This window comes from Rubritalea marina DSM 17716, from assembly GCF_000378105.1.
GTDB classification, from domain to species: Bacteria; Verrucomicrobiota; Verrucomicrobiia; order Verrucomicrobiales; family Akkermansiaceae; genus Rubritalea; species Rubritalea marina.
This window is the reverse complement of sequence record NZ_KB899261.1, coordinates 1-57,671: the sequence shown is the minus strand read 5'-3', so window position 1 is coordinate 57,671 and position 57,671 is coordinate 1. Positions and strand designations below refer to the sequence as shown.

Genomic DNA, 57,671 nt, shown 5'->3' with positions numbered 1-57,671 from the left:
GGACTTGGCTAGATACTACGCCAGTGCTGATATTTTGTTGTTCCCTTCAGAAACTGAGACATTTGGCAATGTGCTCCTCGAAGGAATGGCTAGTGGCTTGGTGACGGTGAGTTATGACTACGCAGCTTCTGCGAATTTTGTGGATGATGGCACGAATGGATTGAAGTCTCCTTTGGGTGATGAGGAAAAGTTTCAACAGAAGGCACTAGAAGCGCTTGATCGTGTGAATGATGAAGCAATGCGTGAGGCTGCGGAGCAATGTGTGCGTCAGCAAAGTTGGGACAAGGTGATCAATTCATTTGAAGATCACTTCACGAGTATCGTGCAGGCCCGACCAGTGACGCAGCGTCGTTTGACCCGCCGTAAAAAGTTGAAAGTACGTAGCTTGATTCTATCAGATATACATTTGGGTACGGCGGATAGTAAGGCACGTGAAGTGGTGGAGGTGATGAAGCACATCGACTGTGAGTATCTGTATCTGAATGGTGACATCATCGACGGTTGGGCGCTGAAGCGTGGCTCGAAGTGGAAGAAGTCTCACACGAAGGTGATGCGTGTGTTCTTAAAGAAGATGGAGTCCGAGGATACGAAAGTGATCTACTTGCGTGGGAATCACGACGACTTTTTGGACCGTATTTTACCCTTCACCATTGGTGGCTTAGACATCATCAAAGAGCACATCCACGTGTCAGCGACTGGGAAGAAGTATCTGGTGGTTCATGGGGACGGATTTGATAGTGTGTCTACCCAATTCAAGTGGATTGCGGGTGTAGGAGCTGTGTGTTACGACGCCTTGCTTCGACTGAATCGCGTGTACAATTGGTTCCGCAAAGTACGCGGTAAGGAGTACTTTTCACTGAGTAAGTTCATGAAGTCCAAAGTGAAGTCTGCGGTTAGCTTTGTGGATAATTACGAAGAGCAGCTTCAGTCATTGGCACGAGTGAAAAAGTGCGACGGCATCATCTGCGGGCACATCCACACCCCTGCGAATAAGACCATCGGTGGTGTGCATTACTTGAATAGTGGTGATTGGGTGGAGACCATGAGTTGTATCGTTGAGTATGAGGATGGTGAGTTTGAAGTGCTTTACTATGAAGACATACTCAAGCGTATGGAGGGCGGCGCGCCCGATGAGTCTGAACCGTCAGGGGAGCAACAAGACACTACTGAGCTTGATGACAATGGTTGCGCAGTAGCTTGAGATCATCTTTGTGCTTGTTGACTAAGAATCTGATAGGATTCGACTTGGCAGCGGAGGTGATTCATGGGAAAGAAGTGCATGTCTCGCTTTCAAGATAAAGTAGTAGTAGTGACTGGTGCTGGTCGTGGTATCGGTTTTGAAATTGCACGCAGGTTCGCTGCCGAGGGTGCTAAGGTGGCTGTGATCAGCCGTAGCGCAGGTAGCTGTGAAGGTGCTGCGGAGAAGATTAATGGAGAATTTCCTGAGTCAGCTAAAGCCTATGCGCTCGATGTGGCTGACTTTGATTCTGTGCAAGAGACAGGCAAGCAGATCCTCGCTGACTTTGGTCAGGTGAATGTGTTGGTGAACAATGCGGGTGTGACTCGCGATGGTTTGCTCATGCGCATGAAGGATAGCGACTGGGATACCGTGCTCGATACCAACCTTAAAGGTGCATTCAACACGGTGAAGGCATTTCAGCGCAGCATGATGAAGGCGGCAGATCCACGCATCATTAACCTCGCCTCAGTCATCGGCCTCATGGGGAATGCTGGGCAAGCCAACTACGCGGCGTCCAAGGCTGGCTTGATTGGCTTCACCAAGTCACTCGCCAAAGAACTCGCTGGCCGCAAGGTTTGCTGCAACGCGATTGCTCCAGGCTTCATCACCACTGACATGACTGCCGAGCTCGATGAAAAAACGCGTGAGAGCATCCTTGCAAACATTCCACTGAAGGAATTTGGTGCCACTGATGACATTGCCAATCTCGCGCTCTTCCTCGCCAGCAAGGACGCGAGCTACATCACTGGTCAGGTGATTGCCTGCGACGGTGGCATGACCATGTAGTCAGTCGTATTGCACGAAGGAATCAATTCACAAGAAGCCGAGGACTCAGCGATGAGCCTCGGCTTTTTATTTTTCTTCGGAGGCTGAGAGTGATGCTAGGGTTGTTCGATAAAAAAAGAAGCCACCGGCGCGATCGCCTGTGGCTTCTGAAAAATGCTTTGAATCTGGAGATGCTGGATTAGGCTTGTGGTGCCTTATCGAGGTCGAAGGCTGCGTGCACCACGCGAGCGGCTTCTTCGATTTGTTCTTCGTCGATGGTGACGGCAATCTTGATTTCGGAAGTGGTGATGATTCCGATGTTGATGCCTGCTTCACCGAGTGCTTCGAACATCTTAGCTGCGACGCCTGAGTGCGAGCGCATGCCAATACCCACGCAGGATAGCTTGGCGATGCCTGCTTCGGTTTCGAAACCAGCTTTGTCACCAAGCTTGGCGATGACTGGCTTGAGAGCGGCTTGAGCTTTCCCTAGGTCGTTGCTGTGCATGGTGACCGAGTGGCGAGCGAGGCCATCGTGTGCGATGTTGGAGATGATCATGTCGATGTTGATCTCAGCTTCAGCAAGGCAGGAGAGGATGGAGGCGGACATGCCTGGTTCGTCAGGGATGCCGGTGATGGTGAGGCGTGCTTGGGAGCGTTCTATTGATACTCCACGGATAACTACGGATTCCATGTTGTCGTGTTCTTCGGTTACTATTGTTCCTGGATTGTCGTTCAATGATGAGCGGACCTCAAAGATCACGCCATATTTTTTTGCAAATTCTACTGAGCGGGACTGCATCACCTTGGTGCCGGACGAGGCCATTTCGAGCATTTCGTCGTAGGAAACTTCTGGCATCTTCCTAGCGTCTTTAACCACGCGTGGGTCACAGGTGTAGACGCCGTCGACGTCGGTGAGGATCTGGCAGGTGTCCGCTTTGAGAGCTGCAGCTACTGCGATGGCGGAGAGGTCAGAACCACCGCGACCCAGCGTATGAATCATCCCGTCTTCGCGGACTCCTTGGAAGCCGGCACAGATGACCACATTGCCTTCATCGAGGTATTTGTGCATGAGGTCTGGGTTGATCTGATCGATTTTACCACGTGTGTGTGAGCCAGTAGTCACGATGCCGGCCTGGCGGCCAGTCACGGATACGGCGTCGACATCAAGCTCGTGGAGCGCCATGCTGACGAGGGCGATGGATTGTTGTTCACCAGTGGCGAGCAGCACATCGAGTTCGCGCTCGGATGGATCGTTGTTGAGTTCCTCCGCCATGGCGATCAGCTTGTTGGTTACCCCGCTCATTGCGGACACGACTGCGACTACCTGGTGACCTGCATCACGGAGCTTCTTAATGCGACTAGCCACATTGCGAATGCGATCGAGTGAGCCAACTGAAGTGCCGCCGTATTTTTGAACGATGAGAGCCATGGTAATGAAAATGGATTGATTGGAAATCGTGCGGGCTTGCCGCCGCCTACTTATCTTTGAATAAGGACATTGCTCAGTAGTGCAGAGCTGAGCTTCTGTCTAGTCTAGAAATACGCTGCCGGTAAAATTGATGCCGGCGAGATTTCCTTGAGCTCTGCTGTGGTTCTTCGCTTGGGAGGAGGTGTGTGTCACGTGCGGGGGAGCCATGTCTCTAGCACTTGCAATTTTGTTATTCTATGTCAGCGTCATGCCTACTTATCCACTCTAGGCTGGTCGAATGGCTTTGGATGTGATGAGAAAGACTTTCAACAACTCTAAAGAATCAATGGCAGGTAAATTATTTGGTACGGACGGAATTCGAGGAAAAGCAAACCAATGGCCGATTACGCCAGAAGTGGGGATGCGAATTGGCCGTGCCATTGCTCGAGTGCTCAATGCGCAGTGTCCGGGCAAGCACAAGGTGGTGATTGGTAAAGACACGCGTCTATCCGGATACATGCTAGAAAATGCGATCACTGCAGGATTGGTGTCTGAAGGTGCGCGTGTGTTGCTTACTGGTCCCTTGCCGACTCCGGCGATTGCCTACATCACGAAGTCGATGGCATGTGACGCGGGGGTGATGCTGACGGCGTCACACAATCCCTACATGGATAATGGGATTAAGATTTTCGGGCCAGATGGCTACAAGCTAAATGACGCTCTGGAAGCGGAAGTGGAAGCGATCATTCTGGAGGAAAACCTCGCTGAACCACAGGGTCAATTGGGGAAAGCCTTTCGGATCGACGACGCGACTGGTCGATACATTGAATTTGCCAAAGCGGCGATCCACGCACGATCCCTCAAGGGCTTGAAGGTGGTGGTCGATTGTGCCAATGGCGCGGGCTACTATGTGGGGCCGCTCATTCTTCAGGAGCTAGGAGCTGAGGTGATCAAGATGGCGACTAAGCCTGATGGTGTGAACATCAATGAAGGCGTGGGGGCATTGTATCCTGAGAAGGCGGGAGCCTTGGTGCTAGAGCACGGTGCGGATGTTGGGATCTGCTTGGATGGTGATGCCGATCGCGTGATCTTTATCGATGAGAAGGGGGATGTGCTTTCTGGTGATAAGGTGCTCTTTATGTGTGCCAAGGCCTTGAAGCAACGTGGGCAGCTCGCCAACGACACCTTGGTGGCTACGGTGATGAGTAACTTGGGGCTTAAGACTGCGCTGGCTGCTGAAGGGATTGAACTGGCGGCAACGGGCGTGGGAGACCGCTTGGTCATTGAGTGCATGCGCGAGCATGGCCACAGCCTGGGTGGTGAAAATTCTGGCCACATTATCTTTGCCGATAGCGCGACTACTGGTGACGGCTTGATGAGCGGGCTTAAGGTGCTGGAGATCATGTTGGACTCAGGGATGACCCTTTCCGAGCTTGCTCAGGGGATGGAAGAATTCCCGCAAGAATTGCATGCTATTGAGGTGGCGAGTAAGCCTGCCATCGACTCGGTGCCGGGGTTAGTGGCAGTGATTGATGAGATCGAGTCGACACTCGGCGATAGCGGCCGTGTTCTCGTGCGATACTCTGGCACTGAAAATAAAATCCGCGTGCTTGTGGAAGCGCAATGTGCAGATGCTGCGCGTGATTCAGCCGAGAGCATCTGTTCGGTGGTGCGCAATACCATAGGAGCATAGGCTAGTATGGCGTTGAGCTGGCACGTCGATACGCCATCGACGCTTGCTTTTCTCTTGTCATTGTAGGCGCCACAGCTTTTCCTGTGGCATGCAACACGGGCAAGCATTCGGTGGTAACAACATTTCTAGTAATTCATGATTCTTTTAGCTCCAGAAATCCAAGGGAATTGGTGGCCATTAGCTGACGGTCACGTGCCTAGTGATGCCTTTGTAGCTGGTTCCACGCTGGAGGATCTGCAGCGTGGTCTAGCGCCTGAGGGCGCGAGCCAATATGCCAATGCATGGATTCATGCTGATGACTGGGCATTGTGCGGTGAGCAAGGCAAGAATGCTCTTCTAGAGGACCATGAGGGCAGGGCGCTGGGCTTTATTGGTGATGGCAGCGGCGCGCGCGTGATGGTGTCACCGCGGTCCTTTCTGTTGCTCTATCCTTGGCAGCTCATTCAGGTCAACGAGCAGATCGTGGGTGCGTTGTCTGAGAATGAACAGATCGGGGAGGTGAGTCCCGCTGCGCACATCGAGGGGGTGATTCACGTTGGCAAGGGAACACGCATTCTACCAGGAGTCTTCATCGAGGGGAATGTGATCATTGGAGAAAACTGTAAAATCGGGCCGAATGCCTACATTCGCGGCAACACCTCGATTGGTGATGGCTGCCACATCGGCCAAGCGGTTGAAATCAAAAACTCTGTGATTGCTCACGGCAGTTCAGTCGGTCATCTCAGTTATGTGGGAGACAGTGTGATTGGGCGAAAGGTAAATTTTGGTGCGGCTACTGTGACATCGAACCTCCGGCACGATGGAAAGAACCATCGCACGCAGGTGGGGGGGGACTTGGTGGATACTGGGCGACGCAAGTTTGGCACGATCGTAGGTGATGGGGTGCACACTGGCATTCACACCGCAATCTATCCGGGCCGCAAGTTGGGCCCGAATGCGACCACTCGACCGAATGATTCCGTGGACTGCGACATCAAATAATCAACAAATCAGAGGCATGACGCTTCATCACTTTTTCAATAAACAACCAATCTTTATCAATAAATTATGTGTGGAATTGTAGCATATTCAGGCGTCCGCGCCGCATCACCGATCCTTTTGCAAGGCCTCCGCAAGCTTGAATACCGGGGGTATGACTCAGCAGGTATCGCGATTCACGATGGGGCAAAGATCCAAATCTTCAAACAAGAGGGTAAAGTTTCCAATCTGGTGGACACCCTGGGAGATTACAAAACAGATCCCACGCACCTGAATGCTCACGCTGGGATTGCGCACACGCGTTGGGCTACACATGGCCCGCCGACCACAAAGAATGCGCACCCACACCCAGCCGGTGAGGGCGGGCGCATCGCGTTGGTACACAATGGCATCATTGAAAACTACCGAGGCCTGAAGGCGCGTCTTGAAGCAGATGGACGTGTATTCCTATCCGATACGGATAGTGAGGTGTTGGCGCAATTGGTCGATTCCTACTACGACGGGAACCTCTTTGAAGCGCTTTCTTCAGCATTGAAAGAAGTGGAAGGTACCTTCGGGGTGGCTTGTATGTGTGAGGACGAGCCAGGCAAATTGCTTGTTGCTCGTCGTGGTTCACCGATCGTCATTGGCCTAGGTGATGGTGAAACGATCGTGGCATCTGATGCCTCAGCAATCATCAAGCATACCAGACAAGCAATCTACTTGGACGACAACGACGTCGCTGTGATCGAGGGTGATCAAGTGGATATCCGCACGCTGGACGCAGTGCCAGTGCAGCGCGATCTTGCTTCCATTGATTGGTCTGCTGACGCCGCAGAGAAGGGTGGTTTTGAGCACTACATGCTCAAAGAAATTTATGAGCAACCAGAGGCGATTCGCAATGCGATTCGCGGTCGCGTGAACCTCGACCGAGGGACAGCAGTTCTCTCTGGGCTAGGGCTCTCGCCGCGTGAGTTGGTGCAATTCCAGCGTCTTTTGATCGTGGGCTGCGGCACCTCACTCAATGCTGGTCTCGTGGGCGAGTATGCTGTGGAGGATTTCGCGGCGATGCTGGGTGAGGTCGAGCAAGCTGCTGAGTTCCGTTACCGCAACCCGATCGTAGGGAGCAAGGATCTCGTGGTGGCGATCAGCCAGTCAGGTGAGACGGCTGACACTCTGGCAGCGGTGCGTGAAGCCATCGATAAGGGATCCATGGTGGCAGGTCTGGTGAATGTGGTGGGTTCTACCATCGCTCGTGAAGCTGGGCGTGGGATTTACCTGCATGCTGGTCCAGAAATCAGTGTGGCTTCGACTAAGGCGTTTACCTGCCAGGTGTCGGTGCTATTGCTTGTGGCGCTGAAGTTAGCGCGTGGTCGCCGCATGTCGCGTGAAGAAGGCTTACGAATTTCTCAGGAAGTACTGCGTGTGCCTGAGCTTGTGCAGCAGGTGATCGATACCAATGATGCCATTGCTAAAGTGGCTGAGGCATTCACTGATTACGAGCACATGTTCTATATCGGTCGCGGCTACATGTTCCCAGTGGCACTCGAGGGTGCATTGAAGATTAAAGAAATTTCATACATCCACGCAGAGGCATACAATGCAGCGGAACTGAAGCATGGTCCGATCGCATTATTGGATGAAAATATGCCAGTGGTGGCACTCATGAATAAGGGCCCAGGTCAGGAAAAGACAGTGGGTAACGTGGAGGAATGCCGTGCGCGTAAGGCGCCAGTGCTAGGTGTGATCACTGAAGGGGATGAGGAGGCAAGGGCTGCTTGTGACTTTACCATCGAGATTCCTGCATGCCCACATTACACAGCGACGATTGTTGCGACGGTGGCACTGCAGCTATTCTCATACCACGTGGCTCGCCTTCGTGGCTGCTCGATCGACCAACCAAGAAACCTTGCGAAGAGCGTGACGGTGGAGTAGTCGCAGCGCTGTACCAGTTGAACACAGCCAAGCTCATCAGCATGAGCTTGGCTTTTTTTGTGTTGCTAGAGGTCGATGACAAAGCCGCCGCGGCTGGTGACGGCCTGGGCAATATCGATGTGGACCCAACGCAGGGCGTAGCGTGGTCCCCAGGAATCACTGACAGCAATTTCATTGGTGGCTTCGTTGTAGCCGATAATGAGGCAGATGTGGTGATTGCTGTCGTTTGTTTGGAGGCGATCAACGATTTGCTCTGCTTCAGCGCTGATGGTTTGTGACCAGACGGCGTAGTCCTCGATTTCTTCGCGCTCGCTGGTGCGTTTGTTTGCAAGGTCATTGTATTCCTTGAGGCTTCGCATCTGCCAGAGGATTGGCACCCCTTTATCGATGAATTGTTTGACCTTGCGCATTTTGAGGTCTTTTTCGAGGCTCAGGTCTTTGATCCGGCGCGCCTTGCTACGGATGATGCGTTTGGCGCTATCCGCTAAGAGCATGGTGTTGGTGCCGCCCTCGGGGTCGGTGGCGACCGTGGCGAGAAGGTACATGTCGGCAGGCACGAGCATGTAGCGCATGGCGCGCTCAAAGGTCGCTGGCGCGCAGTAACCCTTGGGTCCTTGATCTACCATTGGGATGTTCTTAATGACGGTGTCCCCATTGTCGCTGCGCTCTACGTTGTCAGCCACAATACTGCGGAGCTCTGCGTCTTTGACGAAGGCCACCTTGCCTTGGTTGTCGGCAACGCTGGTGGGGACGATGAGCAGGCTGGTGTATTCCGATTTCTTTTCGGAGAGAATGAAGGCATGGCTGCCGAAGTTCCAGCGAAGCACCCGACGTTTGTCTTCTTTTTCACCAAAGTATTGTTTCTTAGGAGTTCCGATTGCCTCGGTCAAGGCATCGGTGATGACTTGGGCATCCAGTTGGATCGCTTTTTCTAATGACTTAGGGACTTCCTTGTTTGGGTGGATTTTTTTGAAGTGGTCTTCACCCATTCCGAGTCGGCTGCCGTAGTCGCCTTTATTGGCGAATACGAGTGAGAGGTGCGTGGGGTTTTCCTTTGAGTTGCCATAGAGCACGGCTGAGTAGGGGTGGGCGCCAAGGAAGGTGTAAGTCTTTGGGGGGTAGTAGCGGTAGCTGCTGGATTGTTCGGAGCTAGATTCTAGTGGCCAACTGACCCGGCTTGCCACGGTGCCTGCATCTTGCTTCCAGAGCGGCTGCATGGATTTAAAAAGTTGGTGGCCAATGGCATCATTGATGGCTTGAAGTTGCTCTTCTGATCCCTCCTCACTGGAACTCAAGGATTGTTGAGCACGTTCGATGGATTCATCCGTGAGTGCTGAGGACTTTGTGGTGAACGTTTTACCTTTTTGGGTTTCGAAGGTGATTTTTCCATCTTCGAGTGCGAGTACGATGACCTTGAGTGACTTTCCTGAAGAGCGTTGTGTGATTTCTACCCATTCGCTTGCAGCAAGTGGTAGGGTCATGGCGGTGAGAAGGCTGAGTGCGGCTTTGAAGTTCATAAAGGTGACGAATGGGTGGGGTCATTCCATGTGGAGGAAGAACTGAGTAATAGGTTAGAAAGAAAATGTTTCCTGACCAGTTTGTTCTATGAAAAAAGGCAGCACTCTGTGTAGAGGCTGCCTTTCTGATGAATTGAGGATCTAGTGTTGGACTAGCTGAGTGTCTCGAATTTGGTGTCGACGTATTCGATGACCAGGTTTTCGAGTGCTTCATTACCGAGGCGTTCTGCCACTTCTACCGAGAACCCGCGAGCGATGAGCTGGCGTGCTTGGCGTGGGCGGATACCGCGGGCTTGGAGGTAGAAGATCTCTTCGTCGCTAATCGCTGCGGCTGTGGAACCATGTGAGCACTTCACCTGATCCGCATTGATCTGGAGGCCCGGCATGGAGTTCGCCTCTGTGGTGTCGTCCATGAGGAGGTTGCGACAGGTTTGGTAGGCGTCGGTGTAATGCGCGCCATCAGCTACCGCGATGAGTCCTGAGAATACTGTCTTGGCTTTGCCGAAGAGGGTGTTCTTGTAGAGTAGATCACTGTTGGTGTGAGGTGCTTCGTGGTCCTGGAAGGTGCGTTGGTCGTAGCGTTGTTCACCAGCAGGAATATTGATCGAGAGCATGTCTGAATTTGCGCCCGAGCCGCTCAGTTTGGAGAGTGACTCGTTGCGTGCCCAGGCTGCCCCTACGTTGAGGGTGAATGCCTTGGCGTTGGCGTCGCGCTCAGACGTGGTGTGGTTGATCTGGATGATCTTGGATGCAAGGTTGAGGTCTTGGATTGCGGAGTAGCTGAGCTGTGAGCCAGTGCCGGCGTGGAGCTCATTCATTGCGATCACGAGACCTGCTTCCTCACCTGAGCTCTTGAAGTAATCGATCACGCTGACCTTGGCGTTGTCTTCGGTGACCACGAGTGTGTGTGGGAAGCTCGCAGTTTGGTCGCCTGAGACGATGTGGTAGACTTCGATAGGAAGCTCCACTTCGATGTTCTTTGGCACGTACACGAAGAGTCCATTGCTGAGGTGTGCGGTGTGAAGTGCAGCGAACTTGGCTGAACCCAACTTGGTGGAGCCTTGCTGGAAATGCTTTTGCACCAGCTCAGGGTGCTGTTGGAGGGCATCGGCTAGTGGCAAACAAATGACGCCATTTGGGAGATCTGCTTCGGCGTGGACGAGGTCGTCGTTGGCGAAGATGAATTGTGCGCTGGTGTTGTCGAGGCCTGAGATTTGGATGTCAATGTCGTTGCTGTCAGCAAAGGCAGCTGGAGCGTAGCCATCGAAGTCAAGTTGCTTGAGATCCCCAAAGCGCCATGTCTCGTCGCGACGGGACGGGGTTGGTGTGTCTAGGAATGTTTGCCAAGCGGCGGATTGAACATCTGCGAACCACTGTGGGGCGCCCGCTAGTGTGGCTGGTTGTTCAGCGGAGATGCTCGGGATTTCAGTAATTGTCATTACACTAATTGGTGATTTGAGATTTGTGATTTGAAATAGTTTGTGGGCCTTGCCCAATCATTTGATTTTGGATTTCAGCAATTGGTAATTACCAATTTCCAATCTCAAATGTGGGAGCACTAGCCGACACTTCCTTCCATTTCGAGGTCGATGAGGCGCTTGAGCTCGACTGAGTATTCCATTGGGAATTCGCGGACGAGGTCGTTGACGAAGCCATTCACGGCGAGCGACATGGCGGCACCTTCGGAAATCCCGCGCTGCTGCATGTAGAAGAGCATTTCTTCAGACACTTGTGAGACCGATGCCTCGTGCTGGGTCACGTGCTGGTTGCCGCGCACGGTGATTGCAGGGTAGGTGTCGGTGCGTGAGTTGCTGTTGATGAGAAGCGCATCACACTCGGTGTTGTTCTTACAGCCTTTGAGGTGCTTGGGGATGTGTACTTGACCGCGGTAGGTTGAGACGCCTTCGCCGACGGAGATCGACTTGGAAACCACGTTGGATGTGGTGTTGTCTGCTGCGTGGATCATTTTGGCGCCGGTGTCTTGGTGCTGGCCGTTGTTGGCGAGTGCGATTGAGATCACTTCGCCGCGAGCGCCTTCACCCTTCATGACCACACCAGGGTACTTCATGGTGAGGCGGGAACCGATGTTGCAGTCGATCCAGCGGATCTCAGCATCTTCGTGTGCCATGCCGCGCTTGGTCACGAGGTTGAAGACGTTTGATGACCAGTTCTGGACGGTCACGTATTGGATCTTCGCGCCTTTGAGAGCAACGAGCTCGACCACTGCGGAGTGCAGGGTGGAAGTCTCGAACTGAGGAGCAGTACAACCTTCCATGTACATCACTTCAGAGCCTTCGTCGGCAATGATGAGGGTACGCTCGAACTGACCGAAGTTTTCGGAGTTGATGCGGAAGTATGCCTGGAGGGGTTGCTTCAGTTTCAATCCTTTTGGAATGTAGATGAAGGAACCACCAGAGAATACTGCTGAGTTGAGTGCGGAGAACTTGTTGTCTCCAGTCGGGATGACTTTACCGAAGTACGGGCGGAAGATTTCTTCGTGCTCGCGGAGACCTTCAGTGGAGTTCACAAAGATCACACCTTGCTTCTCGAGGTCTTCCTTCACATTTGAGTAGGCTGCTTCGGAATCGAACTGAGCTTCCACACCTGCGAGGAAGGCGCGCTCTTGTTCCGGGATGCCGAGACGTTCGAAAGTTTCTTTGATGTCGTCTGGTACGTCGTCCCAGCTACGCTTCGGGCGTTCACCGTCTGAGAGGTAGTAACGGATGGCATCGAAGTCGATGTTGTTGAGGTCTTCAGTCGCCCAGTTGGTTGGCATTGCCTTGGATTCAAAAACATCCAGTGCCTTGAGGCGGAATTCTAGGATCCAGTCTTTCTCCTTTTTGACATTAGAGATGTACTTGATAGTGTCTTCGTTTAGACCGTACCCAGCATCGAACTTGTGGTTTTCAGGAAAGCGGAAGTCTCCCTTGGCGCGATCGATGGCGATCGCATCTTGGGTTTCCTGATCAATGACATTTGTGTCGTCGCTCATGGTATCTGTTGATTTGAGATTTGCCAGTTACGCGGTAACTGGTGTGAGGTGGTCGTAACCTTTTTCTTCGAGCTCAAGCGCGAGCTCAGGACCACCGGATTTGATGATTTGGCCGTCTGCGAGAACGTGCACGACGTCTGGCTTGATGTAGTTGAGGAGGCGTTGGTAGTGCGTGATGACGAGGAATCCGCGGTTTTCGTTGCGCAGCATGTTGACTCCTTCGGAAACGACCTTGAGGGCGTCGATGTCGAGGCCGGAGTCGGTTTCATCGAGGATGCAGTACTTAGGGTCGAGCATCATCATCTGGAGGATCTCGTTGCGCTTTTTCTCACCACCGGAGAAGCCTTCGTTCACCGCACGTGCCGTGAACTTGCGGTCCATGCTGAGTGCGTCCATTTTTTCGTAGAGGTCTTTGTAGTAGGCGACTGCGTCGATTTCTTCACCATCTGGAAGGCGCTCGGAGAGGGCGGCACGGATGAAGTTTGCGTTAGAAACACCTGGGATTTCCATTGGGTACTGGAATGCGAGGAAGATGCCGTTGCGGGAACGCTCGTCGATGTCCATTTCAAGAACGTCTTGGCCGTCCATGATGATGGATCCGCTGGTTACTTCGTAGTCTTCGTGGCCTGCAATAATCTTAGAGAGAGTGGATTTACCGGCTCCATTCGGTCCCATGACGGCGTGTACTTCGCCAGTGGGGATTTCAAGGTTGAGGCCCTTGAGGATTTCGGTGTCGCCAATTTTTGCGTGCAAGTCTTTGATGATGATAGACATGGATTTGGTGTCGTTAGTTTGTTCGTTGTGTGTTGGATGGTGTAGCAGCTGGGCTGCCAAAATTGCTATGTTAGTTCTGGGGAAGGGAACCTTTGAGGTTGATCTCGAGATTGCTGATGTGGGTGCCTGGGGGGAGATCGAGTAGATCACAGAGGGACACGCCTTCCTTTAAATTGATGTCATGGATTTTCCCGGTGGCCTCGTCTTGGAAGTGACCGTGTTCGACGAGGTTGGGGCAGTAGCGTGATGGGCCACGTTCGAAGTTGACCTGCTTGACGGCCTTGTGGTCCACCAGGGTCTCAAGACAATTGTAGACCGTCGCGAGCGAGATACTGGGAGCGCTGTTTTTGATCCGATCATAGACCTCCGTTGCGGTAGGGTGGTCGCGTTGTTCCATGAGGACACGGTAGACCTCTTTGCGCTGCTTGGTCATGCGCAAGCCTGGTATGTTTGGGAATGGTGCTGGATCACTCATCGCTGCGGCACAATTTATCCAGCTTTGTTCGCCATTCAAGCCTTATTTAGAATAATTCTAAGTCTAAATAAGGATTGTTGTAATTGTTTGATGTTGAATGTGTTCTGAAATTCATGTTATACTGATAGTATGAATTGTACTTTTGAGCGCGTATTTTTCGATCGAGTACTATTGGGGGAGCAGGAGATTCGGGAGCGTGTCGATTTGTTGGCAAAGGAGCTGGCAACTTACACGGACGATGACGGTTTTGTCTTAGTAGTTATATTGAAAGGGGCTCTCATGTTTGCGGCTGATCTTAGCCGTAGAATCCCCTCACAATGCAGTATCGATTTTTTGACCGTATCTAGTTATTACGGTGGTACCCAGAGCACAGGGAATGTGCACATAGTGGATGGTCATTCGGCCGAAGTGTATGGGAAGAAGGTGTTGGTGGTCGATGATATATTCGACACAGGTCTAACACTGCAGACAGTGGTTAAGTTTCTTGAACAAAAAGGCGCCCAAGAGGTGCGAACTTGTGTTTTGTTGAAGAAAAAGAAAGTGCGCGGTGTGCCTTTTGAGGTGGACTACCACGCCTTTGAAATTGAGGATGAATTCGTAGTCGGGTACGGACTCGACTACCAAGGTGAGTACCGGAAACTTCCTTATGTTGGGGTGATGAAGACTTGATGGAAGGTGGTGGCGCGCTTAATCGTGTGGCTTGTGAGCCTCAAAGGTGGTGTTGCGCTTGCGGGTTTGAGTTTTAGCAGCCTTTTCAGCGGTAGCTTGTAGGTGTTCTTGCATGCGGAAGCGTTCTTTTTTGTTTTCCACACGCTGCGAATCCCCATCGGTAAGGATGCGGTGGGCTTGTTGGTTGTCGAGGAAGGCTGCATCGAGGATCTCGGTGAGTGCCGCTTTGATCTTCTTATCAACAATTGGCACCATGAGCTCGATGCGTTTTTCAAGATTGCGTGTCATCCAGTCAGCAGATGAAATGAAGGTGAGTTTTTTGCCACCGGCATAGAATTGGAAAATGCGTGCGTGTTCGAGATAGTAATCGATGACTGAAATGACTTCGATGTTCTTGGCTTCATTGCGCTTACCCGGCTTGAGGCAACAAATCCCGCGGATGTTGAGGCGGATTTTCACACCTTGTTTGGAGGCATTGTAGAGTGCGTTGATGATGTCTTTATCTTGCAGTGAATTGACCTTGGCGGTGATGCTTGCTTTTTCGCCTGCTTTAGCGCGTGCAGCTTCGCTATTGATCAGTTGCAGGATGCGTTTCTTCATGTGAGTAGGGGCTGGGAGGATTCGCTTGGTTTGCAGTAGCTTGGAGCGTCCCGTGATTGCATTGAAGATGAGTGAGGCGTCTGTACCGAAGTCCTCGCGGGCGGTGAGGATCGAAGCATCGGTGTAGAGCTTGGCGGTGGATTCATTGTAGTTGCCAGTACCGAAGTGGCAGTAGCGTTTGATAGAATTATTTTCCTTGCGGATGACGAGGGTGATTTTGGCGTGGGTTTTGAGGCCTTTCACTCCGTAGACAATTTGCACCCCGGCACGCTGAAGTTCTTCGGCGCGCAGCAGGTTGCGAGCTTCATCGAAGCGGGCTTTGAGTTCGACTAAGACGGTGACTTGCTTACCATTGTGTGCGGCACGGATCAGCGCATCAATGATGCGTGAGTTTTTGGCGGTACGGTAGAGGACTTGCTTGATGGAGAGCACTTGGTCGTCACTGGCAGCTTCCTCGAGTAAGCGTACCACGGGGTCGAAGCTATGGTATGGATGGTAGAGGAAGATGTCCTTCTTGGAAATCTCGTCAAAGATCGAATTGGCGTAATCGATACTTGGTGGTGACTGTGGTTCCCATTGTACCGATTTGAGGGTGTCGTGTCCTGGGATGAAGGCGAATTGCATGAAGTCGCTCAAGGCCAGTGGGCCGTGGATGCGGTAGATTTGTTCTGGTGCGGCTAGGGTGACTTGTTTGATCACTTTTTCGATGACACGTGAGCAACCGCTCTGGACTTCGAGACGAACAGTGTTGGAGGTTTTTCGCGCGGAAAGTACTTCTTCCATCTCGCCAGCAAGGTCAATGGCGTCTTCTTCCTGCACGGCAATGTCTCCATTGCGTGTGATGCGAAAGACTCCATGAGAATGCAGGGACTCGGATGGGAAGAGCTCGGAGATGAAGTGGCAGATCAAATCCTCTACTGGGATCGCGTAGCGGGCACTTCCTTTATCGATGTGGATGAAACGCTCGATAATTTCGGTAATTGGGACGAAGACGACACGCTTGGATTTTGCTTTATTTTTTATGCTGAGTTCGCAGGCAACAATCAGAGTCATTGCGGGAAGGATCGGGGCAGGGAAGGCGTCATCATCCTTGGAGGTGTCCTCGTAGGCAATCGGGGAGAGGAGTGGCAGGACTTCTTCAATGAAGCGTTCCTTGAGGTTGTCTACGAGACTTGGGTCGACTGCATTGACCGAGCTGATGTGGATCTCTTGCTCATGAAGTGCGGGAAGCAAGGTGTCTGTGTAGAGGGTGTATTGGTCAGTGATGTGTTGGCTGATGCGCTTGCGAATGGCATTGAGTTGCTGCAGCGGGGTCATCCCAGCAATGTCTTTAGTACGTGAGCCTGCAGATTTTAAGAGGGTGAGGCCACCGACTCGTACCTGGAAGAATTCATCGAGGTTTGACGCTGAAATGGCGAGGAATTTGACCCGTTCGAGTAGAGGTTTCTCCGGGCGCTGCGCTTCGCTTAAGACGCGTTGGTTAAACTCAATCCAAGATAGTTCGCGGTTGATGTATGATGAGGATGGCATGGTCTGAATTAGCTAATGGTGTCTTCTACGAGATTGATCTGGAGGCCGAAGATGTTTTCAAAGAGATCGCCTTTGGCGCGCATGGCCATGCGTTCTGCGTGGGCATTTGCAGTGTTTTTGAGGTGCACGTGAATTCGGCGTCGGCTGTTGCGAATAACGATGTCACGGGCATTTGCTGAGTGACTGGCGGCTAGGGCGTCAGCCATGCGGATGAGGGCGGCGAGTTTGGAGATTCGCATCTTATCGGGCATGGAGAGGTCCTTGTATTGTGAGTGGCTCGACTTTGGTACCGAGCCATGGTGGTAGCGCACGATTAAGGCCACCGTCTCGACATCGATCTTTGGAAGACCAAAGATTTCACTATTTTGCACAATGTATTGTGAATGTTTGTGGTGTGAACTGGTGCTGATGAAGAGTCCGGTCTCGTGGAGGATGGCAGCGATGCGTAGGAGGAGCCCATCGTGCGGTTCGAGCTTGTGCAAGCTTTGGAGTTGATCGAAGAGCTGGACGGCGATGTTCGCGACCTGTTTGGCGTGGGCCATGTGGACCTGGAATTTTTGCGCAACCTTTTCAGCGGAGCGAATCACTTCGGCGGTGAAGTCACCGGAGAGTGCGGGGCTGAGGTTTAAGTCCTGAAGGAGCCCTTGTTCATAGTCGCTTTCTGGGATGCGGATACGCTGTGGTTGGAAGGCTTGTGCAATGGCGACATTGATTTCGATAGCAGTCGCCATGACGCTGGCTGTTTGGTAGTCGACTTGGTAGGAAGAGACGATTTCATCATCATCCATACTAGCGAGTGTTTCGCTAATTTCCTCGAGTGCTTCGAGATTGCAGAACTTGGTTTTTTGGTGGCGGATGTAGGAACGCAGTAATTGCACTTCGTAACCGATGAGTACGATGTATTCGATGTTGTCCTCGGCGAAGGTGTCGGTCATCGAGCTCAGTGAGTTCTGGATGAATGAGCGGATTTTGCTGCGACTATTGGCTGAGTCGGAGTCGCGGTTGATGTTGGCGTGGGTCCGGTGCGTGCCGAGGCGAAAGCTTTGATACTTGGTGATATGGCCATTCTGAAGAAGGATGGTACGGGTGTTTCCTGGGCCGACGTGGAGCACGAGGGTGTTGCGTTTGCGCATGCTTGGGATGTCGGCGAGGCGGCGCTGCGTCTTGAGGTAGATCAAGCGTGTCATCTCTGCGTCATCGAGGATCTCGACCTCGGCACCGACGCTGATGTGGAGTCGGTTGAGGAAGATGTCTACATTCGCTGCTTCAGATAGAATATTAGTGGCTACTACTCGAACGGTGAACGCCTGGTTGAGGTGGTCGTATTCCTCGAGTGCTTTGCGGTAGCCGTCGAGGATGGCCACACTACGTTCAATCGTGGAGCGGCTGAGTTTTTTCTGGCTAAACACATCGTGCGCGATGGGTGCTGATTGCTCTAGGAAGTCCACCTGTTCGAAGCTACCATCCTCCTGTGGTATCAGAATCAATAGAGAGATGCTGCTAGCACCAATGTGAATGGTGGCTTGAAGGTCGGACTGTGATGGGTTCGAGAGCGAATGAGAACTCATAAAATTACGTTAGACTGGCTGTGGAGGCTTTGAATAGGACAATCTTGTGTCACTGGTGTTACGATAGGCAGTATGGACTGCATCTCAACGCACAGCAAGTAGCGTGCCTGTCACTTTTCTTCGCAGTGAAAGCTAACAGGTGAAGCTGGGGTGTGTTTCTGCTAGTGTCATAGCATAGAATGGTTTGTTAGGGTGTTGAGGGGTGAGATATGGCTCTTCCTCGGTATGGGGAATGATGTAAGCGAGGTGCAAAAAAGAAAATTTTTGAGACAATCTAAAGTGTCTGCAATATTTCACAAAATAAGTTTTGTCAAAGTGGCTAGGAAGTGTGAGTTTTAGCGAGCTTCTAACTAAAATAACTGACATTATGGGAATACTAGCAAACAACATGGTTGATACCATCGGCGACACTCCACTGATCAAGCTTAACAAAATCACAGAAGGGCTCGATGCAGAGATCTATGTGAAGGGTGAGTTTTTCAATCCACTCTTCAGCGTGAAGGATCGTATCGGTCGCTCCATGATTGAGGCTGCTGAGAAAGATGGTTCACTCAAGCCGGGTGGCACGATCATCGAACCAACATCAGGCAACACCGGGATTGCGCTGGCATTTGTTTCACGAGCAAAGGGATACCGTTGCGTGCTCACCATGCCAGAATCGATGTCTGTTGAGCGTCGCGTTCTATTGCGCATGCTCGGTGCTGAGATCGTACTAACCCCAGCGGCTAAGGGCATGGGTGGCGCGATTGCTAAGGCAAAGCAACTCCTCGCTGAAGACCCGAGTGCTTTTGGCCCATCACAGTTCGACAACCCAGCGAACCCACAAGCTCACCGCGAGACGACTGCAGAAGAGATTTGGACAGCGCTCGACGGCGACGTTGATTACCTTGTGGCTGGTGTGGGTACCGGCGGCACCATCACAGGTGTTTCTGAGGTGATTAAGAGCCGTAAAGAGGACTTCACCACCATCGCGGTTGAGCCAGAAAACTCACCAGTGATTGGCGGCGGTTCTCCGGGGCCTCACAAGATTCAGGGCATCGGTGCAGGCTTCATCCCAGGCAACCTCAACACTGAGATTGTGGATGGTACGGTGACTGTTACGAATGAAGATGCATTTGAAACTGCACAAAAGTTAGCTCAGCTTGAAGGTCTTCCTGCAGGGATTTCAACTGGTGCGAATGTGTGGGCTGCGCTGCAAGTAGCAGCACGTCCTGAAGCGAAGGGTAAAAAGATTGTAACGATCGGCTGTTCCAGCACTGAGCGTTACCTTTCCACACCACTCGCTGAGAAGATTCGTGAGGAAGTGTCCAACCTTCCTGTCTCAGAAGTGGAGTAATTCTTAAGGGAATAAAACTTTTCACATTTACTAACAAAGCCTATGGTCTGCGGCCGTAGGCTTTTTCTTTATCAATCAGCTCATTTGAAGTACCATGAAAGACATGAATTCCTTGATATCTCAACTCCAGAATGGTGATGAGCTTAGTCGCCAGCAGGTGAATGTGGCCGCAGAGTTTCTGCTCGATGCTAGCGGCTCGGTGGAGGTGAAGAAAGCCTTGCTTGTAGCACTGTCATCTAAGGGGGAAACACCCAGTGAGATCACTTACTTTGTGGAAGCATTTTTGAATCATGCGAAGGACCCTGAGACTGACGGTATTGAATTTGAGGGCCCAACGATTGATGTCTGTGGCACGGGCGGGGATAAGCTGAATTTGTTTAACGTGTCGACCACGAGCATGTTTGTGATTGCTGCTGGTGGTGCGGTGGTGGTGAAGCACGGCAACCGAGGCATCACCTCGAAGAGTGGGGGCGCGGATGTGCTGGAAGCGTTGGGGATTCGCCTCGACCTTCCACTGGAGCAATTGCATCGTTGCCTGAAAGAGGCGGGCGTGGCCTTCTTGTTCGCGCCGATGTACCATCCGGCCTTCAAGGAAGTGGCACCGGTGCGCGCTGAGCTAGCGAAGGAAGGGGCCCGTAGTATTTTCAACTTGATTGGACCATTGCTCAACCCTGTGCGCCCACAGTGTCAGCTGATTGGTGTTTGTGATCCTCAGTTGGGGCCAGTGTTTGCCCAGATCCTGCAGTCGCTTGGTCGTGAGGCGGCCTGGATTGTTCACGGCCGTACTGACGATGGCCGTTCTGTGGATGAAATGAGCCTGATGGGCGAGACAGAGATCAGCAAGTCTGGCTCGATGCTGGACACCGACAACGAGGTCGTGCATCCAGAAGAGTTTGCGCTGCGTCGCTGTGATGTGGAAGAACTGGTAGGCGGCGAGGCTGAGGAGAATGCGGAGATATTAGTGGGCATACTTGATGGCACGATCCGTGATGCCAAGCGCGACATGGTGCTGCTCAATGCAGGTGCTGGCTTGGCCTGTGCTGGCTTGGCCGACGACCTCGGCGCTGGCGTCAAGCTGGCCGGTGAGTTGATCGACTCAGGCGAAGCCTTGAAGCGACTTCGCCTGATGCAAGAGATCGCCAAGTAGGCGACACACTGAACACGTTTTTTATGAGCGGTTGAGTAGCGGGCATTGCGCCCGATCACTCAGCCGTTTTTGCGTGACGCAGGCGATTCACCGTGTAGTAGGCAGTGTGGTTGATGAGGGGCTTGGCAGCGGCGCTCTGCAGTCCATGGAAATCCAGGGTGTAGACTTTCCCGGGTTCTAGCGGCAGTTCGATGTGCAGGCTCTTGTGGTCGTCTGACCAGCTGCTTTTGCTGACGGCGACGCGCTTTTTATCGATCTCATCTGAGCCGTACATGCTCGAGTAATTGTAGTAGTGTTGGCTCACGCTCGGGGTGAGGAGCTTGGCGCAGGGCTGGGTGAAGTTTACTCGGAAGCCGGTTTCAGTGAGTGAGACATCATAGATTTCGAAAGGGACCGTCTCGCCATCCCACTGGGCAAATTGCAGCGCGGTGCGCTTGCCTCCCTGGCTGAGCCAGCCGCGGCCAACTTGGGCGCTCCAGAGGCGGCCTTGCGAGTCAAAGTCCATCTTCACTGTGCCAGATTCTGTCTTATCGAGGAAGTTGATACAGAATCCTTGGTAGGCACCAGCCACCATCTCCACGCCACAGCGGAAGTAGTTAGACTTCGTTTGGTCGCCGACGAAGATTTGCCCACTGAAAGGGCCAAATTTCCCCTCGGTGGTATCCCAAACTGGGCTACCTGGCGATTGGGCGAGGCTGCGCGGGATCCACAAGGCGGGGCGCTTGCGGATCTTGTCGAAGCTAGCAGCACTCATCGAGGATACTAATTCAGGGGTGAAATCCTCCCGGTCGGGGAGGCTGGCCGGGTGGCCGTAGAATTTTCCTTCCTCGACATGGAAGAGCGGGCTGGCACCAAACCAATCGCCTTGGTTGTCGGTGACAAAGACCTCATCGTTCGGGCTCACGCCGATGCCTGCTGGGGAGCGGAAGCCGCTCGCGAAGGGATGGAAGTGGCCTTGCCTATCGCAGCGGTAGACCCAGCCGCGGTAAGCCCCAGTGCTGCCCATGTTGCCGCCAGCGCCAGGCGCAGCGGGGTTCTTGTTGTCAGCCACGCGGAATCCTTGATTGGCGGCGAGATTGAGGGAGGCGTAGAGGCTGCCCTTGGAGTCGGCGACTGGGCCAAAGTGGTACTCATGGTAGGTGCCACCCCAGCCAAAGCCGGAGCTCCAGTTTTGGTAGAGATCGCATTTCCCATCCTTGTCGACATCGACCAAGCGCGTGAGCTCTGGCTTTTGCGCCACGTAGTAGCATCCGTCTTTCGAATTGTAGTAAATGCCATTGGGCTCCATCAGATCTTCGGCGAAGAGCGACCAAGCTCCATTGCTGTATTCCCAGACTTGGCCTTCCCAGGTGGCCACAGCGATGGTGTCAGCATCTTTGCTGCAAACGCCAAGAACGGTGACTGCGCCTTTCGGGAGTGGAATGGTTTCGAGTGAGTAGCCGTCAGGAATCGCGGCTTGGAGGAGGCTGGAGCTGAGGAGGGCGGCAGAGAAAAGTGCGTGTTTCATGGCTGAAGGTGGTGCAAGTGGTTTAGTCGACACGGAGGATGAAGCTTGTTTGGTTCTGGGTGTTTAGCGGAAGCGGACCTGAGGCGCTTTGGATTTCTAGGCCGGGGATCGATTGCTCGCTATGGCCGCTAATGCTGTAGCCATTTGCGCCTTCGGGGCTGATGCGTAGTTCCAGTGCATGTTCTCCAGCGAGGAGGGTGACAACAGCGCTGTCGCCATCGATACGGTATTGGGAATAGCGTAATGCTTGCATTTCTTGTTCACCAAATTGAATGCTGCTGAGGCTATGCGTGACAATCGGGGTGCCGACGATTTCGGAGGGTCGGGCGCTGCGGTCAGGCAGCGATGGAGTTTGGTTGACCTTAGCCTGCGACCACGCCTTTTCAACCGCGCCCGTTGTGGGGTTGAAAGCCACGATGACCTTGTTGGGAAGGAGGCAGAGCAGGGTACGTGGTGAGAGCTGACGAATCCACTTGCGGATTACTTTGGCTTCTGTGCCCGCAGTAACTTCTTTGGGTACGCTGCCTTGGAGGCTACGACCTACCAAGGAGACGTGCTTGCCGCCTTCCTTGGAGAGAGTCAGGTGCAGGCGTGGCTGCCAGGCCTTCTTTTGTTCGTTGAAGATGTCGAGCTGGTAGCTACCGGCTTCAAGCTGTAGCGGCTTGCTCTTCATTCCTTTGTCAGCATCGATTCCTTCCTCGGGATTGCTGTAAAAGATCTCCTCACCATCGAGGAAGATCGAACAACGGCCGCGTGCGTGGACGTTGAGATAATAGGTGCCAGTGGCGTTGATGTCGAGCTGGCTTTCGAAGCGAGAAACTCCATCAAAGTTGTTGTCGAAGAATATCACATTCTCGGGCACTGGCTTGCTGAAGTACGGCTCTGCTTGGCTGAAGAGCTCTGGGCTGAAGCGCATCCCTTGGAAGGCGGCCTTGGCGTACTTCGAGCGCACCAAGGAGCGCATGCCGAGTTGCTCCGAGAGGATGTAGGCGGCGATGGCTTCGCGGTCACTCTGCTCTGGAAAGACGCCTTTGAAGGCTAGCATCTCCGATTCAGGCACTCCTTCGCTAATGACCTTGTAGATGGAGTCCAAGTCGTCGCCATGGCGCCAGTAGGCATCGCCTAGGGCGGGACCGATCCCACCTTCAAGGTGGGTGCCATGGCAGGTGAAGCAGACTTGTTGGTAGAGTGTCTTACCGCGCTCAATCTGTGTGGTGGAGTGGGAGGGAGCTGCGTGACTCGCTTGAGATAATAGAAAAGCGATGGATGAAAAATGTATAGTTTTTTGGAGGTGGGTCAGTTGCTTCATGGGTGGCTAATAGGTTAGTAAGTGCCTGATATCATGGGGTAAACAGAGTGTCTTAATCTATAGGTACTGGCGATGGTGGGCGAATCTTTAATTAAAAATGAACAGTAAGGTCGTGCTGATAGTGTCTGATGTGCTACTAGGTGAGGAGTGCCAAGCCCTCCAGTGATATTGGTAGCGGGGCAGTTTTTCGCTTGTCGGGCTCTGGAATTGCTGTGACCGTGTTAGGCATGGAAGACCATTCATCTCCTGATCCAGTGACTCCACCGGCGGTGCCGAAGTTGGAGCAAAAGCCCAAGCGCGGCGTGTTGAACCCAAAGGCGGTGCGCAATGTCGCCTTCTACGTGATCACGATTTGCATCTTGGTGAGCGTGACGGTGAGTATCCTTGCCATCTGGGACTTCGCCAAGGATGGTGCGCTCTGGAGAACTGTCGCGACCTGCCTGGTGATTGCAGCCGGGGCTGCAATCTTTAGCGTCATCAATGTCATGTTTGGCGATGGCGAGAGCTAAGTGGCTTGATCTATTTTAAACACAAAAAAGCCAGCGAGCTACAGGGCACGCTGGCTTTCTTTTTTTAAAGTCACTTTCGGCGCCTCATCGGCGCTGGCTAACTATTAACAAACAACAACTAAGCAATAACCATCCGCTACTCCGCATGCTCGAAGCCGACGAGTTTCTGGATGTTGTACTCGAGTTTTTGGATTTCATCTTGGTCGGTGACCTTGGTGCCGTCGAGGTGGTTGACGTAGATCGTATCGACAGCTGCACCCTTTTCTGTGCAGATACGCGCGTGCACCGTGGCGAGGCCAGACTTGCCGATTTCGAGGAAGAGGTCGTGGAGCAAGCCGATGCGGTCGAGCGCTTGGACTTCGATGGCGGTGTGTTGTTGGCTAGCGTGGTTGTTGACGAAGGCGCGAACCGGGAAGGGAATGCCGCCGTCTGAGCTGTCGCGCTGGAGGAAGTTACGCTTCTTCTTGAGGTGCTTCTCCGGCTGGTAGTCTTCTTGTTGGATCAATTCCGAGAAGGTGTCTTCGACTTTCTTTTTGGTATTGGCATTGGTGACCGGGAGCTGGTCCTCGGTGCAGACGTGGAAGATGTCGCAGGTGATGCCGTCGGTGCGGGTGTAGACATTGGCTGCGATGATGTTGATTTGCGAGGCGGCCAGGGCACAGGCGACCTTTTCAATGAGTAGCGGGCGGTTGTGCGTGGTGACCACGAGCTCGGTGTAGCCGCGGTCGTCGCGGTTGATCCAACGCAGGTCAGAGCTCTGGAAGCCTGGCTCTGCCTTCTCATCCTTGATGAGGTAGCGGCGCACGGCGCGCACGTGGATGGCAATCGACTCAGGTGCACGGTAGCGGAAGTATTGCTCGGGCATGCGCTCGAAGTGGAGGTCGAGTTGCTCGTGGTATTTCTCACGCAGGATCGACTTGGTGACCTTTTTGAGCTTCTGCATTTCTTCTTGTTGCTCGGCTTCGTATTGATTTTTTCCATTCGTGAGGAAGCTACGAGTTGAGCGATAGAGCTGCAGCATGAGGCTTTCTTTCCAAGGCGACCAAGCCTCTTCATTGGTGCCGTTTGAGTCGGCGTATGTGAAGAGTAGGAGCGCTTCCAGGCGTTCTGTAGTTTTCATGATGCCAGCAAATTCTTCGATGACTTCTGGGTCTTCGAGGTTCTTATTGGTGGCGTACTTCCAGAAGGTGAGGTGGTGGTCCACGAGGAAGGTCATGAGGCTACGGCGAGCCCCTTTGATCTTGTAGCGTGAGCAGACGCGGGCGGCCATCACGGCCGAACCGTCGGTGTGTTCGCGAAGGTTCTCGGCGCGTCCTGTGTCGTGTAGGATGAGGGCCAGATAGAGCGCGTATGGATCAGTGAAGGACATCAAGATGTCTCGATAGACGCTGCGTTCAGGGCGTTGGTCTTCGACGAGCGCATCGAGTTGGTCGATACAACGGAGGGTGTGCTCATCCGCGGTGTAGCGGTGGAAGAACTCGTGTTGCACGAGGCAATCGAGCATGCCAAACTCAGGCATCCACTTGCCGAGGAATTGAACCTTGTGCATGGCGCGCAGGATATGGGCGACGTCGCCCTTGCGCTCGAGGATCGCGCGGAAGGTTTCACGGTTCGCCTTGCTGAAGAGGAATTCTTCATTGACGAGTGAGATGTTCTCTTTGATGAGTCGGCGCATGATTGGCGCCAGTGTGTGGTTGCGACGTTGCGCTTCTTGGAAGACGCGCATCATGCGGCCTGAGTCATTTTTAAAGATGTCAGAATGCTTTGGGTAGATACGACCATCGCGGAACACGAAGCCATCGTGCTCGCTGCGCTTTTTCTGAGGTTTTGGAATGAATTTGAGCCAGCTGCTGACTTTATCATTTTCCTGAATCTCGATGTGGAAGATTTCCATCAAGGAGTTGGTATGGTTGAAGATCGCACGGGTGTGACGGTAATAATCGCGCATGAACGATTCACAGCGGCGCAGGATACTCTTCTCTGGGTATTGAAAATTGGTGGCGACGACTCCTTGGAGTTGTAGTGTTAGAATGTCAGTCGAGCGACCTGTGTGGTAGTGTAGCTCATTGCGCACGCGGTGGATGAAATCGTAGGCGGCTTCGAGTTCTTTGTAAGCACCCTTGGTGAGGATTTTCTCCTTCACGAGGTCTTCGAGGTTGCAGGTGCCGCGCTCGACATTGGCGACCCAAATAATGTTTTGGTAGTCGCGCAATCCGCCGCAGCTTTCCTTGACGTGTGGTTCTTGGAGGAAGACGGTGTGTGAATACTTCTTGTGTCTACTGCTGATGTCGTTGCGGCGGAGCTCGAAGAAGGCTTCTGGGTTTTTTTGGATACAATCGCGGCGGAAGGTGGTGATGAACTTGTCTACCATTGCTTCGTTTCCGGCGATGTAGCGAGTGTCCATGAGCGCAGTCTTGGATTGCTGTTCAGCCTTGGCTTCACGGATCGATTCGCTGATCGAGCGTGTGGCATGGCCGACCTTGAATCCAGTATCCCAGAGCAAGTAGAGGATCTCTTGAATCAGCGTTTTGGTGAGCGTGGCGATCTTGGTAGAATTGACGGGGAGAATGAAGAGTAAGTCGATGTCCGAGCCGGGGTTGAGGAGACCACGTCCGTAGCCACCTACTGAGGTGACGGCGACCTTCACTTTGCCTTTTGGGGAGAGGCGTTCTTCAGTGGTGATGAAGGCGGCATGAATGGCTGCGTCGAGCATCGCGGAACGTGCGCCAGCGACGCGCTGCCCACCAGCACCAGCGTCGTGCATGTCACGAATTTTTCTGTCTTCCACTTTGATGAAGGACTTGATCAAGACGGCGCGCTCGGTCTGGTCCTCAGCTGCTCTGAGGGCGGGGATGAGGGACTGCTCGGCTTGGGATTTGATGGAATCGATGACTTGTTGCATGGTTGATGGTGTCAATGCTTAGGGGCTATATGCCAAAAAGCTGAGGTCTTGTCGACCTCAGCTGAATATTTTGCCGGTGAAAGTTGCTCAAGTACGAACGTTGTCGTGACTAGAGGATAGAGCCTGGCTCGTACGTTGCGGCTTGAGGGAAGCGAGCCTTCCACGCCGCAATCGACTTGCTGAAGGCATCCACTTGGATGCGTGCGGTGCCTGCGTTTTCACGACCTTCATTGAGTAGTGTCTGGAGCTGTTCGAGGCTGAGAGGTAGGCGCTCGTCATCGGCGAGACGCTTAAGTAGATCGTTTTCAGAGATCTCACGGGCACGGAGGTCGTTGACGGTGGCAACAGCATGTTCCTTGATGGCGGAGTGTGCGAGTTCGCGGCCAACACCAGCTTTGACAGCCTCCATCATGATCGTGGTGGTCATGAGGAAGGGGAGGTAGTGCTCGTTTTCGGCTTCAATCACTGCCGGGTAGGCGTTCATCTGTACTAGGATGGTGAGGAAGGTCTCGAACATGCCGTCACAAGCGTAGAAGGCATCCGGTAGCATCACGCGGCGCACCACGGAGCAGGACACATCGCCTTCGTTCCATTGGTCACCGGCGAGGCCAGATGCCATGGCGAGGTAGCCTTTGAGGATCGTTTGGAAGCCATTGACACGCTCGCAGGAGCGAGAGTTCATCTTGTGGGGCATGGCGCTGGAGCCAGTTTGTCCCTTGGCAAAGCCTTCGCTTGCGGTCTCGTGTCCAGCCATGAGGCGGAGTGTGCGTGAGAATGAGGATGGGCCAGCCGCGAGGTCGGTAAGAACGGAAACGGTGCGGAAGTCGAGGCTACGTGGGTAGACTTGGCCGACGTTGTCGTAGACTTCAGGGATGCCGAGGTGCTTGCAGATCTTTGTCTCGAGAGCGCTCACTTTTTCAAGGTCGCCTTCGAAGAGAGAAATTTGGTCCATTTGGGTGCCGACGGCACCTTTGAGACCGCGAACGGTGTAGCTTTCGATGTGGCTGTTGAGGGAACCCAGAGCGCCGAGGAGTTCTTCGCCAAACATGGCGATACGTTTGCCAAATGTGGTCGGCTGAGCGGCCACGTTGTGGGTGCGAGCGGTGAGGATGAGGCCCTGCCATTGCTGGGCGCGTTCGTCGAGCTTGCTGAGAGCTGCAATTGTTTTATCGCGGAGGATAAGAAGCGAGCGGTAGACCTGAAGTTGCTCCACATTTTCGGTGAGGTCACGGGAGGTCATGCCTTTGTGAATGTGTTGGTGTCCAGCGAGGTCACAGAATTCCTCGATACGGGCTTTCACATCGTGACGGGTGACGCGCTCACGGTCCATGATGGACTGAAGGTTGACGTCAGATTTTACTGCCTCGTAGGCTTCGATGGCCTCCTGAGGGATATCGAGACCCAATTCCTTTTGCGCCTTCATGACGGCGATCCAGAATTCGCGTTCAAGAACAATTCGGCCTTCTGCGGACCAGATATTGCGAATCGCTTGTGACGCGTATCGCTCGGCTAGGACATTGGGAATAGCTGACATGTCGCTGGTTGTAATGGGATGCTCTGAAGATTCAAGACTTAAGCCGCCTTAATCCTCGATTTTAAGTTTCCCTTTGATGCGCAATTTTAACACCTCTTTGGAACGAACCTTTTCTTTGACTGAGGACATCCATTTGCGGTTACGGATACTGAGTTTTTCACTTTCATTGTCTCCTTGTTTGACATGGAAATGGAAGCGTTCTGGGTACCATGCGTCATCGCCTTCGATGCGAATTGAGATCCATTCGATGTCTTCAGGTTTGATGTCGAGCAGGATGGCTTCGTAGGTGTCTGTTGCCCCCGCTTCACGGTCATTTTTGCCGGGAATGTCTAGGAGGTATGATTTTTCCTCTTTGTTGACGCTGAGGTAGACTCTTGAGTCCGTGCTAGAGTTTTGTTTCGTGCCGGTTTCAATGCTGACGTAGAGCCGGGTTTCGTTGGCTGATAGAAGACCGAGTGATAGAGCAAATGCTATGGCGCTTGTGGTGAGTTTCATCTGGAGGTTCATTGTAGTGGTTCGTATTAGAATATCTAATAAGGGAAGTTATGTTGGGGAGGGGGGGATGGGAATGTCAAGGGAAGGGATGCATAGTGGCATCGTTATTTTGGGTGATGCGTGGTTCTTATTCGAGTTGTCGACTAGATGCTATTTCCTGAGATGATTCATCGATCTGTGGAGAGGCGAGTGAGCTAGAGGGTAGATCGTTCTGGAATGTCCGAATCCCCCTTGAAAAATGCCCTGAGCTAGCGTATGGGGAGTCATGCACACGCCATTACCCGATGCCAGTGGTCACTTTGGAACCTATGGGGGCATGTTTGTCCCTGAGACATTGATGCAGCCTTTGCAGGACCTTGCAACAATGTACGAGGAAACCAAGAGCGACCCACGCTTCCAAGAAGAACTCAACTATTTGCTGCGCCAGTACTGTGGGCGCCCAACGCCGCTCTACTATGCGGAGCGATGGACTGAGTTGCTCGGTGGTGCCAAGATTTACCTCAAGCGTGAGGACCTCCTCCACACTGGAGCCCACAAGATCAACAATGCGATCGGTCAGATTCTTCTAGCCAAGCGCATCGGTAAGAAGCGTATCATCGCTGAGACTGGTGCCGGGCAGCACGGTGTGGCTACGGCTACTGTGTGTGCCCGATTCGGTATGGAATGTGTGGTGTACATGGGTGCTGTGGATATGGAGCGCCAGGCGCTCAATGTGGCTCGCATGCGTTTGCTTGGTGCTGAGGTGCGTGCGGTTCACAATGGACAGGCGACACTCAAGGATGCGGTTAACGAGGCAATGCGTGATTGGGTGGCGACTGTGGACCACACACATTACATTCTCGGCTCAGCGTTGGGTTCACATCCGTTCCCTATGATGGTGCGTGATTTCCATCGCGTGATCGGTTTAGAGGCTCGCGAGCAAATCCTCGAACAAGAGGGACGCCTTCCAGACTTGTGTGTTGCTTGCGTCGGTGGTGGCTCAAATGCGATCGGTTTGTTTCACCCATTCATTGACGATGAGTCCGTGCAATTGATGGGTGTGGAAGCGGGCGGTGATGGCATTGTTAAGGAGCGCCATGCAGCGCGCTTCCAAGGGGGTAAGCTTGGTGTGCTTCAGGGTACCAAGACCTGGTTGCTTGCTGATGATGATGGTCAGATCGAGTTGACCCATTCGGTGAGTGCAGGGCTCGACTACGCAGCGATTGGTCCAGAGCATGCCTATCTTAAAGACATCGGCCGTGCAGAGTACGATTTTGCTACTGACGACGAAGCATTGGCTGCTTTCCAAGAGCTTTCATCTGCTGAGGGGATTATCCCAGCTCTCGAGAGTTCGCACGCGATGGCTTATGTGTCGAAGGTTGCTGGTAGCATGCCGAAGGATAGCATCATCATTGCCAACCTATCAGGGCGCGGTGATAAGGATGTGGAGCAAGTTTCCCGCATCCTCTTTGAGGATTTTAAGGCATAAGCGAAGCCTCTTTTAAGACTTTTCACACCCAGTTCCTGATGCCAGGGATTGGGTGTTTTTTGTTGGTCTTCTGGAGAATAGGAGCTGCAGTAGTAGGCTCAAGCGTCCTGCTGTTAGTTCCCTTTGAGGAGATTACTAAGTGACTGGATCAGGCTCGCATAACCTGCGCCACCGACGGCTTCGGGTGCGCTTTGAAGCATCTCTTTGAACACCGAGAGAGTTTGTTTGGAAGTTCCTTGAGATGTTGCGAGAGCGAAATGCGCCATGATCTGGATCTCAATAAAGGGATCATTGCTGGCTTGCTTGAGTGCTGTGGCAGCAGCTTTTGCTTCGTTCCCTAGGTAGGCTAGTCCGCAGACTGCCCAGAAACGAATGGCTTCATCCACGTTTGTGGTGTCTTCGATCAATCGCGGGAGGTTTTCAGGGTTTTTCTCTAAAATCATGTCGGTATAGTCGAGGTATTGGTCCAGCGGATAGAGGTCCTGCCGACGCACCATTTCGTAGATTGTTAGTTTGTATTTATCAGCTCTGGCTTGGCGCATCAGTTCTGGTAGGAATCCTGAATCATAGGTGGCGAGCTGTTGCTGGCGCAGTGTGTTACGGAGCAATGCGATGGTCTCTTGTTGTTCTGGCGCATTGATCAGATTGTCGATGTTGTGATAGTCCTGAGCTTGATCGTAGAATTCTTCGACCTGCCGAGCTTGGAAAAACCTGCTTTGGACAGGGGTGCATTTGCCTTCCTTGAAGTGCTGGTGCCAGGCAGGTGTGGCTTCCATGCGCCACATGTAGGAAAGGTGTTGCCCGTGAGGAGCCCAGGGCATGTAATTCTTCATGTAGAGGTAGCGCTTGGTTCTCATGACTCGAACCATGTCGACCGTTTCGTCTGCACGACCTCGGTAGCTGAAGTGGTATTTGGGTTCGGCTTCGGTGTGTTCACCCAGAAAGATTGAGCCTTGCATGGCGGGAGGGATGCTTGCTCCGGTTAGGCTCAGGATTGTTTTTGGCATGTCGATGAAGCTTACGAGTCGATCGACTGTCATTCCTGGTTGTTCAGCGGGATAGAGGTGTTTCCATTTTTCAGGAATGTAGACGATGAGTGGGCAATGTGTCCCGCTGGTATAGAGGAAGCGCTTGCTGCGTGGTAGTACACCTCCGTGATCGGAGCAGTAAATCACGATGGTGGAGTCTCGTAGGCCGTTCGCTTCCAATTGCTCAATGAGCCGTCCAAAAACTTGGTCCATTGTGTGCATTGCTTGAGCGTATTTGGCATAGGAGCTGCGCACCTCAGGTAGGTCTGGGTGATAAGGATGTAGCACTATTGCATCAGCATGCTTATCGCTGAAACCTCGTTTGTTGGATGGGAAGGGGGCGCTTTCGTGGCTGACACTGATGGTTTTGAATGCGACGAAGGGTTGCTGTTGTTTGAGCGTGGACCAGTTGTTTGGCGTGTCGCTATCCTGCCAGGCGTCCTTGTCTGGGCGACTGCCAATGTTGAAGTCATTCTTTCCCGAGAAATTTGTGGCTAGGTAACCAGCGGCCGGTAGTTGGTCGGGCCAGTAGGGGATGAGTTGATGTGGAATACTGTAGCGGCTGCGCATGGGTTGAGTTCCCATAGAAATAGCGTGCACGCCAGTGATCCAGGTCGTGCGGGTGGGGGCGCACACCGCTGAGTTGGAGTAACAATGGGTGTAGCGAAAGCCTTCAGCAGCGAGCTTATCAAGGTTGGGGGTGCTCGCATTTGGGGAACCATAACAACTGAGCCACTGGGCTCCGTTGTCCTCGCTGTTGACCCAGAGTATGTTAGGGCGATCCGTGGCGTAGACTTCGGAGATGGCGAAGAAGTTGATACTGGTGAAGAATGTAAGTATCGGTAGATGGAGTAGAAATTTCATGATGTGAGCGAGCTTGGGATGGTGGTTGAGCAATCATTGGTATGCCCTACATGCTGGCATTGAGTGTCGACTGAGACGCATCGTTATAATCTACGTAGCTTTGGTAGAAGTTCTAGCAGTAATCCTTGAGTAGGGCGGTATGCGGACTGGCTGATGGCATGAAAAAGCCTCACCAACTGTGAGCTGGTGAGGCTTGATGATAGAGTGAGTTAGGTGGTGTGATACCTAGAGTTTGAAGCTATCTTCCGCTGGGGATGAGCCTTCGTTGAGCATGGCTTCGCCGTTAGAGGCAAGATGGATGAGTGCGTGGTAGACAGTCTCTGGATCGTTGTCAGTTGCTTCCGCAATGTCTTCTGCAGTTTTGTCCCAGCCAGTGAGTGCGCCGCGCACTTGGTTGAGGAGTTCGAGGAAGCTTGTGGCAGCGGCTTTCCCAGCTTCAACGCCCGGTTGGTGGTAGGCGTTGATGTTAACGAGCGACGCGTAGAAGGAAACGGCGCGTTCAAAGAGAGCGATGAGCATGCCTACGGAGTATGGTGTGACGGTGTCAATCGAGATGGTGATGGATGGGCGACCTGACTCGTGGAGAGCCTTGCGGGTGCCTCGAAGGAAGCCTTGGAGGTAGTCAGCTGTTGTGATGCCTGGATCTACTTCGATGCTTTCACCACTACGGCCTTTACGCACTTCGATGAAGGTGGCGAAGAAGTTTTTGACTCCGTCACGGAGTTGTTGCACGTAGGCGTGTTGGTCGGTAGATCCTTTATTTCCGTAGACTGCGATACCTTGATTCACGACGTTGCCGTCGAGGTCGAGCTCCTTGCCTAGAGATTCCATGACGAGCTGTTGGAGGTATTTAGAAAAGAGGGAGAGGCTGTCCTTGTAGGGGAGTACGACCATGTCTTTTTCACCTTTACCGTTGCCGGAGTGGTACCAGCCAAGAGCAAGCTGCATGGCAGCATTGCTGTTCGTATCAGTACTGCGGGTGTGTTTATCCATGGCGGCTGCGCCAGCGAGGAATTGGTCAATATTGATGCCTTGGAGTGCTGCAGGCACGAGTCCAACGGTGGACATGACGGAGGTGCGGCCCCCGACCCAATCTTCCATAGGGAAGGTGGTGAGCCACTTGTTCGTGCTAGCGTAGTTGAAGAGCTTTGAGCCTTCGCCGGTAATGGCTACAGCGTGTTTGGCGAAGTCGAGTTTGTTCTTTTCGAAGAAGTTTTGAGCTTCGAGCATGCCATTGCGGGTCTCAGGGGTGCCGCCGGACTTGGAGACGACCAAGACAAGAGTTTTGCTGAGGCCTGAGCCGATTTCGCTGAGTGTTTGATCGATTCCCGCTGGGTCGGTGTTGTCGAAGAAATAGGTGGTGAGCTTGGAGGCTGAACCAAGTGCTTGGTAGACGAATTGTGGGCCGAGTGCTGAGCCACCGATGCCGACGACGAGGAGGTTTTCAAAGCGAGCACCAGATGGTGCGGAAATGCTCCCGCTGAGAATGTCTGCAGAGAATTTCTTGAGTTGAGCGAGTGGCTCGGTGACTTGGGCTTTGATGGTAGCGGATGGTGCAAGCGAATCATCGCGGAGCCAGTAGTGCCCGACCATTCGGCCTTCGTCTGGGTTGGCGATTTCACCAGCTTCGAGAGCTTTCATGTCGTCGTAAGCTCGCTCAATCTTGGGCTGCATAGAGTCAAGGAAGCTATCTTCGATGTCCATGAGCGAGAGGTCGATGGAGAATCCGAGATCGGAATAACGTGTTAACTGTTTGGAGTATGATTGCCAGTTAGACATAATAATTGGAGTGTAGTTATTAGGTGAATTGGGTGATTGAGTGTACGGGGGCGGAGTCTAGGTGGGCTCTGCCATTTAGTAAACTAAGTTCGATAAGAAATACGCTTGCTACATGACGTGCGCCAAGTCTTTCGATGAGTTTGATACTAGCAGATGCGGTGCCGCCAGTGGCGAGAAGGTCATCGACTATGAGCACGCGTTCATTGGGCTGAAGTGCGTCTTGGTGGATTTCGAGTGTGGCATCGCCATATTCGAGTGAATAGCTCTCAGAGATTGTGGAGGCTGGGAGTTTCCCTGCTTTGCGCACTGGAACGAATCCGATACCTAATGCGAGTGCGACGGGTGGGCCGAAGAGGAATCCACGTGCATCGAGCCCTACAATTTTATCAGCATCATAGCTGCGGGCGATGTCTACCATGGAGTCGACTGCTTGCTGGAAGAGTGCTGGGTTGGAGAGGATGGGGGTGATGTCTTTGAATTGAATCCCTGGGCTAGGGAAGTCGGGGACATTACGGATGGCTTGGGTGAGTGAATCAGGCATGTTAGGGTGCTAGGTCTGTAGGTGATGATAAGCCTGCGATGTGGATGATCAAATGTCGAGGCGAAGTCAGTAAAGACTTAGCGGCGGAACTTTGAGGGGGATTTGCCCATTCTGTCTTTGAAGGTGCGACTGAATGCCTGAATCGAAGAGAAGCCAGATTGGTGGGCGATATCGGAGATGCTCATGGACTTGTCTGCGAGCAATGCCAATGCGGTATGGATTTTGAAGTTGAGCATGTACTGACCGAGTGAGACGCCTGCGGCCTCACGGAAAATCGCGCGCATGCGTGAGGGCGAAAGCGAGAAAGCGTCTGCTATTTGGTGAATGGAGAGCTTCGTGTTTGGGGTGTCGGCTAGTATTCGGTTCACCGAGCCCACCACGTCATTGGTACTGAGGGTGCAGGGGCGAGCCTTGATCGAGGTTTCTTGTTTGAGGCGAATCACTGTGGTGAGGATGAGTGCCTGAAGTTCATCGATGGCGCAGGGTGCTTCGTGCTTGTTGAGAAAGATATCGAGCGCTCTGCTGAGGCTCTCAAGAGTGATATTACTCAGTGGGATGGCTCGGTTGTGGAGTGGCTCGATGAAGCTGGGAGTGGCAAGGTCAAAAGTGCAGACCAACCAATTCATATGCGCCTGATGCGGGTTGGTAAAGTGGTGGAATTGGTATGGGGGAATGACGATCGCGTGCTGTGGGTGGAGCTCAAGTTCGAGGTGGTCGAGGTGAACCACCCCGCTTGTTTCGAAGTTGAAAATGATCGAGACTTGCTGGTTCGGGCGCTTTGCAAGATTCTCTTGCTGGAGGGACTCTAGCTTGTCGTGGCGGGCGAACAGGATATTGTGCGGCGTCGCAAGCTCTGACGCCCCCAGACCTCGACTTGAGTCGCTGTTTTTGGGGATGTCTACACGCTGGATATCAAAAGCCATCTAGTCATTTTTGGTAAAAAGTGACCGATGTCGAGCGTTATTGGTTAGCCTTTATGGTCGGATCGGCGTGAGGGGGTCAAATCGACGCTGATGGCATAGGAGGCGGGGACGAGGTAGAGCGTGATCACGGTGGCGAAGAGGATGCCGAAGCCGAGTGATACGGCCATAGGGATCATGAACTGCGCCTCGATCGAGGTTTCAAACATGATGGGCATGAGACCGGCAAAGGTGGTGACGGAGGTGAGGAAGATGGGGCGGAACCTGCGAATGCCCGCTTGGGCAATAGCTTCACGAATGGGCATTCCTTGTTGGCGTTTGTTGTTGATGAAGTCGACGATCACTAGTGAGTCATTCACCACCACTCCAGCGAGGGCGAGCATGCCAAAGTAGCTGAGGAAGGAGATGTCTATACCGAGAATCACGTGGCCCCAGTAGGCTCCAATGACGCCAAAGGGCACGGCGATCATGACCAGGAATGGCTGGATGATCGACTTGAATGGGATAGCCAATAGCGAGTAGAGGGTGAATACTAGGATGATGGATAGAGCGATGAGTTTTTGGTTGCCTTCCTTGTACTCAGCCAACTCACCCTTATAACGCCAGGTGACGCTGGGATAGTCGAGGCAGAGTTGGTTGAGGGTCTCGGTGAGTTCTGGTTCGATTTTGATGGTCTTGAAGCCATCTTTTGGGTTGGCGCGCACCCAGGCGAGGCGGGCACCGTCGGCGCGTTCGATCCTTGGTGGTGAACTACCTTCATCGATGCTGGCGAAGTGGCTCATGTCGGCCAACTGGTTGCTTCCAGGAAGTGGTATTTTGAGTGTTTCTAGGGTGTGAGTGGAGCTGCGCATGTCTTTGGGAAGCTTGAGCATGACGCGTTGTTCGGCATCGCCGATCATGAATTTTTGGACCTGAGTACCGAAGAAGGCATTACGGATCTGGCGGGCGAGTGATTGTTCTGAGAGTCCGGCTTCACGGCCGTGTTCGTTGAGCTTGATGATCATTTCACGCTGGGTGCGATCGGAATTGTTCCAAGCGTTATCGATTGAGTCGTGTTGCATCAGCCAGTCTTTGAGTTCTCGGGTGACGGCAATTCTCTCTTCATCGTTGTTTGAGCGTAACTCTACGGAAACGGGATCAGCACTACGGCCTCGGGTGCTATTGCGCTGGGTACGAATGTAGAAAGAACGAGCCCCCTGGATTTCGCCGACGGCATCTTTCCAAGCGCTGGCAATTTCTTGGTTACTCGGGCCCGGTTCAGAGCGTTGGCTGGGTGGGGTGATCGAGACTAGGATGTAGCCTTCCGTGGGGTCGGCATTGGTGCGCCATGGTTTTCCGCCAGATGAGGTAAGGGTATCGAGAATGAGGGAGTTACCGCTTTCGGGGTCCACGAAATCTGGGCGAATAGAGTCTAGGGCTGCGACGATATCCATCACTTTTTGATCGGTGGTCTCGTAGCTTGTGCCATTGACCATGTCGAGCGAGGCGAAGATGTAGTAGCGATCGGTGGAGGGCGAGGCATTGAAGTTGTCCGACTTCACAAACCAACCAGCGGTAAGCATAAAGATGGCGATGAAGGAGGCGAGCGTCGAGTAGCGGTGGCGGATACAGAAATCGAGGCTTGGGCGGTAGAGCTTTTGCACCACATTTTCAAAGCCGTCGGCGATAGAGCGTTGGAGGCGTAGCAGCCAATTATTACCTTTGCGGTTGGTTTTGAGATACTTGAGGTGGGCTGGAAGGATGAGCTTAGATTCTACTAGGGAGAATAGCAGCACAGGGATGACGATGAGTGGGATTTGCTTTGCCATGGTGCCTAGGTAGCCATCGATAAACATCAAGGGGGTGAAGGCGGCGATGGTGGTGAGCATGCCAAAGGTCACGGGAGTGGATACTTCTTTAGTCCCTTTGACCACGGCATCGAGTGTGCTGCCGTCGGTGCTGCGGATGTTGGAGTAGATGTTCTCGGCTGTGACGATGGCGTCATCGACGACTATTCCAAGCACGAGGATGAAGGCGAAGATGCTCATGTTGTTGGCAGAGACGCCGAGGTATTGCATGCTGATAATGCCGCCTGCGAAGCTGATAGGGATTCCGATAACGACCCACAGAGCGATGGTGGGGCGCAAGAAGAGCCCGAGGAAGAGGAGCACGAGGACGGCGCCTTGGATGAGGTTTGACGAGAGGAGCTTGAGGCGGCTCTTGAGGCTGACGGAATCATCATCCCAAGTGGAGAGCTTGACTCCGGTGGGGAAGCGATCACTGGAGTCATTCACGTATTGGTGTACTGCGGAGGCGATTTTGAGCGAGTTTTCGCCATCCATGCGTAGGACTTCGATGGCGATGGCGTCTTCATTGTTGAAGCGCAGGACTTTTTGGTCATCGGCATTGGCAAAGTTGACATCGGCGAGGTCGCCGAGTTTGAGCTCTGAACCATTGGAGCGGGAGATGACGATGTCGCGGAATTGTTCAGGTTTGTAGGCTTGGGAGCTAGAACGAATCAGGATGCGTTCTCCATTGTTATTGATTGATCCAGCTGAGAGGTCGAGGGATGCCTCGCGGATGGCGCGCGAGAGGGTGTCCATGGTGAAGCCATAGGCATTGAGAACTTCGGGTTCGATCTCGATGACGATCTCTTTATTGAGCCGGCCTTTGATGACGACCTTTGAAATGCCATTGAGCGAGGTCAGGTCGTCGCGTACCTTGCGCGCGGCGGCGATGAGTTCGTCATTGGAGAGCTTGCCGTGAACGACTACGGTAATGACTTCGAACCAATAGGCGGTGGAGGGGATGTAGATTTTGGCATTTTCGGCTTCATCTGGGAAAGTTGAGATGGATTCGAGTTTCGACTCGATCTCAGCTTTGACTTCCTTGATGTCGACATCGTCACTGATATCGAGGTGCACGGAGCCGCTATTGCGATTGGCGTGTGATTCAACACGTTCGATTCCAGCAATGCCGACGAGGGCGCTTTCGATCGGGAGGATGACTTTTTGCTCCACGTCACGTGGGGTGCCACCACGGAGTGGCACGTTGATCACCACTTTGGGGAAGGATACGGCAGGCTCGACCTCAACCGGTAGCTTGAAATATGCAGTGTAGCCACCTAGCAGGAGGATGGCGGCCATAAGGATATTTGCGGCTATGTGGTTTTTGGCGAACCAATGGATCATGATGATGGCGTGTCGTTTTGATGAAGGCCTTGCCAGTAGGCTAGGCGTTCTTTAATGCGTTTCTCGAGACCGTTCTCAGTAGGCTGATAGTAGGTCCTTCCTTCTGGGAGGTACGCTTGTGGAATGTAATTCCCTTCAAAATTGTGCGAATAAAAATACTCAGTTGATTGGTCGGATGGGTGGCTACCCTCCAGAATCTTCTTGCGCGTAGGGGTGCGCAGGTGTGGTGGCACGGTCAAGGTGGTGCCATTTTTTATGTCGTCGGTGGCAGCTCCGAGGGCCGCGTAGGCTGAATTTGATTTTGGAGCAGTAGCTAGATAGACGGTGGCGTGTGCCAGGGGAATGCGGCCTTCGGGCATTCCTAGGGTTTCAAATGCTTGGTGAGCATCCATCGCGACACGTAGAGCATTGGAGTCGGCGAGGCCGATGTCCTCGCTTGCTGAGATCACCAAGCGGCGGCTGATGAAGCGCGGGTCCTCGCCGGCATAGAGCATCTTCGCCAGCCAGTAGAGGGCGGCATCTGGGTCTGAGCCGCGGATGGACTTGATGAATGCCGAGATGGTGTCGTAGTGGGCGTCACCTTTGGCGTCGTAGACGATGGCTTTTTGCTGGATCGATTCTTCGGCGGTCTTTAAATCGAGGGTGATGCCTTGGCTGCTGGAGGGCTTTGAGCTGAGCACAGCGAGTTCGAGGGCGCTTAGTGCTTTGCGGACGTCCCCGTCCGAGACTTTAGCTAGGTGCGATAGGGCGCCCTGTTCAAGCTCGATTTGATGTTTCCCAAAGCCACGTTCAGGGTCATGGATTGCGCGTTCTAGGGTGGCGACAATGTCTTCTTCGCTGACTGGTTCAAGCTGGAAGATCTGTGAGCGTGAGGTCAGTGGGGCATTGACGTAGTAATAGGGATTGTGGGTGGTAGCACCAATGAAGCGGATCGAGCCCTTTTCGATATGCGGCAAGAGAACGTCTTGTTGGGCTTTGTTGAAACGATGGATTTCGTCGATGAAGAGAATGGTTGATTTACCGCGGAGTTGCTTCCAGGTTCTGGCTTGGGCGATGCAATCGCGGATTTCCCCCACATTGCTATCGACACCATTGAGCATTTCAAATCGTGAATTGGTGGAATTGGCGATGACGCTAGCTATGGTGGTTTTGCCCGTTCCCGGGGGGCCATAGAATATGAGGGAGCTAAAGCGATCGGCCTCGATGGCCCGCCGCAGCAAGCTGCCTTCAGCAAGGATGTGTTGTTGTCCGGCAATCTCCCCGATCGATTGCGGGCGCATGCGAGATGCGAGTGGTTGGCCGTCGAGCTGTGGGTCAGAAGCGTTCGATTGTTCTGATTCTTCCGGAAACAAGGAATCCATAACAATGGTTCAACCAAAAGCACGTCGAAGTAGCAATAGGCGAGTGAGAAATGTTCTGTGTTATTTCTCTGGCGGTGTCGGGTCTCTAGCGCAGAGCCTTGGGTTTGTTGAGGATCTCCTGAAGGATGATGGCCTTTTTGAGTTCGCTTTTATTTTGCAGTGAGCGGATGAGGCTGGTGTTGCTCTGCGACTTTGATTTCTTTTGCGCTACTGAGATTGGCGCTGAGACCTCGAGCTTTTTAGGAAGGTTTTTGATATCCAACTGGTAGGCATCGATAGCGGGTGCGGCTTCCACAGGCACTTCAGGAGCGGTTTGCACCAAGGGTTCGACGACTGGATCCCCCCAGTCATTTACTTCAGCTTGCTGGGGGGAGTTGGTGCCAGATTGGCGTTGGACAATTGTTTCGCGGTAGGAATCGTAGAGCGACTCGAGCACGTCTTCATCACGTTCGGCTTTGGCTTGTCCGGTGCCAGTGATTTTTTGGAACAACCACTTGATAAAACTGAACAACACGACCAAGCCGAAAAGGATCAGCTGTGCTGGGAATTCAGATTCTGCGAGGATGTGGAAGTTCATCAAGTGGTGGCGGGACAGTGCGAAAAATGGGAGGTGGTAGTGGTAGGTGCTCTTGGGCAAGTTGGGCTACTTGCTAAGAACGACCTACCACGCGATGTTATTCTTCGTCCTTGGCGAGGTTGTCTCGCATTTTGGTGTCAGAATTGATGTTTTGGTACTTGGCGTATTCCATGATGCCGAGGTTGCCATTGCGGAATGCTTCGGCGATGGCCATTGGGATTTCGGCTTCGGCTTCTACGACCTTGGCTTTCATCTCCTGTGTTTTTGCGGACATTTCTTGCTCTGCAGCGACGGCGGCGGCACGGCGAACTTCCGCACGGGCTTGGGCGATTTGTTTATCGGCTTCTGCCTGTTCTGCTTGCAAGCGCGCACCGATGTTGTCTGAGACGTCGACGTCAGCAATGTCGATCGAGAGGATTTCGAAAGCGGTGGAGGAATCTACTCCTTTGGTGAGCACGAGGCGAGAGATGGAGTCTGGGTTCTCGAGGACTTCCTTATAGGACGCTGCGGAACCTACTGCGGTAACAATCCCTTCACCAACACGTGCGATGATCGTTTCTTCCGTGGCACCGCCGACGAAGCGTTCGAGATTGGTGCGTACGGTGACTCTGGCACGAGCATTGACAGCAATACCGTCTTTGGCCACGGCGGTGATTTTTGTTTGCCCAGTGGTGGGTGACGGGCAATCAATCACCTTGGGGTTGATGGAGGTGCGCACAGCTTCGAGTACGGTCTTGCCGGTATCTTTGGTGGCGAGGTCGATGGCGCAAGCGCGCTTGAAGTTGAGGTTGATGCCGGCTTTGTCTGCTGCGATGAGGGCGAGTACGACATTGGAGATGTCGCCACCTGCTAGGTAGTGTGCTTCCAGTTCGTCGGTGTCATAGCCTAAGCCTGCCTTGACTGCGGTCACTCGGCTGTCCACCACGAGTTCGAAGGGGACCTTACGCAACCACATTCCGATCAGTGAGCTAAACGCGACCGGTGCACGCGAAAGGAGGGCTCGGAGCCAAGTTTTGAAAAACTTCAGAATGATGTAGATGAAGACCAGAGACGCGAATATGGCAATGATCGCAATGATCACAGAAATGATGTCGGGTTCATCCCCTGCAAGGAGAGCTAGCTTGTTTGAAAGTATCATAGGATTGGTCATTTAGAGCTTCTACACCTTGTTAGGAAATCTTCAGGAATTCAAGAACTTCTGTCAGGGATTTGGTATTGATTACATCTTCCTTGCTGAGCCAGCCTTTGCGTGCGAGTCGCACCCCGAAGGCCATGAATTGGAGTTGTTCCACGCGATGAGCATCCGGGTTGATGGCGCAGCGCACGCCTTTGTCTTTGGCTTTGTGCCAGTGGCGCCAATCCATATCGAGTCGCATGGGGTTGCAGTTGAGCTCGATGATGGTGCCGGTCTCGGCGGCACAGTCGATGATTTTATCGACGTTGACCTGATAGGCGTCGCGCTTGAGTAGGAGTCGGCCTGTGAGGTGGCCGAGCATGGTGACCTGCGGGTTTTCCATCGCCCGGATGATGCGCTTGGTCATTTCCTTCTCGGGGAGTGTGAAGGCATTGTGGACGGAGGCGACGACGTAATCGAGCTGGCTCAGAATCGAGTCATCAAAGTCGAGGCTACCATCTTTGAGGATATCAACCTCTGATCCAGCCAACAACCTGAAGCTACCGTCCCATTGTCGGTTGAGTTGGCGGATTTCTTCGACCTGCTTGAGCAGGCGATCTGGGTAGAGTCCATTGGCTTGGAATGATGACTTCGAGTGGTCGGCGATGCCAAGGTACTCGAGCCCATGTTCGATGGCTGCGTCAGCCATTTCTTGGAGCGAGTTGCGGCCGTCTGATGCTGTGGTGTGGTTGTGGAAGGTGCCACGCAGGTTTTCCAGCTCGATCAAGCGTGGGAGCGTATTGTTCTCGGCAGCCTCAATTTCACCTCGGTTCTCGCGTAGCTCAGGTGGGATGAACGCGAGCTGCAAGGCGTCGTAGATGTCGGCCTCTTCGTGGACTGTTGGGACTTCGGCGGCGGCGTCTTTGGCGGTGAAACCATACTCGTTGAGCGAGAGGCCACGCTTGAGCGCGCGCTGCCGGATTGCGACATTGTGCTCTTTACTCCCCGAAAAGTACTGGAGAGCAAAGGGGAAGGCGCTATTACTGACGGCACGGAGATCGACTTGGAGTCCATTGTCGAGTCGTACGGAAGCTTTGGTTTCGCCGCAGACAATGACTTCGCTGACCTCATCCAGCTGGCTGAACCATTGGGTGAGTTCTGCCGGGCGTTTGGTAGCCACGAGGATATCGATATCATGCAAGATCTCTTTGGAGCGACGGTAGGAGCCCGCGTGGCAGGCGCGCAGGGTGGCTGGGTGACAACGGATGTAGTCGAGCATGGTTTCTGCCATGACGGCGACATCACCTAGGCGGAAGTGGGAGGCAAAGTTTTCACGGAATTCAATTGCTTTGAGTAATTTTTCCACTGTCTTGGCGCCAAATCCAGTGACGCTCGTGATGCTACCGTCTTCGCACGCCTGTTTCAGGTCGGCCACCGAGTGGATGTTGCATTTGGTGTAGAGCGTTTTGATTTTCTTGGGTCCCAGGCCTTGGATTTCGAATAGCTCGAAAAGTGAGGGGGGGAACTCGGCCTTGAGGTCATTATAGAAGCCTAGCTGGCTCGTGTTGACGAGTTCTGCGATTTTATCGGCGAGTGCTTTGCCGATGCCTGTGATGCTGCTAAGTGAGCTAGTTTTCACCAACTCGCGGAGATCGATCTCCTCGCTGCGTAGGACATCTGCCCCCTTGCGGTAGGCGCGGGTCTTGAAAATATTTTCCCCCTTGAGCTCAAGAAGAACGGCAATGTGTTCCAATATGTCGGCGATGTCTTCGCGGTCGTGCATGTGATGAGTGTGGCGATAGAAGAATCCGCTGTGAAGGGAATTTTCTGCGGAACTTGGTGAGGATTTATCGGTCAGGATTGATGATGAAATCTTGATGAATGCTGATGCGTGAATGGATGAATCAAATTAATAGGTAAAGGAATGGTATGTGCTTTGGGCATTGTGCCGCGTGGTTTTTCTAGGGTGGAGAGTCCAGGCTGGTGTACAGCATTAACATTATCATGGAGCAGACATTCAATACGGATCAGAAGGAATACTTGAAGGGGTTTTTCGAAGGTGTGCACCAGAGGCCAGGCGGCGTCCCATTTGTCGGGCAAAACGCGTGTGGCCAATTCACCAATGACCCGGCCGAGTCGGTAGAAGAAAGTGTCTACGGCACTCCAGTGGATGATCTTTGTAAGGAGGAGCTCATCAAGCATGAACGCAATGGGCTGGATGTTTGGGATGAGATGGTAGCCAATGGTGAGGCAGATCAATTTCCAGAAGCGGCAGACATGTTCCGCTACAAGTTTTATGGTTTCTTCCATGTGAAGCCGGTGCAAGATTCCTTTATGTTACGCTGCCGCATTCCTGGCTGTGTGCTACAGTCACATCAACTGGAAGGTCTGGCTGAGATCGCCGAGGAATGGGGGGGAGGCTACGCTGACGTGACCACTCGTGGCAATTTTCAAGTGCGCGAGATCATGCCGCGACAGGTAGTTCCTACATTCATGAAGCTAACGGAGATCGGCCTCACTTCCAAAGGAGCAGGTGCTGATAACTTACGTAACATCACGGCGAGTCCGACCAGTGGCTTTGACCCCTACGAGGTAATCGATGTCTTGCCATATGCTAAGGCGATGCATCATTTCATTCTCAATAACCGAGACCTCTATGGTCTGCCGCGTAAGTTTAATATTTCATTTGATAATGGTGGGCGTGTGTCCGTCTGTGCCGACACCAACGACATCGCCTTCTACGCGGTGCGTGTGGGAGAGGGGCACGGCGTTGCGCCCGGTGTGTATTTCCGTGTGCAGTTATGTGGCATCACGGGGCATAAGCAATTTGCGAGTGATTGCGGACTCTTGATCAAGCCCGACGAGGCTGTTCCACTCGCGGCTGCAATGATTCGTGTGTTTATTGAGCATGGTGATCGAACCAATCGTAAGAAAGCGCGCTTGAAGTACCTTGTCGATCAATGGGGGGTAGAGAAATTTCTAGATGAAACGCAGCAGAAGCTCGCATTTCCAATGGTGAAGTTGGAGCTCGAAAAGTGTGAAGCCCGCGACATCACGGACCAACATGGCCACATTGGAGTGCATCCACAATCCACCGAAGGTCTCAATTACATTGGGGTCGTGGTGCCGGTGGGCCGCATGTCGCCCAGCCAGATGAAGGCGATAGCGGCACTCGCTCGCGACAAGGGTCGAGGCGATATCCGCCTAACTGCTTGGCAGAATCTGATCATTCCACACATCAAGGATGAGGATGTGGAGGAGGTGAAGCACCGTATTCAAGAAATTGGCTTTCAGACATCCACCACAAAGATTTCCGGCGGGCTTATCGCCTGCACTGGGAATCAAGGGTGCAAGTACGCCGCTGCAAATACCAAAGGGAATGCAGTGGAGCTGGCGCAATTTTTAGATGAACGCATCGAGCTGGATCGCACGATCAACATTCATCTCACTGGCTGCCACCATTCCTGTGCCCAACATTACATCGGCGATATCGGAATGATCGGGGCGAAGGTGAAGATCGATGGTGAAAGCCATGAAGGCTATAGCATCGTGCTAGGTGGTGGTGTGGACGAGCGCCAGTCGATTGCCCATGAGGTATTCCCCGCAATGACTTTCCCAGAGATCCAAGAAACCTTATTATCTGTATTGAAGGTCTACCAGGCGAAGCGCGTGGAGAATGAGACGTTCTGGCAGTTCACCCGTCGCCACACCCTAGAGGAGCTCAAGGAATTGTTCTCTCTCAAGGTCGCTGCCTAAGAACTGAAGTATTATTTTTTTACCAAACTTATTGCACATACAATATGATTTCATCACCACAAATTCCAGAGTCAGCCCCATTTAGTTCAGCTCAGCGATCATGGTTGAACGGATTTCTTGCCGGAATGTATTCAGGCGACGGATCCACCAGTTCTGAGCCTGCGGCTCCGGCAGTGCCCGTGACGATAGCATTCGGCTCCCAGACTGGTACGGCTGAATCACTCAGTAAGAAGGCGGCCAAGTTGCTTGGAGGCGCAAACTTTGATGCTAAGGTCCTCGATATGTCCGAGCTCAGCCCAGCTGATCTTGGCGAGATTGAGAACCTCCTTATCATTACTAGTACCTACGGGGAAGGTGAGCCGCCAGACAACGCTGCTGAATTCCACGCCGCCTTGATGGCAGAAGATGCACCAAACTGCGAAGGGCTCAACTTCAGCGTGCTGGGACTGGGAGATTCTAGCTACCCGGACTTCTGCCAATGCAGCAAGGAGATTGACGCACGACTCGAGGCTCTCGGAGCCAGTCGTGTGTCCGACATGGTTGAGGTCGATGGTGATCCCGATGATCTCTTTCCAACGTGGGTCGAAGCGGCACAGGCCGCGCTCGGTTCAGCCGACGCGGCGCCAGTGGCATTGGATCTGGAGGTCGAAGAGGAATCAGGGTTCACGAAGAAGAATCCATACCCAGCGGGTCTCCTGAAGACCGTGAACCTGAATGGCGCGGGCTCAGTAAAGGCAACTCACCATGTGGAAATTTCCCTCGATGGATCTGGCATTGATTACGAAGTGGGTGATGCGCTCGGGGTCTTCCCTGAGAACCCAGCCGTGCTCGTGGATGAAATCCTCGAGGCTACCTTGATTGCTGCTGACGAGCCAGCGACCGTTGAAGATGGTTCCACGGTCACGGTTCGCGAAGCCTTACTCTATCACTACGATGTGAGCATCCTGCAGGAAGCCTTCCTCGTGGCATGTGGCCGCTTGAGCAAATCAGAAGAACTCAAAGAACTGCTCTCCAGCTCTGAGACAATCAAAGAATACTGTAGCGGTCGCACGATCGTTGATCCGATCCTTGATTTCGGGATTACCTTCCCGACCGCAGAATTTTTGGTCAGCACCTTGAAGCCGCTGAAGCCGCGTTTGTATTCGATTTCATCCAGCCCGAAGGCGCACCCTGGTGAGGTGCATTTGACGGTGGGTAAGGTCGAGTGGGAAAGCCACGGTCGCAAGCGTCTCGGCGTCTGTTCTAGCTACCTTGCTGAGCACGAGCTCGAGCGTCCAGTCAAGGTTTACATGCACAGCAATAGCGCCTTTAGACTCCCAGAAAATGACGCAGCGCCAGTGATCATGATAGGCCCAGGTACGGGGATCGCACCCTTCCGGGCTTACCTCGAAGAACGCGAAGCGCGTGGCGCTTCAGGCAAGAACTGGTTGTTCTTTGGTGACCAACATGAAGCTTGTGACTTCCTCTACCGCGAGCAGCTTGACGCGTGGCAGGAATCTGGCTTGTTGACGAAGCTAGACACTGCCTTCTCACGCGACCAAGAAGAGAAAATTTACGTTCAGAACCGGATCATTCAAAATGCAGCCGACTTTTTCCAATGGTTGGAAGAAGGGGCGAGTATCTACATCTGTGGTGACGCATCCCGCATGGCAAAAGATGTGGACTCAGCCATTCACAAGGTGATCGAGCTCGCCGGCGGCAAGAGCGAGGATGAAGCGATTGCCTATGTTTCTGAGCTGAAAAAGGCGAAACGTTATCTCCGTGACGTCTACTAATACCATTTCATGAGATAGCAAAGCCAATGGGCCACAGCTTCCGAGTTGTGGCCCATTGTTGATTCGGGGCGCTATTTGGCGGGAGTGGTGCTCGCGTCGTGTATCCACTCGTTACGCAGCCCCTGATGGATCACGTGTTCATAGATCTTATTGGTCTTGGCATTGAAGACTATGTGGTTGCCAAAGGCGGGGTTGCCCAACCAGGAGATAAAGTAAATGCCATCGGCAACCTTGGTGGCGTAGCTTCTATGGCTTTGCTCGGAGCCTGCGTTGTCGCTGACGATGGTGTTTCCTCCCAAGACCTTTAGATTTCGGTTGCCTTCGACACTCTCGTAGCAGATTGGGCGCTTAGCGAGTTCCTCGCGTGCGATGAGCTCAGCTTGTGTTACTGGGCGAGGGGTGGTGAACATGGGCGGGAGATTCTGTTTCTTAGTGTTTTTGGTGAGTTTTAGGATCATGCGCAGCATCGAGATTGGTTCGCCTTCGGGGAAGGGGCCATTGGCTGATGGACCGCATTGCACGTTGCCGTGGATCATTTCGAAGTCCGGCGCTTCTGAGTCGTCATTGCTCTGACCTGAGCGCAGGTGGGCGTAGACGGTGTTATCCTTGAAGTTGACTACCACATTGTCTCCTCCGTGGTCACCGAAGACCCAGGAGAGGAAGTAGATGCCGTCGTCTACTTTGGAAATCTGAGGCTCAACTGAGGCGACGATGCCATCAAAGTATCCGCCCTTGCCGCGCCATTTGATTTGGTTGTCGTAGATGGCGAGCTGGAAGCTGCCGAAGTCGATATAGCTGTACTCGATAAATTTCCCTTCGAGCTCGCGGTAGCCTGAGCCTGAGCGGTTCTCCGCTGCCACACTTTGGATGATGCGCTCTCGATTCCAGGATTCTTCGCTGCGACTATAGAGGATGACTGCTAGGGCGGCGCAGAAAATGAGGGCGAGAGCGATAATACGTAATGGCTTGTGATTCTTCATGGGGCTGTGGATCTAGGATTGAAGACAAACAGAATCTAGCACGGATCTGAATTTTGCAGAAAATAGATTTTTTTAGGATGCGAGGTTGGCAAAGACTGGGTGATTGGTTACACCAAAAAGCATCATGGCAATTGACCCACTATTAGAGCTACTCGCTCAGAATGCCCGATTCTCCCATCAGGAGCTCGCCGAGCTATTGAAGAAGGACGAGCAGGAAGTTGCTAATCAGATGGCTGATTGGCAAAAAGATGGTACCATCCTTGGTTATCACACGGTGATTAACCGTGAACAGGCGGGTGACGATCGAGTGGCAGCGTTCATTGAGGTGAAGCTAACCCCAGAGCGAGGAGGAGGCTTTGATCGCTTGGCCATGCGCATTGCACGTTTTGACCAAGTGTCATCGTGCTTCTTGGCGAGTGGTGGCTATGATCTAATGGTGGTGGTGAAGGGGCCAAGTTTGATGGAGGTGGCGCGCTTTGTTAGCGAGAAGCTGAGTACGATCGATGGGGTGCTCTCCACCGCGACTCATTTTCGACTCAAGACCTACAAAGAGAATGGATTTATTTTTGAGCAAGATGAGCCAGAGGGCCGCCTTGTTGTTTCACCATAAATAGGCAATGGATTATTCAACAGTTATTGCCGATCAGGTGGCTGCAATCCCTCGATCTGGGATTCGCGATTTTTTTGAATTGGTACAAGGGCGCGATGATGTGATCTCGCTCGGCGTGGGCGAGCCAGACTTCCGCACGCCGTGGAATATTCGTGAAGCCGCGATTTATTCACTCGAACGTGGCCAAACCAGCTACACCTCGAACCTAGGATTACTTCAGCTGCGCAAGTTGATTGCCGAGTATGTTGAGGGGTTTTTCAATGTGTCCTACGCGGCAGAGCGCGAGGTCTTGGTGACTGTGGGCGTGAGTGAGGCGATTGACCTTGCGCTGCGCGCCATGTTGAACCCTGGGGATGAGGTGATCTATCACGAGCCATGCTACGTTTCCTACAGTCCGAGCATTGCGATGGCCTACGGTAAGGCGGTCTCTGTTTCGACGCATAAGGACGACGGCTTTAGCCTTAAAGCGTCAGAGCTGGAGAAGGTGATCACACCGAAATCGCGCGTGTTGATGCTCAACTTCCCGACGAACCCGACCGGAGCTACGATCGAGCGCGAGGATCTTGAGGAGATTGCCGAGCTTTGTCAGAAGCATGACCTCATGGTGATCACTGATGAGATCTACAGCGAGTTGCGCTACGACGACCCTGAGCACCTTTCCATAGCCAGTCTTCCTGGAATGAAGGAGCGTACGGTATTGCTGCATGGGTTTTCCAAGGCATTTGCGATGACGGGCTTCCGTTTGGGCTACGCCTGTGCGCCTCAACCATTGATTGAGGCGATGATGAAGATTCACCAGTACTCGATGCTTTGCGCCCCAATCACCAGCCAGGCTGCGGGGATTGAGGCGCTACAAAATGGTGCTGAGGCGGTGGCTGAGATGAAGCAAAGCTACCACCAACGTCGCGACTACATGGTGAAGCGTCTGAATGCGATGGGGCTTCCGTGTCACACCCCTGGTGGCGCGTTTTATGTATTCCCAGAGGTCGGGCACCTTGGGCTGACTAGTAAGGAATTTGCTATGCAATTGCTGGAAGCTACTTCGGTAGCAGCTGTCCCCGGAGATGCTTTTGGTGCATGTGGTGAAGGTTTTTTGCGTTGTTGTTATGCAACCTCGATGGCGGAAATTGTGACTGCGATGGACCGCATGGAGCAATTTGTAGAGACCCTCAAATAAGATGACTCTGAGCGAGATTCGCAGCAACAAGACTCTAGCCTATGTGGTGCCGTTGGCGGCATTCATGGTTCTAGGATTGCTGATGGATGTCGTGAATGGAGCGGGGCTCGAGTGGGCACACCCTCAAGCTCCGTGGTGGCGTGAGTGGCCTGCACAGTGGATGTACCCGCTACAGACGCTAGCTGTAGGCGCCTTGATCATTTGGTTCTGGCGTAATTACGCATTCCGTCCACTGCAAGGCTGGGGCCTTGGGGTGCTATTGGGCATCGTTGGGATTGCACTGTGGATTCTACCATCGTGGTTACATGGACAGCTGGAGCTAGCGGATGGTGGATGGTGGGAAAAGCTTGGCGTGGTGAATCGCGACGATGGCTTCGATCCAGGTGTGTTGAAAGAAGAGTTTGGTGCCGTGGGCTATTGGAGTTCGACGGTGTTCCGCTTCTTGCGAGCAGCAGTCGTGGTGGCGTTTGTGGAGGAGCTTTTCTGGCGTGGTTTTTTGATGCGTTTTGTGTTGGATCCAGATGGTGACTATTGGAAACAACCCTTCGGTAAGGCGCATTGGAAGAGCTATTTGGCAACCACGGTGCTCTTTATGCTGATCCACCAACCACAAGATTATTTAGGTGCCTTGGTATTTGGGTCGCTGATGTATTGGTTGGCGATCCGTACAAAAAGCCTCGCGGCTTGCGTGGTGATGCATGCCGTGGCAAATTTGCTCATGGGCATTTATGCGCTAGCGTTCCAGCAATATGGATTGTGGTAGGGCGTAATGAAAAATTGATAGAACGATAAAGGCAGAATGAAGATTGGTATAGCACAGATGAATTCTATTGTTGGCGATTTCCCCCGTAACGCGAAGGGAATCTTGCAGGCTTACCGGGCTTGCATCAACGCTGGCGCGGATATTGTGCTGACGCCTGAGCTTTCGTTAGTAGGGTACCCTCCAAGAGATTTGGTGACCAAGAAGACCTTCGTGCGCCAGTGCCATCAGGCGCTGGATTACCTCGCTGATGAGATTGGGGAAATCCCGTTGATCGTAGGGTATGTGGATTACCACGACTTCGAGGCCCCTGGCCGCCCACTGCGCAACGCAGCAGCATTTTTACACAATGGGGGAATCAAGCATAAGGCATTCAAGACCTTGCTACCTAGCTATGACATCTTTGATGAGAGCCGCTACTTTGAGCCATCAGCGAAGTGTGAAGCATTCGAATATGGCGGTAAGCGCATTGGCCTGACAATTGGAGAAGATATTTGGATGGATGATTTTATCCGCCGGCCCTCCTATGATCGCGATCCGATCGCCGAGCTAAAGCAGGATGGGGTGGATGTGATCTTTAACATCTCTGCATCACCCTTTTTCAAGGGAGTGCCGAAGAACCGTTCTAGCCTAATGGAAGTGGTAGCCTGTGGTGCTAATGCGCCGGTAGTGTGCTGCAATGCTGTAGGGATGAATGAGCAATTTGTCTTTGATGGTAATTCACTCGTGCTGGATGCTGAAGGCAAAGAAATCGCGAATTTACCGGGCTTTAAAGCTTGTTACAAGGTGATCGATATTGATGCCAAAGGGAGCAATGAACCCATGGCGCGGAGTGCCGATGTGGAGGATATTTCACGAGCCTTGGTCATGGGAATCAAGGACTACACGCGGAAGGCTGGATTTGAGAAGGTGGTGGTTTCGATGAATGGTTCTATCGAATCTTCGCTCACTGCGAGTCTTGCTGTGGACGCCCTGGGAAAGAATAAGGTGATCGGCATCACCTACAGCGAGGGCTTTGAAATGAATGATCAGGAAAATGCTGGGTACCAGGTCGCCAAACGCTTGGGCATTGAGCACAAAGTCGTGCCGATCCATCAGGTGAAGGACTCCGCCTTGCTGGCTAGCAAGGAACTGATGGAAGAGATCGAGCATCCATTGGTGGATGAAGGTATGTCTGCTCGAATCCGCGCCATGTTGATGATGGCCTATGCGCGCAACAATAAGTATCTCATCCTCTCCACTGCGAATAAGACCGATCTAAGTGTCGGCCATTTCTATGTTGGAGGCGAGGATACTCAAGGCTTAGCCGTGCTCAGTGATGTGCCGAAGGTGATCGTGCACAAGCTAGCAAGACACATGGCCGCTAAGCAGGATGTGCTGGACCTGACGGCGATCGAGCAGGAAGAGAAACACTCGAAACGCCTGCACCGATATGGGAAGGAACTTGCCCCACCTTATGTGATCTTGGATTTGATTTTGAACCTTTACATGTTCTACCAACTTCCAGCAGAAGTGATTATTGAGAATCATGGCTACGACGAGAGCACGGTGCGCTGGGTGCAGCGCAAGGTGGATCTTAACGAATGGAAGCGTCACCATTGCGCCCCTGGCATTCGCGTCACTTCTCGCGCCTTTGGAATCTCGCGTCGCATGCCTCTCGTGCAGAGTTTTATTGGGTAGCGCTAGGGTGTCATTGTTGGCGGTGAAAATGGATCGCTTCGGCGGGGGGTGAATGTGGCTCTTATGAGATTCCCCGTCAGGGAATGCACCTTTACGAAGCTAAACCTAGGCTGCGCTCTGCGAAACGATAAAATTCATCTGTGTTGGGCACTCCTGATTTGACACGCTAGTGCTCCTTGGGCTTCTCTGCAGGCATGTCAGGTGCATTCTCATTTTCCAGCTTAAACGATGGCCAGCGCGATGCAGTCAATGCCATCGACGGACCGGTGTTGATACTTGCTGGTGCTGGTACTGGGAAGACCCGGACGGTGACCTGCAGGATCGCCCACATGCTCGAGCAGGGGGTGAAGCCTGAGAATATTCTGGCAGTCACGTTTACCAATAAGTCGGCGGTGGAGATGCGCGAGCGTGTCTGCGGGATGGTTTCGAAGAAAGCAGGTGAAGCGATGACCGTCTGTACCTTTCACTCGCTGTGCGTGAGGATTTTGCGTGAGGGAATTGAGAAGCTAGGTTACAAAAAGAATTTTTCGATTTATTCGGGCCAGGACCAGATCGGAATGATCAAGCAATTGATCGTGCGTAAAGGTGGGGCAGATCTCAACCTGGATGCGAATCAGGTGATCTCGCTGATCTCCAATAATAAAAACTCCGGGATTCCAGCTGAATACCAAGCTGACGAATTGATTGGCGATATTGCCAAAGCATACAATAACGAACTGAGGACGCAGAATGCGGTAGATTTTGATGACCTTCTTCTTCTCGCTGAGAAGTTGCTGCGTGAGCATGAGGACGTGCGCGAACAAATTCGCAAAAAGTACACGCACGTGACAGTGGATGAGTTTCAGGACACCAATGGGCTGCAGATGAAGTTACTACAGCAGCTGGTGGGTGCACCCTACAATGTTTGTGTGGTGGGGGATGATGATCAAAGTATCTATGGTTGGCGTGGTGCGGATGTGACCAATATCTTGCAGTTTGAGAAGTTCTTTCCCGACCCGAAAGTGATTTTACTTGAGGTGAACTACCGCAGTTCGGCAGCAGTGTTGAACACGGCGAATTCCTTGATTAAGCACAACTATGGCAGGCGCGAGAAGCAACTGCGTCCCTTCAAGGATGGTGGCCAGCCATTGCGCTTGATCACCATGCCGGGTGACGAGGAGGAGGCTAGCTTCATTGCCGAGGAAATCCACGAACGCAATGCTGTGGAGAAAAAACCCTGGGAGGACTTTGCGATTCTGTTCCGCACCAATGGCCAGAGCCGACACCTCGAATCCGCCATGCGAGAAATGAAGATCCCATACCGCATGGTGGGAGCGCAGAGCTTTTTTGACCGCAAAGAAGTACGTGACTGCATCGCCTATCTCCAAGTCATTGCCAACCCCGAATCGGATGTCCCCTTGCTGCGGATTCTCAACGCGCCACCACGGGGGATTGGCCAGGGGTCTACCTTGTTGATCACCGATGCAAGCCGTGAGCGCGAGTGCAGTGTCTGGGAGGCGATGGGCGTTGAAGAAGTACGTGAAACCTTGAGTAAAAAGGTGCGCAACAGTGTCGATTCCTTTGTGGAAACGATTCTGAGTTTTCGTGAGCGCTTTTTGTCAGGCAATGAATGCATGGGTGAGGTGTTTCGCGAGTTTATCCGCGCAGTGGAGTATGAAGAGTGGATGCACCGCCAGTGTAAGTCTGAGAGTGAAAAACAACAGCGTTCAGAAGGGATTCATGACCTGCAGATGGACCTGGCTCATGCGAGCAAAGGCAACAAAAAATTACAGAAGTTTCTCGATCATATGATGCTGCAGTCCGACCGTGATGAGGATATTGAGAAGCAAAAGGGAGTCTGTATGATCACGCTACACGCTTCCAAAGGCTTGGAATTCCCGGTCGTGTATCTTGTTGGCTTGGAAAATGGGATCTTGCCACACAAGCGAAGTTTGGAGGAGGGGACGATCGATGAAGAACGTCGTTTGCTGTATGTGGGTATCACCCGTGCACAGGATGAATTCACTATGTCCTACTGTGCTTGGCGGGTCAAATATGGGGATCGAGTCAGCTGTGAACCCTCCGCGTTTCTAAAAGAGCTATCTTACGATGATATCATCGAGGAAGACTATGATGACATCATGGGGGCTGAGGCTACCGAGGAAGAAACGAGTAGCTTCTTTGATAGTCTCAAGAGTATCTTGGAAGATTGATCTGGCGGATCTGTAGGCTCTGATTAAGCTTGCTACCATCATGCATGCCGACGAACTCAGGGAGTATTTGATCGCCAAACCTCATAGTGAGGAATGCAGCCCTTTCGGTGATGAGGTCTTGGTCTACAAGCTCGGAGGCAAGATATTTGCGATTCTTGGCTTTGATGGGGGCGAGATGCGCTGCAATTTAAAGTGTGATCCAGATCGAGCGCTCGAGCTTCGAGACACTCATGCATTCATCATTCCTGGATACCATATGAATAAACGGCATTGGAATACCTTGCTCATGGGACCTGGGGTCGATGCCGCGATCATTGCCGAATTGGTCGATCATTCGTACGAACTCATCCATGCATCACTGACGCGCAAGCAACGCGCGGCGCTCGATGGGTAAAAAAAAAGCATGTGACCCGGTGATGAGGTGCATGCTAGAAAAAGTGTCCTTGGGATTGTTAGTTACACCTGTGGGCCAATGCTTCCCACCTGTGCGCGTTGGCGTAGGATGTGGTCGACCAAAGTAAGGTAGGCCATGGCCTCCACCATGGGGACGGCACGCGGGAGCACGCAAGCGTCATGGCGGCCACGCCCCTTGAGCTCAGTCTCTTTGAGATTAGAATCCACTGTTGGCTGTTCGGTCATGATCGTGGCGGTTGGCTTGAAGGCCACGCGGAAAATGATGTTCTCACCATTGCTGATGCCGCCCTGGATGCCGCCGGAGTTGTTGGTCTTGGTGCGCACCTTGCCGTCTTCCATGTAGAAGTGGTCGTTGTGCTCAACACCGGTGAGTTGGGTGCCATCGAAGCCTGAGCCGATCTCGAAGCCTTTGGTGGCCGGAATCGACATCATCGCCTTCGCGAGCTCAGCCTCTAGCTTGTCAAATACAGGGGCGCCGAGACCAGCTGGGCAATTGCGGACCACACACTCGACCACGCCGCCTATTGAATTTCCTTGGCCACGCACTTCTTTGATGAGTTCGATCATTGGTTCCACCATGGCTGGGTCACCAGTACGCACGATGTTGGATTCCACATCGTCAAATTGCACGGTGTTCGGGTCGACCTTTGCCTCGAGGTGCTTGATCGACTTGACGTAGGCGATGACTTCGATGTCCGGACAAATCGAGTGGATGACTTTTTTTGCCACAGCAGCTGCAGCGACGCGGCCGATGGTCTCACGTGCGGATGCGCGACCACCACCGTGCCATGCACGGATGCCGTACTTGGCATCGTAGGTGTAGTCGGCATGAGATGGGCGGTACTTGTCCTTCATCTCGTTGTAGGATGATGGACGTTGATCCTTGTTGCGCACGAGGATGCCGATCGGGGATCCGAGAGTCTTGCCTTCAAAGACACCAGAAAGAATCTCACAAACATCGCCTTCCTTACGTGGTGTCACGATGTCGGACTGACCCGGACGGCGGCGATCGAGCTCTTTCTGGATCTCTTCCTGAGTGATCTCAAGCATTGGTGGGCACCCATCGATGTTGACGCCGACGCCGACGCCATGTGATTCACCCCATGTAGAAATTTTAAAGATTTGGCCAAGTGTGCTGGACATGCGGCCTTGTAAATGGGAATTCCCAGAACTTCAATGGTTTTTCCCGTGTTTGTGCTACGACACTGATGGCACCGATCGGGGGGGGCACTCCGACCTTTTTTGTATGTGATGCAGATCATCGAGTGAGTCATCTATGTATTCAGGAAATGCCGCTCCGTCTGGAGGGAAGGAGGACGCTAGCGCTAGAAGCTCCAGCCATATCCCAAGTCAAAGGAAACCGAAGGTTCCTTCTCGGAAAGGTTCCACTCCCATGAAGCGCTGAGAGAAGGCGACTCGATCACAGCGAAGCGGCTCTCAGGAATCGTGAGTCCGATTACCTAATTTTATACCTAATTTTAGACAGGCTAAATACAGAGGATCGTTGATGCCACAGGGCCTCCCGTGTTACAATCTGCTCTATGTCCTCCCCTAGAACCCTAGCGCCTTGGGTCGGTAAAGAACTCAGGCCCGCCATCTACCACTGTGTCTCGCGTGTCGTCGACCGACAATTCCTCTTCGGTGATCGCGAAAAATCGAAGTTCGTTGAGATCATGCGCCTCTATGAAGAATTCTGCGGCGTCCGCGTCCTCAGCTTCTGCATCATGAGCAACCACTTCCACATTCTCGTGGAAGTTCCACCACGACCACCAGAAGAACTCAGTGATGCCGAACTGGTGCAGCGCGTGCGCTTAGTCACCCCCAAGCAACAAGCCGATGTCATTGAGAATACTCTGCAGGTTCTCAGCTCGGATCGAGCGACCGAAAAGGGCCGCATCGCCCACAAGGAGCTGCGTGAGCGCTTCCTTTCACGCATGTGGGACTTGAGCAAATTCATGAAGCCGCTCAAGCAACGTTTCAGCCGATGGTACAATAGCCGCAATGCCCGCAAAGGCACGCTCTGGGAAGAACGCTTCGATAGCACACTGGTGGAAGGAACCACCTGCGCTATCACCATGGCAGGTTACATCGAGCTTAATCCGATTAGAGCGAATATGGTCAAGCGCCCCGAAGACTACCATTGGTGTAGCTATGCCGAGGCGGTAGCAGGATGCGAGAAATCAAGGCTCGGAATCGCCCGCCTTATTGAGTACTGCGAAGCCCAATCAAGCGCGCAGCCGGTTCTCGAATCAATCCAAGTGAACGACAAGTACGCGTGGCGCAGCATTGCCAATCGCTTCCGCATGTTCCTCTACGAAGAAGGGCGCGATCTCTACCAAGAGGAATCATCCAGTGGCCCTGTGGGTAAGCAAAAGCGTTGCGGTTTCAGCGATGCAGAGATCGCCGCTGTTCTGAACAATGGCGGGGAATTAACCCTGCGCGAAAGCCTTACCCAGCGGGTTCGCTTTTTCAGCAAAGCCGCGGTGATCGGCAGTCAGAGTTTTGTGGAGGACGTGATCGAGCAACTTCAAGAAAACCACTACTGGCCAGCAGCCAAAGAAGGAAAGAAGGCGAGGCAGCACAAGCCCCAGAACACCAACTTTAGTATCAACAACGAGCCGCTCAACACCCTTCGATCGAGGC

43 protein-coding genes (1 of these 43 running past the window's edge) are annotated in these 57,671 nt (G+C 52.9%); 19 read left to right on the top strand and 24 right to left on the bottom strand.

Annotated features, from left to right (window positions below):
* Window positions 1-1,201: the 3' portion of a glycosyltransferase gene (locus F454_RS15890; RefSeq protein ID WP_018970787.1), read on the top strand. 773 nt of this gene lie to the left of the window's left edge; only the last 1,201 of its 1,974 coding nucleotides appear in the window; its start codon lies off the left edge, out of view; it ends in the stop codon at window positions 1,199-1,201.
* Window positions 1,202-1,279: 78 nt separating this feature from the next.
* Window positions 1,280-2,026: a 3-oxoacyl-[acyl-carrier-protein] reductase gene (fabG, locus tag F454_RS0111370; RefSeq protein WP_026292863.1), complete on the top strand. Its 747-nt coding sequence runs from the start codon at window positions 1,280-1,282 to the stop codon at window positions 2,024-2,026.
* 178 nt (window positions 2,027-2,204) lie between these two features.
* On the opposite strand, the gene F454_RS0111365 is transcribed toward fabG, so the two are convergent.
* A complete protein-coding gene (locus F454_RS0111365) occupies window positions 2,205-3,434 on the bottom strand; it encodes an aspartate kinase (RefSeq protein WP_018970785.1) in 1,230 nt (409 codons plus the stop codon).
* A gap of 325 nt (window positions 3,435-3,759) precedes the next feature.
* On the opposite strand from F454_RS0111365, the gene glmM reads away from it, so the two are divergent.
* The 3 genes from glmM to glmS all read left to right on the top strand — a co-directional run bounded on the left by glmM (window position 3,760) and on the right by glmS (window position 7,998).
* The gene (glmM, locus tag F454_RS0111360; protein ID WP_026292862.1) at window positions 3,760-5,106 is read left to right on the top strand and encodes a phosphoglucosamine mutase; all 1,347 of its coding nucleotides are present in this window, start codon (window positions 3,760-3,762) and stop codon (window positions 5,104-5,106) included.
* 135 nt (window positions 5,107-5,241) lie between these two features.
* Window positions 5,242-6,087, top strand: coding sequence for a hypothetical protein (locus F454_RS15000; protein WP_018970783.1), 846 nt, complete (start codon window positions 5,242-5,244; stop codon window positions 6,085-6,087).
* Between the two features lie 66 nt (window positions 6,088-6,153).
* Window positions 6,154-7,998, top strand: coding sequence for a glutamine--fructose-6-phosphate transaminase (isomerizing) (gene glmS / locus F454_RS0111350; RefSeq protein ID WP_018970782.1), 1,845 nt, complete (start codon window positions 6,154-6,156; stop codon window positions 7,996-7,998).
* 65 nt (window positions 7,999-8,063) lie between these two features.
* Here glmS and F454_RS0111345 read toward each other — a convergent pair whose 3' ends face one another.
* From F454_RS0111345 to F454_RS0111325, 5 genes are all read right to left on the bottom strand, one after another.
* A complete protein-coding gene (locus F454_RS0111345; RefSeq protein WP_018970781.1) occupies window positions 8,064-9,515 on the bottom strand; it encodes a C39 family peptidase in 1,452 nt (483 codons plus the stop codon).
* 152 nt (window positions 9,516-9,667) lie between these two features.
* The gene (gene sufD, locus F454_RS14995) at window positions 9,668-10,954 is read right to left on the bottom strand and encodes a Fe-S cluster assembly protein SufD (RefSeq protein ID WP_018970780.1); all 1,287 of its coding nucleotides are present in this window, start codon (window positions 10,952-10,954) and stop codon (window positions 9,668-9,670) included.
* A gap of 119 nt (window positions 10,955-11,073) precedes the next feature.
* Entirely contained in the window at window positions 11,074-12,507 is a 1,434-nt protein-coding gene (sufB, locus tag F454_RS0111335; protein WP_018970779.1) for a Fe-S cluster assembly protein SufB, read from the bottom strand.
* Window positions 12,508-12,534: 27 nt separating this feature from the next.
* Window positions 12,535-13,281 (bottom strand): Fe-S cluster assembly ATPase SufC, encoded by a 747-nt coding sequence (gene sufC, locus F454_RS0111330; protein ID WP_018970778.1) that lies wholly within the window; start codon window positions 13,279-13,281, stop codon window positions 12,535-12,537.
* A gap of 70 nt (window positions 13,282-13,351) precedes the next feature.
* Window positions 13,352-13,756: a Fur family transcriptional regulator gene (locus tag F454_RS0111325; protein ID WP_018970777.1), complete on the bottom strand. Its 405-nt coding sequence runs from the start codon at window positions 13,754-13,756 to the stop codon at window positions 13,352-13,354.
* 129 nt (window positions 13,757-13,885) lie between these two features.
* Between F454_RS0111325 and hpt the strand changes: the two genes are divergently transcribed.
* Window positions 13,886-14,425, top strand: coding sequence for a hypoxanthine phosphoribosyltransferase (gene hpt, locus F454_RS0111320; RefSeq protein ID WP_018970776.1), 540 nt, complete (start codon window positions 13,886-13,888; stop codon window positions 14,423-14,425).
* Window positions 14,426-14,443: 18 nt separating this feature from the next.
* Here the strand turns inward: hpt and ppk1 are convergent, their stop codons facing one another.
* Together ppk1 and F454_RS0111310 are read right to left on the bottom strand one after the other, a co-directional pair.
* Entirely contained in the window at window positions 14,444-16,555 is a 2,112-nt protein-coding gene (gene ppk1 / locus F454_RS0111315; protein WP_018970775.1) for a polyphosphate kinase 1, read from the bottom strand.
* 8 nt (window positions 16,556-16,563) lie between these two features.
* Window positions 16,564-18,123, bottom strand: a complete 1,560-nt coding sequence (locus tag F454_RS0111310) for a Ppx/GppA phosphatase family protein (RefSeq protein ID WP_018970774.1) — start codon at window positions 18,121-18,123, stop codon at window positions 16,564-16,566.
* Between the two features lie 367 nt (window positions 18,124-18,490).
* Between F454_RS0111310 and cysK the strand changes: the two genes are divergently transcribed.
* Together cysK and trpD are read left to right on the top strand one after the other, a co-directional pair.
* Window positions 18,491-19,459, top strand: coding sequence for a cysteine synthase A (cysK, locus tag F454_RS0111305; RefSeq protein WP_018970773.1), 969 nt, complete (start codon window positions 18,491-18,493; stop codon window positions 19,457-19,459).
* A 103-nt stretch (window positions 19,460-19,562) separates the two neighbouring features.
* Window positions 19,563-20,606, top strand: coding sequence for an anthranilate phosphoribosyltransferase (gene trpD / locus F454_RS0111300; RefSeq protein ID WP_033367919.1), 1,044 nt, complete (start codon window positions 19,563-19,565; stop codon window positions 20,604-20,606).
* A gap of 55 nt (window positions 20,607-20,661) precedes the next feature.
* On the opposite strand, the gene F454_RS0111295 is transcribed toward trpD, so the two are convergent.
* The gene (locus F454_RS0111295) at window positions 20,662-22,113 is read right to left on the bottom strand and encodes a hypothetical protein (protein WP_018970771.1); all 1,452 of its coding nucleotides are present in this window, start codon (window positions 22,111-22,113) and stop codon (window positions 20,662-20,664) included.
* Window positions 22,114-22,135: 22 nt separating this feature from the next.
* Window positions 22,136-23,422 carry a c-type cytochrome gene (locus tag F454_RS0111290; protein ID WP_018970770.1) on the bottom strand — a complete coding sequence of 429 codons (1,287 nt, stop codon included), beginning with the start codon at window positions 23,420-23,422 and terminating at the stop codon, window positions 22,136-22,138.
* 227 nt (window positions 23,423-23,649) lie between these two features.
* On the opposite strand from F454_RS0111290, the gene F454_RS14990 reads away from it, so the two are divergent.
* Window positions 23,650-23,931, top strand: coding sequence for a hypothetical protein (locus tag F454_RS14990; protein WP_018970769.1), 282 nt, complete (start codon window positions 23,650-23,652; stop codon window positions 23,929-23,931).
* A gap of 136 nt (window positions 23,932-24,067) precedes the next feature.
* Here the strand turns inward: F454_RS14990 and glnD are convergent, their stop codons facing one another.
* From glnD to F454_RS0111270, 3 genes are all read right to left on the bottom strand, one after another.
* A complete protein-coding gene (gene glnD / locus F454_RS0111280; RefSeq protein ID WP_018970768.1) occupies window positions 24,068-26,833 on the bottom strand; it encodes a [protein-PII] uridylyltransferase in 2,766 nt (921 codons plus the stop codon).
* 109 nt (window positions 26,834-26,942) lie between these two features.
* Complete coding sequence (gene purB, locus F454_RS0111275; RefSeq protein ID WP_018970767.1) at window positions 26,943-28,367, bottom strand: adenylosuccinate lyase; 1,425 nt, start codon at window positions 28,365-28,367, stop codon at window positions 26,943-26,945.
* Window positions 28,368-28,415: 48 nt separating this feature from the next.
* Complete coding sequence (locus F454_RS0111270) at window positions 28,416-28,862, bottom strand: PLAT/LH2 domain-containing protein (RefSeq protein ID WP_169334387.1); 447 nt, start codon at window positions 28,860-28,862, stop codon at window positions 28,416-28,418.
* A gap of 265 nt (window positions 28,863-29,127) precedes the next feature.
* On the opposite strand from F454_RS0111270, the gene trpB reads away from it, so the two are divergent.
* On the top strand, window positions 29,128-30,330 hold the full coding sequence (gene trpB / locus F454_RS0111265; protein ID WP_018970765.1) for a tryptophan synthase subunit beta: 1,203 nt from the start codon (window positions 29,128-29,130) through the stop codon (window positions 30,328-30,330).
* A 113-nt stretch (window positions 30,331-30,443) separates the two neighbouring features.
* On the opposite strand, the gene F454_RS0111260 is transcribed toward trpB, so the two are convergent.
* From F454_RS0111260 to polX, 9 genes are all read right to left on the bottom strand, one after another.
* A complete protein-coding gene (locus F454_RS0111260) occupies window positions 30,444-32,222 on the bottom strand; it encodes a sulfatase family protein (protein WP_156817255.1) in 1,779 nt (592 codons plus the stop codon).
* A gap of 225 nt (window positions 32,223-32,447) precedes the next feature.
* Window positions 32,448-34,001 (bottom strand): glucose-6-phosphate isomerase, encoded by a 1,554-nt coding sequence (locus tag F454_RS0111255; protein ID WP_018970763.1) that lies wholly within the window; start codon window positions 33,999-34,001, stop codon window positions 32,448-32,450.
* Between the two features lie 19 nt (window positions 34,002-34,020).
* On the bottom strand, window positions 34,021-34,542 hold the full coding sequence (locus F454_RS0111250; RefSeq protein ID WP_018970762.1) for an adenine phosphoribosyltransferase: 522 nt from the start codon (window positions 34,540-34,542) through the stop codon (window positions 34,021-34,023).
* 77 nt (window positions 34,543-34,619) lie between these two features.
* Complete coding sequence (locus tag F454_RS0111245; protein WP_018970761.1) at window positions 34,620-35,465, bottom strand: helix-turn-helix transcriptional regulator; 846 nt, start codon at window positions 35,463-35,465, stop codon at window positions 34,620-34,622.
* Between the two features lie 44 nt (window positions 35,466-35,509).
* Window positions 35,510-38,632, bottom strand: coding sequence for an efflux RND transporter permease subunit (locus F454_RS0111240; protein WP_018970760.1), 3,123 nt, complete (start codon window positions 38,630-38,632; stop codon window positions 35,510-35,512).
* Entirely contained in the window at window positions 38,629-39,993 is a 1,365-nt protein-coding gene (locus tag F454_RS0111235) for a replication-associated recombination protein A (protein ID WP_018970759.1), read from the bottom strand. Before F454_RS0111235 ends, F454_RS0111240 begins: the two co-directional genes overlap by 4 nt.
* An 85-nt stretch (window positions 39,994-40,078) precedes the next feature.
* The gene (locus tag F454_RS0111230) at window positions 40,079-40,630 is read right to left on the bottom strand and encodes a hypothetical protein (RefSeq protein WP_018970758.1); all 552 of its coding nucleotides are present in this window, start codon (window positions 40,628-40,630) and stop codon (window positions 40,079-40,081) included.
* A 37-nt stretch (window positions 40,631-40,667) separates the two neighbouring features.
* Window positions 40,668-41,708: a flotillin-like protein FloA gene (gene floA / locus F454_RS0111225; protein WP_051083301.1), complete on the bottom strand. Its 1,041-nt coding sequence runs from the start codon at window positions 41,706-41,708 to the stop codon at window positions 40,668-40,670.
* A gap of 31 nt (window positions 41,709-41,739) precedes the next feature.
* Window positions 41,740-43,467 (bottom strand): DNA polymerase/3'-5' exonuclease PolX, encoded by a 1,728-nt coding sequence (gene polX, locus F454_RS0111220; RefSeq protein WP_018970756.1) that lies wholly within the window; start codon window positions 43,465-43,467, stop codon window positions 41,740-41,742.
* A 221-nt stretch (window positions 43,468-43,688) separates the two neighbouring features.
* Here polX and F454_RS0111215 point away from each other — a divergent pair, with 221 nt between their 5' ends.
* Window positions 43,689-45,440, top strand: a complete 1,752-nt coding sequence (locus tag F454_RS0111215; protein ID WP_018970755.1) for a NirA family protein — start codon at window positions 43,689-43,691, stop codon at window positions 45,438-45,440.
* Window positions 45,441-45,484: 44 nt separating this feature from the next.
* Window positions 45,485-47,215, top strand: a complete 1,731-nt coding sequence (locus F454_RS0111210; protein ID WP_018970754.1) for a sulfite reductase subunit alpha — start codon at window positions 45,485-45,487, stop codon at window positions 47,213-47,215.
* Between the two features lie 71 nt (window positions 47,216-47,286).
* Here the strand turns inward: F454_RS0111210 and F454_RS0111205 are convergent, their stop codons facing one another.
* Window positions 47,287-48,195 (bottom strand): hypothetical protein, encoded by a 909-nt coding sequence (locus tag F454_RS0111205; RefSeq protein ID WP_018970753.1) that lies wholly within the window; start codon window positions 48,193-48,195, stop codon window positions 47,287-47,289.
* Window positions 48,196-48,319: 124 nt separating this feature from the next.
* Between F454_RS0111205 and F454_RS0111200 the strand changes: the two genes are divergently transcribed.
* The 6 genes from F454_RS0111200 (at window position 48,320) to F454_RS0111175 (ending at window position 55,008) form a co-directional block, all read left to right on the top strand.
* On the top strand, window positions 48,320-48,805 hold the full coding sequence (locus F454_RS0111200) for an Lrp/AsnC family transcriptional regulator (RefSeq protein ID WP_018970752.1): 486 nt from the start codon (window positions 48,320-48,322) through the stop codon (window positions 48,803-48,805).
* A gap of 7 nt (window positions 48,806-48,812) precedes the next feature.
* Window positions 48,813-49,982, top strand: coding sequence for an aminotransferase class I/II-fold pyridoxal phosphate-dependent enzyme (locus F454_RS0111195; protein ID WP_018970751.1), 1,170 nt, complete (start codon window positions 48,813-48,815; stop codon window positions 49,980-49,982).
* Between the two features lies 1 nt (window position 49,983).
* Window positions 49,984-50,745, top strand: a complete 762-nt coding sequence (locus F454_RS15885) for a CAAX prenyl protease-related protein (protein ID WP_018970750.1) — start codon at window positions 49,984-49,986, stop codon at window positions 50,743-50,745.
* Window positions 50,746-50,781: 36 nt separating this feature from the next.
* On the top strand, window positions 50,782-52,422 hold the full coding sequence (nadE, locus tag F454_RS0111185) for an NAD(+) synthase (protein WP_018970749.1): 1,641 nt from the start codon (window positions 50,782-50,784) through the stop codon (window positions 52,420-52,422).
* A gap of 194 nt (window positions 52,423-52,616) precedes the next feature.
* Complete coding sequence (locus tag F454_RS0111180) at window positions 52,617-54,614, top strand: ATP-dependent helicase (protein ID WP_018970748.1); 1,998 nt, start codon at window positions 52,617-52,619, stop codon at window positions 54,612-54,614.
* Window positions 54,615-54,654: 40 nt separating this feature from the next.
* Window positions 54,655-55,008, top strand: a complete 354-nt coding sequence (locus F454_RS0111175; protein WP_018970747.1) for an MmcQ/YjbR family DNA-binding protein — start codon at window positions 54,655-54,657, stop codon at window positions 55,006-55,008.
* A gap of 62 nt (window positions 55,009-55,070) precedes the next feature.
* Here the strand turns inward: F454_RS0111175 and aroC are convergent, their stop codons facing one another.
* Window positions 55,071-56,171 carry a chorismate synthase gene (aroC, locus tag F454_RS0111170; RefSeq protein WP_018970746.1) on the bottom strand — a complete coding sequence of 367 codons (1,101 nt, stop codon included), beginning with the start codon at window positions 56,169-56,171 and terminating at the stop codon, window positions 55,071-55,073.
* 398 nt (window positions 56,172-56,569) lie between these two features.
* Here aroC and F454_RS16410 point away from each other — a divergent pair.
* Window positions 56,570-57,671: transposase (locus tag F454_RS16410; RefSeq protein WP_018970745.1), on the top strand; the 1,102-nt coding region annotated here is incomplete at its 3' end.

Excerpts from the sequence above, each read along its gene's own strand:
- aroC (WP_018970746.1), bottom strand. The coding sequence starts at position 56,171 with ATGTCCAGCACACTTGGCCAAATCTTTAAAATTTCTACATGGGGTGAA.
- F454_RS0111295 (WP_018970771.1), bottom strand. The coding sequence starts at position 22,113 with ATGAAACACGCACTTTTCTCTGCCGCCCTCCTCAGCTCCAGCCTCCTC.
- F454_RS0111235 (WP_018970759.1), bottom strand. The coding sequence starts at position 39,993 with ATGGATTCCTTGTTTCCGGAAGAATCAGAACAATCGAACGCTTCTGAC.
- F454_RS0111325 (WP_018970777.1), bottom strand. The coding sequence starts at position 13,756 with ATGAGTGATCCAGCACCATTCCCAAACATACCAGGCTTGCGCATGACC.
- F454_RS0111365 (WP_018970785.1), bottom strand. The coding sequence starts at position 3,434 with ATGGCTCTCATCGTTCAAAAATACGGCGGCACTTCAGTTGGCTCACTC.
- F454_RS14990 (WP_018970769.1), top strand. The coding sequence starts at position 23,650 with ATGGAAGACCATTCATCTCCTGATCCAGTGACTCCACCGGCGGTGCCG.
- F454_RS0111260 (WP_156817255.1), bottom strand. The coding sequence starts at position 32,222 with ATGAAATTTCTACTCCATCTACCGATACTTACATTCTTCACCAGTATC.
- floA (WP_051083301.1), bottom strand. The coding sequence starts at position 41,708 with ATGATACTTTCAAACAAGCTAGCTCTCCTTGCAGGGGATGAACCCGAC.
- F454_RS0111255 (WP_018970763.1), bottom strand. The coding sequence starts at position 34,001 with ATGTCTAACTGGCAATCATACTCCAAACAGTTAACACGTTATTCCGAT.
- sufD (WP_018970780.1), bottom strand. The coding sequence starts at position 10,954 with ATGACAATTACTGAAATCCCGAGCATCTCCGCTGAACAACCAGCCACA.
- F454_RS0111210 (WP_018970754.1), top strand. The coding sequence starts at position 45,485 with ATGATTTCATCACCACAAATTCCAGAGTCAGCCCCATTTAGTTCAGCT.
- F454_RS0111270 (WP_169334387.1), bottom strand. The coding sequence starts at position 28,862 with ATGAAACTCACCACAAGCGCCATAGCATTTGCTCTATCACTCGGTCTT.
- F454_RS15000 (WP_018970783.1), top strand. The coding sequence starts at position 5,242 with ATGATTCTTTTAGCTCCAGAAATCCAAGGGAATTGGTGGCCATTAGCT.
- F454_RS0111290 (WP_018970770.1), bottom strand. The coding sequence starts at position 23,422 with ATGAAGCAACTGACCCACCTCCAAAAAACTATACATTTTTCATCCATC.
- F454_RS0111180 (WP_018970748.1), top strand. The coding sequence starts at position 52,617 with ATGTCAGGTGCATTCTCATTTTCCAGCTTAAACGATGGCCAGCGCGAT.
- F454_RS0111240 (WP_018970760.1), bottom strand. The coding sequence starts at position 38,632 with ATGATCCATTGGTTCGCCAAAAACCACATAGCCGCAAATATCCTTATG.
- glmM (WP_026292862.1), top strand. The coding sequence starts at position 3,760 with ATGGCAGGTAAATTATTTGGTACGGACGGAATTCGAGGAAAAGCAAAC.
- sufC (WP_018970778.1), bottom strand. The coding sequence starts at position 13,281 with ATGTCTATCATCATCAAAGACTTGCACGCAAAAATTGGCGACACCGAA.
- nadE (WP_018970749.1), top strand. The coding sequence starts at position 50,782 with ATGAAGATTGGTATAGCACAGATGAATTCTATTGTTGGCGATTTCCCC.
- trpB (WP_018970765.1), top strand. The coding sequence starts at position 29,128 with ATGCACACGCCATTACCCGATGCCAGTGGTCACTTTGGAACCTATGGG.
- F454_RS0111310 (WP_018970774.1), bottom strand. The coding sequence starts at position 18,123 with ATGAGTTCTCATTCGCTCTCGAACCCATCACAGTCCGACCTTCAAGCC.
- F454_RS0111205 (WP_018970753.1), bottom strand. The coding sequence starts at position 48,195 with ATGAAGAATCACAAGCCATTACGTATTATCGCTCTCGCCCTCATTTTC.
- F454_RS15885 (WP_018970750.1), top strand. The coding sequence starts at position 49,984 with ATGACTCTGAGCGAGATTCGCAGCAACAAGACTCTAGCCTATGTGGTG.
- polX (WP_018970756.1), bottom strand. The coding sequence starts at position 43,467 with ATGCACGACCGCGAAGACATCGCCGACATATTGGAACACATTGCCGTT.
- F454_RS0111200 (WP_018970752.1), top strand. The coding sequence starts at position 48,320 with ATGGCAATTGACCCACTATTAGAGCTACTCGCTCAGAATGCCCGATTC.
- F454_RS0111175 (WP_018970747.1), top strand. The coding sequence starts at position 54,655 with ATGCATGCCGACGAACTCAGGGAGTATTTGATCGCCAAACCTCATAGT.
- F454_RS0111215 (WP_018970755.1), top strand. The coding sequence starts at position 43,689 with ATGGAGCAGACATTCAATACGGATCAGAAGGAATACTTGAAGGGGTTT.
- glmS (WP_018970782.1), top strand. The coding sequence starts at position 6,154 with ATGTGTGGAATTGTAGCATATTCAGGCGTCCGCGCCGCATCACCGATC.
- F454_RS0111195 (WP_018970751.1), top strand. The coding sequence starts at position 48,813 with ATGGATTATTCAACAGTTATTGCCGATCAGGTGGCTGCAATCCCTCGA.
- purB (WP_018970767.1), bottom strand. The coding sequence starts at position 28,367 with ATGTCAGCTATTCCCAATGTCCTAGCCGAGCGATACGCGTCACAAGCG.
- fabG (WP_026292863.1), top strand. The coding sequence starts at position 1,280 with ATGTCTCGCTTTCAAGATAAAGTAGTAGTAGTGACTGGTGCTGGTCGT.
- hpt (WP_018970776.1), top strand. The coding sequence starts at position 13,886 with ATGAATTGTACTTTTGAGCGCGTATTTTTCGATCGAGTACTATTGGGG.
- ppk1 (WP_018970775.1), bottom strand. The coding sequence starts at position 16,555 with ATGCCATCCTCATCATACATCAACCGCGAACTATCTTGGATTGAGTTT.
- F454_RS0111345 (WP_018970781.1), bottom strand. The coding sequence starts at position 9,515 with ATGAACTTCAAAGCCGCACTCAGCCTTCTCACCGCCATGACCCTACCA.
- cysK (WP_018970773.1), top strand. The coding sequence starts at position 18,491 with ATGGGAATACTAGCAAACAACATGGTTGATACCATCGGCGACACTCCA.
- F454_RS0111250 (WP_018970762.1), bottom strand. The coding sequence starts at position 34,542 with ATGCCTGATTCACTCACCCAAGCCATCCGTAATGTCCCCGACTTCCCT.
- sufB (WP_018970779.1), bottom strand. The coding sequence starts at position 12,507 with ATGAGCGACGACACAAATGTCATTGATCAGGAAACCCAAGATGCGATC.
- F454_RS0111245 (WP_018970761.1), bottom strand. The coding sequence starts at position 35,465 with ATGGCTTTTGATATCCAGCGTGTAGACATCCCCAAAAACAGCGACTCA.
- glnD (WP_018970768.1), bottom strand. The coding sequence starts at position 26,833 with ATGCAACAAGTCATCGATTCCATCAAATCCCAAGCCGAGCAGTCCCTC.
- trpD (WP_033367919.1), top strand. The coding sequence starts at position 19,563 with ATGAATTCCTTGATATCTCAACTCCAGAATGGTGATGAGCTTAGTCGC.